Origin of the sequence: Pseudoalteromonas sp. SR45-6 (genome assembly GCF_014163545.1) — a bacterium.
GTDB classification, from domain to species: domain Bacteria; phylum Pseudomonadota; class Gammaproteobacteria; order Enterobacterales; family Alteromonadaceae; genus Pseudoalteromonas; species Pseudoalteromonas rhizosphaerae.
Window position 1 is genome coordinate 1 of sequence record NZ_JACJDM010000011.1, and the last position, 57,671, is coordinate 57,671.

49 protein-coding genes and 2 tRNA genes are annotated in these 57,671 nt (G+C 41.0%); 35 read left to right on the plus strand and 16 right to left on the minus strand.

From position 1 onward, the window contains the following. Positions 1–222: 222 nt before the first annotated feature. Positions 223–3,597 (minus strand): ribonuclease E, encoded by a 3,375-nt coding sequence (gene rne, locus H5158_RS07290; RefSeq protein ID WP_182718732.1) that lies wholly within the window; start codon positions 3,595–3,597, stop codon positions 223–225. 625 nt (positions 3,598–4,222) lie between these two features. Between rne and rluC the strand changes: the two genes are divergently transcribed. Both rluC and H5158_RS07300 read left to right on the plus strand, forming a co-directional pair. Continuing rightward, the gene (gene rluC / locus H5158_RS07295; protein WP_145233581.1) at positions 4,223–5,182 is read left to right on the plus strand and encodes a 23S rRNA pseudouridine(955/2504/2580) synthase RluC; all 960 of its coding nucleotides are present in this window, start codon (positions 4,223–4,225) and stop codon (positions 5,180–5,182) included. Beyond that, the gene (locus H5158_RS07300) at positions 5,179–5,823 is read left to right on the plus strand and encodes an HAD-IA family hydrolase (protein ID WP_182718733.1); all 645 of its coding nucleotides are present in this window, start codon (positions 5,179–5,181) and stop codon (positions 5,821–5,823) included. The genes rluC and H5158_RS07300 overlap by 4 nt, the downstream gene beginning before the upstream one ends. An 18-nt stretch (positions 5,824–5,841) precedes the next feature. On the opposite strand, the gene H5158_RS07305 is transcribed toward H5158_RS07300, so the two are convergent. Then, on the minus strand, positions 5,842–6,435 hold the full coding sequence (locus H5158_RS07305; RefSeq protein WP_182718734.1) for a nucleoside triphosphate pyrophosphatase: 594 nt from the start codon (positions 6,433–6,435) through the stop codon (positions 5,842–5,844). A 142-nt stretch (positions 6,436–6,577) separates the two neighbouring features. Here H5158_RS07305 and yceD point away from each other — a divergent pair, with 142 nt between their 5' ends. From yceD to H5158_RS07375, 14 genes are all read left to right on the plus strand, one after another. Continuing rightward, positions 6,578–7,102: a 23S rRNA accumulation protein YceD gene (yceD, locus tag H5158_RS07310; RefSeq protein ID WP_145233584.1), complete on the plus strand. Its 525-nt coding sequence runs from the start codon at positions 6,578–6,580 to the stop codon at positions 7,100–7,102. 9 nt (positions 7,103–7,111) lie between these two features. Further along, complete coding sequence (gene rpmF / locus H5158_RS07315) at positions 7,112–7,282, plus strand: 50S ribosomal protein L32 (protein WP_002962381.1); 171 nt, start codon at positions 7,112–7,114, stop codon at positions 7,280–7,282. Positions 7,283–7,294: 12 nt separating this feature from the next. Then, the gene (gene plsX / locus H5158_RS07320; protein WP_145233585.1) at positions 7,295–8,338 is read left to right on the plus strand and encodes a phosphate acyltransferase PlsX; all 1,044 of its coding nucleotides are present in this window, start codon (positions 7,295–7,297) and stop codon (positions 8,336–8,338) included. A gap of 59 nt (positions 8,339–8,397) precedes the next feature. Then, positions 8,398–9,324 (plus strand): ACP S-malonyltransferase, encoded by a 927-nt coding sequence (fabD, locus tag H5158_RS07325; RefSeq protein ID WP_182739750.1) that lies wholly within the window; start codon positions 8,398–8,400, stop codon positions 9,322–9,324. A 12-nt stretch (positions 9,325–9,336) separates the two neighbouring features. Further along, positions 9,337–10,083: a 3-oxoacyl-ACP reductase FabG gene (fabG, locus tag H5158_RS07330; protein WP_145233587.1), complete on the plus strand. Its 747-nt coding sequence runs from the start codon at positions 9,337–9,339 to the stop codon at positions 10,081–10,083. Positions 10,084–10,323: 240 nt separating this feature from the next. After that, positions 10,324–10,560, plus strand: a complete 237-nt coding sequence (gene acpP / locus H5158_RS07335) for an acyl carrier protein (RefSeq protein ID WP_016707440.1) — start codon at positions 10,324–10,326, stop codon at positions 10,558–10,560. A 118-nt stretch (positions 10,561–10,678) separates the two neighbouring features. Continuing rightward, complete coding sequence (gene fabF, locus H5158_RS07340; protein WP_149982366.1) at positions 10,679–11,917, plus strand: beta-ketoacyl-ACP synthase II; 1,239 nt, start codon at positions 10,679–10,681, stop codon at positions 11,915–11,917. Positions 11,918–11,971: 54 nt separating this feature from the next. Then, positions 11,972–12,814 carry an aminodeoxychorismate lyase gene (gene pabC / locus H5158_RS07345; RefSeq protein ID WP_259399427.1) on the plus strand — a complete coding sequence of 281 codons (843 nt, stop codon included), beginning with the start codon at positions 11,972–11,974 and terminating at the stop codon, positions 12,812–12,814. Continuing rightward, positions 12,808–13,809: an endolytic transglycosylase MltG gene (gene mltG, locus H5158_RS07350; protein ID WP_182739751.1), complete on the plus strand. Its 1,002-nt coding sequence runs from the start codon at positions 12,808–12,810 to the stop codon at positions 13,807–13,809. The genes pabC and mltG overlap by 7 nt, the downstream gene beginning before the upstream one ends. Before the next feature lie 54 nt (positions 13,810–13,863). Continuing rightward, entirely contained in the window at positions 13,864–14,493 is a 630-nt protein-coding gene (tmk, locus tag H5158_RS07355; protein WP_149982364.1) for a dTMP kinase, read from the plus strand. Position 14,494: 1 nt separating this feature from the next. Beyond that, a complete protein-coding gene (holB, locus tag H5158_RS07360) occupies positions 14,495–15,391 on the plus strand; it encodes a DNA polymerase III subunit delta' (protein ID WP_149982363.1) in 897 nt (298 codons plus the stop codon). 7 nt (positions 15,392–15,398) lie between these two features. Further along, positions 15,399–15,725: a PilZ domain-containing protein gene (locus tag H5158_RS07365; protein ID WP_145233592.1), complete on the plus strand. Its 327-nt coding sequence runs from the start codon at positions 15,399–15,401 to the stop codon at positions 15,723–15,725. 11 nt (positions 15,726–15,736) lie between these two features. Then, positions 15,737–16,516: a TatD family hydrolase gene (locus H5158_RS07370; RefSeq protein WP_182739752.1), complete on the plus strand. Its 780-nt coding sequence runs from the start codon at positions 15,737–15,739 to the stop codon at positions 16,514–16,516. A gap of 7 nt (positions 16,517–16,523) precedes the next feature. After that, positions 16,524–18,377, plus strand: a complete 1,854-nt coding sequence (locus tag H5158_RS07375) for a metallophosphatase (protein WP_182739753.1) — start codon at positions 16,524–16,526, stop codon at positions 18,375–18,377. On the opposite strand, the gene H5158_RS07380 is transcribed toward H5158_RS07375, so the two are convergent. Both H5158_RS07380 and rsmF read right to left on the minus strand, forming a co-directional pair. Beyond that, complete coding sequence (locus tag H5158_RS07380) at positions 18,374–19,198, minus strand: polysaccharide deacetylase family protein (RefSeq protein ID WP_182739754.1); 825 nt, start codon at positions 19,196–19,198, stop codon at positions 18,374–18,376. The genes H5158_RS07375 and H5158_RS07380 overlap by 4 nt on opposite strands. A gap of 373 nt (positions 19,199–19,571) precedes the next feature. Next, positions 19,572–21,008 carry a 16S rRNA (cytosine(1407)-C(5))-methyltransferase RsmF gene (gene rsmF / locus H5158_RS07385; RefSeq protein WP_182739776.1) on the minus strand — a complete coding sequence of 479 codons (1,437 nt, stop codon included), beginning with the start codon at positions 21,006–21,008 and terminating at the stop codon, positions 19,572–19,574. Positions 21,009–21,273: 265 nt separating this feature from the next. Here rsmF and H5158_RS07390 point away from each other — a divergent pair, with 265 nt between their 5' ends. The 8 genes from H5158_RS07390 (at position 21,274) to H5158_RS07425 (ending at position 34,563) form a co-directional block, all read left to right on the plus strand. Further along, positions 21,274–21,978, plus strand: coding sequence for a GntR family transcriptional regulator (locus tag H5158_RS07390; protein WP_145233596.1), 705 nt, complete (start codon positions 21,274–21,276; stop codon positions 21,976–21,978). 71 nt (positions 21,979–22,049) lie between these two features. Beyond that, positions 22,050–22,928, plus strand: coding sequence for a methylisocitrate lyase (gene prpB, locus H5158_RS07395; protein ID WP_145233598.1), 879 nt, complete (start codon positions 22,050–22,052; stop codon positions 22,926–22,928). Between the two features lie 25 nt (positions 22,929–22,953). Next, positions 22,954–24,078 (plus strand): 2-methylcitrate synthase, encoded by a 1,125-nt coding sequence (prpC, locus tag H5158_RS07400; protein ID WP_145233600.1) that lies wholly within the window; start codon positions 22,954–22,956, stop codon positions 24,076–24,078. A 146-nt stretch (positions 24,079–24,224) separates the two neighbouring features. Next, positions 24,225–26,831 carry a Fe/S-dependent 2-methylisocitrate dehydratase AcnD gene (acnD, locus tag H5158_RS07405; protein ID WP_182718740.1) on the plus strand — a complete coding sequence of 869 codons (2,607 nt, stop codon included), beginning with the start codon at positions 24,225–24,227 and terminating at the stop codon, positions 26,829–26,831. A gap of 11 nt (positions 26,832–26,842) precedes the next feature. Beyond that, a complete protein-coding gene (gene prpF, locus H5158_RS07410; RefSeq protein ID WP_182739755.1) occupies positions 26,843–28,018 on the plus strand; it encodes a 2-methylaconitate cis-trans isomerase PrpF in 1,176 nt (391 codons plus the stop codon). Positions 28,019–28,450: 432 nt separating this feature from the next. After that, the gene (locus H5158_RS07415; RefSeq protein WP_182739756.1) at positions 28,451–31,519 is read left to right on the plus strand and encodes a hypothetical protein; all 3,069 of its coding nucleotides are present in this window, start codon (positions 28,451–28,453) and stop codon (positions 31,517–31,519) included. 62 nt (positions 31,520–31,581) lie between these two features. Next, positions 31,582–32,673 carry a hypothetical protein gene (locus H5158_RS07420; protein ID WP_182739757.1) on the plus strand — a complete coding sequence of 364 codons (1,092 nt, stop codon included), beginning with the start codon at positions 31,582–31,584 and terminating at the stop codon, positions 32,671–32,673. 9 nt (positions 32,674–32,682) lie between these two features. Then, on the plus strand, positions 32,683–34,563 hold the full coding sequence (locus H5158_RS07425; RefSeq protein ID WP_182739758.1) for a hypothetical protein: 1,881 nt from the start codon (positions 32,683–32,685) through the stop codon (positions 34,561–34,563). A 43-nt stretch (positions 34,564–34,606) separates the two neighbouring features. Here H5158_RS07425 and H5158_RS07430 read toward each other — a convergent pair whose 3' ends face one another. Next, the gene (locus tag H5158_RS07430; protein WP_259398518.1) at positions 34,607–35,446 is read right to left on the minus strand and encodes an ABC transporter substrate-binding protein; all 840 of its coding nucleotides are present in this window, start codon (positions 35,444–35,446) and stop codon (positions 34,607–34,609) included. A gap of 542 nt (positions 35,447–35,988) precedes the next feature. Between H5158_RS07430 and H5158_RS07435 the strand changes: the two genes are divergently transcribed. Beyond that, positions 35,989–37,476, plus strand: a complete 1,488-nt coding sequence (locus H5158_RS07435) for a SulP family inorganic anion transporter (RefSeq protein ID WP_182739759.1) — start codon at positions 35,989–35,991, stop codon at positions 37,474–37,476. A 10-nt stretch (positions 37,477–37,486) separates the two neighbouring features. Then, entirely contained in the window at positions 37,487–38,338 is an 852-nt protein-coding gene (locus H5158_RS07440; protein ID WP_182739760.1) for a universal stress protein, read from the plus strand. A gap of 58 nt (positions 38,339–38,396) precedes the next feature. On the opposite strand, the gene H5158_RS07445 is transcribed toward H5158_RS07440, so the two are convergent. Then, positions 38,397–39,308 (minus strand): LysR family transcriptional regulator, encoded by a 912-nt coding sequence (locus tag H5158_RS07445; protein ID WP_149982351.1) that lies wholly within the window; start codon positions 39,306–39,308, stop codon positions 38,397–38,399. A 155-nt stretch (positions 39,309–39,463) separates the two neighbouring features. Between H5158_RS07445 and H5158_RS07450 the strand changes: the two genes are divergently transcribed. Together H5158_RS07450 and H5158_RS07455 are read left to right on the plus strand one after the other, a co-directional pair. Further along, positions 39,464–39,931, plus strand: a complete 468-nt coding sequence (locus H5158_RS07450; protein ID WP_182739761.1) for a DoxX family protein — start codon at positions 39,464–39,466, stop codon at positions 39,929–39,931. 110 nt (positions 39,932–40,041) lie between these two features. After that, entirely contained in the window at positions 40,042–40,857 is an 816-nt protein-coding gene (locus H5158_RS07455; protein ID WP_182739762.1) for a class III extradiol ring-cleavage dioxygenase, read from the plus strand. Between the two features lie 205 nt (positions 40,858–41,062). On the opposite strand, the gene H5158_RS07460 is transcribed toward H5158_RS07455, so the two are convergent. From H5158_RS07460 to H5158_RS07475, 4 genes are all read right to left on the minus strand, one after another. Beyond that, positions 41,063–41,139, minus strand: a tRNA-Val gene (locus tag H5158_RS07460). 138 nt (positions 41,140–41,277) lie between these two features. Next, positions 41,278–41,354, minus strand: a tRNA-Val gene (locus tag H5158_RS07465). Positions 41,355–41,465: 111 nt separating this feature from the next. Further along, the gene (locus H5158_RS07470) at positions 41,466–42,536 is read right to left on the minus strand and encodes a DUF3080 family protein (protein WP_182717353.1); all 1,071 of its coding nucleotides are present in this window, start codon (positions 42,534–42,536) and stop codon (positions 41,466–41,468) included. Beyond that, positions 42,514–43,869 (minus strand): MATE family efflux transporter, encoded by a 1,356-nt coding sequence (locus H5158_RS07475; protein WP_182739763.1) that lies wholly within the window; start codon positions 43,867–43,869, stop codon positions 42,514–42,516. The genes H5158_RS07470 and H5158_RS07475 overlap by 23 nt, the downstream gene beginning before the upstream one ends. Before the next feature lie 176 nt (positions 43,870–44,045). On the opposite strand from H5158_RS07475, the gene H5158_RS07480 reads away from it, so the two are divergent. After that, a complete protein-coding gene (locus H5158_RS07480; protein WP_182739764.1) occupies positions 44,046–44,675 on the plus strand; it encodes a riboflavin synthase subunit alpha in 630 nt (209 codons plus the stop codon). Positions 44,676–44,693: 18 nt separating this feature from the next. On the opposite strand, the gene H5158_RS07485 is transcribed toward H5158_RS07480, so the two are convergent. Together H5158_RS07485 and H5158_RS07490 are read right to left on the minus strand one after the other, a co-directional pair. Then, positions 44,694–44,897 (minus strand): CPXCG motif-containing cysteine-rich protein, encoded by a 204-nt coding sequence (locus H5158_RS07485; protein ID WP_145233067.1) that lies wholly within the window; start codon positions 44,895–44,897, stop codon positions 44,694–44,696. Positions 44,898–45,080: 183 nt separating this feature from the next. Next, on the minus strand, positions 45,081–45,941 hold the full coding sequence (locus tag H5158_RS07490; RefSeq protein WP_182739765.1) for a fructosamine kinase family protein: 861 nt from the start codon (positions 45,939–45,941) through the stop codon (positions 45,081–45,083). Positions 45,942–46,072: 131 nt separating this feature from the next. Between H5158_RS07490 and H5158_RS07495 the strand changes: the two genes are divergently transcribed. Beyond that, the gene (locus H5158_RS07495) at positions 46,073–46,768 is read left to right on the plus strand and encodes a DUF445 domain-containing protein (RefSeq protein WP_182717355.1); all 696 of its coding nucleotides are present in this window, start codon (positions 46,073–46,075) and stop codon (positions 46,766–46,768) included. A 57-nt stretch (positions 46,769–46,825) separates the two neighbouring features. Here H5158_RS07495 and H5158_RS07500 read toward each other — a convergent pair whose 3' ends face one another. Beyond that, positions 46,826–47,191: a DUF3718 domain-containing protein gene (locus H5158_RS07500; RefSeq protein ID WP_182739766.1), complete on the minus strand. Its 366-nt coding sequence runs from the start codon at positions 47,189–47,191 to the stop codon at positions 46,826–46,828. A gap of 351 nt (positions 47,192–47,542) precedes the next feature. Here H5158_RS07500 and H5158_RS07505 point away from each other — a divergent pair, with 351 nt between their 5' ends. The 3 genes from H5158_RS07505 (at position 47,543) to H5158_RS07515 (ending at position 51,061) form a co-directional block, all read left to right on the plus strand. Beyond that, positions 47,543–48,328, plus strand: a complete 786-nt coding sequence (locus tag H5158_RS07505; RefSeq protein ID WP_145233071.1) for a hypothetical protein — start codon at positions 47,543–47,545, stop codon at positions 48,326–48,328. A 96-nt stretch (positions 48,329–48,424) separates the two neighbouring features. Next, a complete protein-coding gene (locus H5158_RS07510; protein WP_182739777.1) occupies positions 48,425–49,807 on the plus strand; it encodes an amidohydrolase in 1,383 nt (460 codons plus the stop codon). 12 nt (positions 49,808–49,819) lie between these two features. After that, positions 49,820–51,061 (plus strand): amidohydrolase family protein, encoded by a 1,242-nt coding sequence (locus H5158_RS07515; RefSeq protein WP_145233072.1) that lies wholly within the window; start codon positions 49,820–49,822, stop codon positions 51,059–51,061. A gap of 148 nt (positions 51,062–51,209) precedes the next feature. Here H5158_RS07515 and H5158_RS07520 read toward each other — a convergent pair whose 3' ends face one another. Further along, a complete protein-coding gene (locus H5158_RS07520) occupies positions 51,210–53,432 on the minus strand; it encodes an NADP-dependent isocitrate dehydrogenase (protein WP_145233392.1) in 2,223 nt (740 codons plus the stop codon). A 729-nt stretch (positions 53,433–54,161) separates the two neighbouring features. Next, positions 54,162–54,377, minus strand: coding sequence for a cold shock domain-containing protein CspD (gene cspD / locus H5158_RS07525; protein ID WP_054204685.1), 216 nt, complete (start codon positions 54,375–54,377; stop codon positions 54,162–54,164). A gap of 209 nt (positions 54,378–54,586) precedes the next feature. On the opposite strand from cspD, the gene clpS reads away from it, so the two are divergent. Together clpS and clpA are read left to right on the plus strand one after the other, a co-directional pair. Next, on the plus strand, positions 54,587–54,895 hold the full coding sequence (gene clpS / locus H5158_RS07530) for an ATP-dependent Clp protease adapter ClpS (RefSeq protein ID WP_179959204.1): 309 nt from the start codon (positions 54,587–54,589) through the stop codon (positions 54,893–54,895). A gap of 69 nt (positions 54,896–54,964) precedes the next feature. After that, a complete protein-coding gene (gene clpA / locus H5158_RS07535; RefSeq protein ID WP_145233074.1) occupies positions 54,965–57,229 on the plus strand; it encodes an ATP-dependent Clp protease ATP-binding subunit ClpA in 2,265 nt (754 codons plus the stop codon). A 176-nt stretch (positions 57,230–57,405) separates the two neighbouring features. Here the strand turns inward: clpA and infA are convergent, their stop codons facing one another. Beyond that, positions 57,406–57,624 (minus strand): translation initiation factor IF-1, encoded by a 219-nt coding sequence (gene infA / locus H5158_RS07540; RefSeq protein ID WP_002962494.1) that lies wholly within the window; start codon positions 57,622–57,624, stop codon positions 57,406–57,408. Between the last annotated feature and the right edge of the window lie 47 nt (positions 57,625–57,671).

Sequence of the window (57,671 nt, forward strand, 5' to 3'; positions counted from 1 at the left end):
CTTTCTCGCATTAGGCTCTTTACGTGATAAAGCTAAAAGTTGCTTGGATTTTTCTAAGTTCAATTTAGTAAAAGTAGATAAGTATCAGTGTGCTAATTAGATCACATAATTTGGCAGATTGGTATAAATCGTTCTCTTTAACCTTATAACTGCTATTAAAAAAGCCGCGTTAATTTTCATTAACGCGGCTTTTTAGTGTGCTTTTAAGCTAAACCAAAAGTGTTAGTCAACACTCATGGTTTTAGTCATTGCAGCATTCGCGCGACCAGCTGGTTTGATAGAACCGGCACGTAAGCCGCTATCTGGAATAGCGTCACGTTTGTCGTGTGCCATCGCTTTTGGCGTATGGGCGACTTCGCTATCTGCAACGGCAGTAGGTTGTGCCATTGGCGCACTTGCTTTACCTGAAGTGATCACTGTTTTAGTGTGCGCTACAGGTTTTGCAGTAGGCTTAGGCTCTGCCATTGGTGCTTCCTCAACAACTACTTCTGAAGCAGGTTCAGCAGCAACTGGCGCTTGTTCAACCACTTCTTCAGTTGCTTCAGCAGCAACAGGCGCTTGTTCAACCACTTCTTCAGTAGGTTCTGCAGCAACAGGCGCTTGTTCAACCACTTCTTCAGTTGCTTCAGCAGCAACAGGCGCTTGTTCAACCACTTCTTCAGTTGCTTCAGCAGCAACAGGCGCTTGTTCAACCACTTCTTCAGTAGGTTCTGCAGCAACTGGTGCTTGTTCAACCACTTCTTCAGTAGGTTCTGCAGCAACAGGCGCTTGTTCAACCACTTCTTCAGTAGGTTCTGCAGCAACTGGTGCTTGTTCAACCACTTCTTCAGTAGGTTCTGCAGCAACAGGCGCTTGTTCAGCCACTTCTTCAGTAGGTTCAGCAGCAACTGGTGCTTGTTCAACCACTTCTTCAGTAGGTTCTGCAGCAACTGGCGCTTGTTCAACCACTTCTTCAGTTGCTTCAGCAGCAACAGGCGCTTGTTCAACCACTTCTGGAGTAGGTTCTGCAGCAACGGCAGGTTTTTCTTCAACTACTTCTGCAGCTTGCTTATTTTGCTTGGCTTTTAACTCAGCTTCATATTCAGCAGCGGCTTGATCTGCAACTGGAATAAATGCTGGTGGTTGTGTACCTTGCGTTGGCGTAGCTTCTTCACCCTCAGGGCGACGACGGCGTTGCCCAGCAGCACGTAAATGACGTGGAGAACGGCGTGAACGCGTACGCGTTTGGCCTTGCTCTTCATCAGTCGATGTTACTGTCTCTTGCTCGTTTGGTGCCGTCTGTTCAGCTTTTTGCTCAGGCGCTTCAACAGCCGTTGTTTCAACAGCAGTAGCCTCAACCGGTGCTTTAACTTCTTCAGTTTGAGTTACAACTGGCTTAGCCGGCTTGTCATCAACAACAGGCGTAGCTTGTTGCTCTGCGTCATTGTTGGTTGTAGCCGGTTGTGCATTTTCATCTTGCAGGCGAACTTTTTTACGTAAGTTACGGCGCTGACGACGAACCTTAGGTTTTTGCTCCGTTGCTTCAACAACGACATCTTGGCTTGGTGCAACGTCTTTTACGTCAGCTTTTGCTTCGGTTTTTTCTGCTACTACTTTGCTGTCATCGTTACGCTTACGTGAGTTAGGATTGCGACGACGTTTGTTACGGTTATCGTTTCTTTCCTGTTGCTCGTTGTTTTGCGTGTTTCCAACTGCTGGCGTTTCTTCAGCTACGCTCTCTGTACGCTCGCTTTGCGGTTTAGTGCGTGAATTATTGTTACGACGACGTTGGTTATTACGACGACGTGTATCACCGTCATTGTTACGACGTGGATTATTACGAGATTCACTCGCTGTTTTTTGCTGCTGTTGCTCTTTACTTTCTATTTGCTCAGCAGGCGTTGCAAATAAAGCCTTAAACCAATTGCTGATGGTAGTAAATAAACTTACCTGCGGCTGGGCTGCAACACTTTGTGGTGCCGCTGCTGGGGCTGTTTGAGCCTGAGCTTGTGGTGCTGGTGTTGATGGCATAACTACGCCTTTTAACACCGGCTCTTCACGTACCGCGACCGTTGGTGTTTTTGATGTTTCATACACTTCTTGTTCTGGTAATGTGATTTGCTCGTAGCTTGCTGCTTCAATTGTTTCATCTTTACGCAAACGCATTACTTCATAATGTGGTGTATCCATATGTTGATTTGGAATGATCACCACATCACAGTTATGACGTTTTTCGATGCGATGCACGCTACGGCGTTGCTCATTTAACAGATATGAGGCAACCGCTACAGGTACTTGGGCATTAACTTGTGAGGTATTGTCTTTAATCGCTTCTTCTTCGATTAAACGTAGGATTGACAATGCAATCGACTCGTTTGAACGAATAGTACCTTGACCACTACAACGTGGGCATGGGCCTTGGCTCGCTTCACCTAATGAAGGGCGTAGGCGCTGACGCGACATTTCAAGTAAGCCAAAACGCGAAATTTTACCAATTTGTACACGGGCACGATCTGGACGAACAGCATCTTTTAAGCGATTTTCTACTTCACGTTGATGGCGCGGTGGTGTCATATCAATGAAGTCGATAACGATTAAGCCACCTAAGTCGCGTAAACGTAATTGGCGAGCAATTTCGTCTGCAGCTTCTAAGTTGGTATTAAGCGCAGTTTCTTCGATATCGCCGCCTTTAGTGGCTTTAGATGAGTTGATATCGATAGAAGTAAGTGCTTCAGTTGGGTCAATAACAATTGAACCACCAGAAGGTAAGCGTACTTCACGTTGAAACGCAGACTCAATTTGGCTTTCGATTTGATAATGAGTAAAAAGAGGCACTTCACCTTGATAAAGTTTTACACGGCTCATGAAGTCAGGGCGAAAACGCTCAATGTGCGCTTTAGCTTCTTCAAATACACGGGCTTTATCAATTAGGATCTCACCGATGTCACGGCGTAAATAATCGCGAATCGCACGGAAAATCACGTTGCTTTCTTGATGAATTAAGAACGGTGCTTTACCGCCATCAGAGGCTTGCTGAATCGCATCCCAATGAACAAGCAGCGCTTTTAAATCGTAGTTTAGTTCTTCAAACGATTTACCAACACCGGCAGTACGCACGATTAAACCCATGCCTTTAGGCAGTTCTAAACGACTTAAAGCTTCTTTAAGTTCAGTGCGTTCATCACCTTCGATGCGACGAGAAATACCGCCAGCACGAGGATTATTAGGCATTAAGACTAAGTAGCTACCTGCAACACTAATAAAAGTGGTGAGGGCTGCGCCTTTTTGGCCGCGTTCTTCTTTGTCTACTTGGACAATAACTTCTTGACCTTCTTTGATCACGTCACGAATATTCGGACGACCATGGAAAGTATAACCTTGTGGGAAGTAAGTACGGGCTATTTCTTTTAAAGGAAGGAATCCGTGACGATCAGCGCCGTAATCAACAAAGGCGGCTTCTAATGACGGTTCTATACGAGTGATTTTGCCTTTATAAATATTGGCTTTTTTTTGTTCGTGACCCGGGCTTTCGATATCTAAATCATACAGGCGCTGGCCATCAACCAGTGCTACGCGCATTTCTTCTTGCTGCGTCGCATTGATTAGCATACGTTTCATATTGTTACTCTACTGTGTTATGTCTCTGACATGACGAAACTTTTCGCCTGTTCAGTTGCTCCCATCGCTTCTTTTTGTACAATCTCACGACTGGATCTGTGGGGGAGCTTGGTACTGTATCCGTACTCTAAGTATCTTTATGGTGCTGGCTGACAATAACGTGTTGTCACGTTATTAAATTCTATTATGGTGCCAAAACTATCGGCTGTTTTTTTACAGTGACGTATTCGAGTTCTGTCCAGAGTCGACCATTAATTAAATTAACTTGTACGGTTACAACACATCTGCTGAACGGCGTATTGTACGCCGTCACGATCAGACAAATTATCTGTTCAAATTGCTTTTTTCATCAACATTAAATAACACTTCATGCTCAAACTTAACTGGCGATATATTACACGCATCGGAGTTAATTGAAGGCACGTGTAAACTGGGTATGTATAAAAGCTTTGGAAAACTTATCTCGGATCTGTATGATCAATTACCCAGAATGTGCATCACGAATGTTTTAATGTGTTAAAAAGCACCGTTGTTATTTGCAAATATATATTTGCGACGGTGATTATCCCATTATTATAACTGTGTTAGCAACTAAAATTATTTTACTTAAATCAGTGATTAGGCAATGTCAGAAAAAACCGGCTTACAAGTATCTTTCGTCACGATTACCGAAGACCATTTAGGTCAACGGATTGATAACTTTCTTATTACTCATTTAAAAGGGGTGCCTAAAAGCGCTGTGTATCGAATTCTTCGCAAAGGGGAAGTGCGGGTTAATAAAAAACGCATCAAACCTGTGTATAAATTACAACTCGATGACATCGTTCGTATTCCACCAATACAAATAGCTGAACGTGAAGAGTTTGTGCCTAAAAACCTTGATGTAGTAACCAAACTTGAAGAGGCTATTTTATTTGAAGATAAATACCTTATCGTCATTAACAAACCATCAGGCATGGCTGTGCATGGCGGCAGTGGGCTCAGTTATGGTTTAATTGAAGCATTGCGCGTATTGCGCCCAGATGAGCGCAGTTTAGAGCTTGTACATCGTTTAGACCGTGATACATCAGGCTGTTTGTTAATCTCGAAACGTCGTTCAGTGTTGACCAGCTTGCATGAACAGTTACGTGAAAAAACCATGGAAAAGAATTACTGGGCATTGGTTGATGGGCAATGGGATTCTAAAACTAAAAATGTCACCGAAGGGCTGCGTAAAAACACCCTACAATCAGGTGAACGAGTAGTACGTGTGGATAACGTTGAAGGTAAACCTTCACATACTCGTTTTAAAGTACTGGAGCGCTTTGCTGAATGTTCGTTAGTGCAGGCATCACCAGTAACAGGTCGTACTCACCAAATTCGTGTGCATACACAATGTAAAGGTCATGCAATTGCTTGTGATGATAAGTATGGCAACCAAGCATTTGATGCGGCGATGCGTAAAGTGGGATTAGGGCGATTATTTTTACATGCGCACGATTTGAGTTTTTATCATCCAAAAAATGAAACTACTATGCGAGTAGAAGCGCCGCTTGATAAAGCGCTGGCTAATTGTATTAAAACGTTACGTGCCGCAAAACCGTGAAACCCTATAAATTAGTTATATTTGATTGGGATGGCACGGTGATGGATTCAGTGGCTAAAATAGTTAACTGCATGCATCAATCTGCGAGAGTCTGTGGTGTAGTTTGCCCCAGTGACGAGGCGGTTAAAAATATCATTGGTTTATCACTTGAGCAGGCCGTGACGGTGTTATTTCCTCAGCAGAGCCATTTACACGCTGATTTAATCGCCGGTTATAAGCATCAGTATAAACATCTTGATAACACGCCTACACCCTTATTTGCTGATGTAGAACAGACTTTAGCGGCATTAAAAAACCGTGGCGTATTATTAGCTGTTGCTACCGGCAAAAGCCGAGTCGGCCTTGAACGCTTGCTGGATGAAACACAGTTACGGGATTACTTTGTAGCGACCCGCACCAGTGATGATGCATTGTCAAAACCAGCTCCTGATATGTTGTTGCAACTGCTGGATGAACTCAATATTAGCCATGATGATGCGCTGATGATTGGCGACACCAAAATAGATATGGCGATGGCAAAAGCGGCCAATATTGACCGTTTAGGTGTAACTATGGGGGTGCATAACGCCCAGCAGCTAAACGAGTTTACACCGATTGCGACAGTTGATTCGTATCAGCAACTAGCTGCGCGTTTAGTTTAAGTCGTAGTGAATAAATAGTTAGTCTTGATTACTTAACACATCCAGATCAAACTCAGTCAATAATTGGCTGAGTTTGATAAGTGGTAAACCAATCAAGCTATTAGGGTCATCACCGCTAAGCTTTTCAAATAAACAAATACCTAAGCCTTCGCTTTTAAAGCTGCCTGCACAATTGTAGGGTTGCTCTGCGTCGCAGTAAGCAGATATTTGTGCTTGTGTCAGTGTTCTAAATGTAACATTAAAGGGTTCAACTAGGGTTTTTGTTTTATTGCTTTGAATATCATAAACACATAAGCCCGTTAGAAATGTGACTGTATTACCGCTAAATAAACTCAGTTGTTTAATGGCATTTTCTTTGTTGTGTGGTTTGCCTAAGATTTGTTGCTCAAATACGGCAACTTGATCAGAGCCAATTACTAAGCCTTGTTTAAAAAGTGTAGTGGCTGCGCGTGCTTTGAGTTCACTTAAGCGTTTTACAAGTTCAACTGGGGCTTCATCGGGTAGTGCTGATTCGTCAATACCAGGTGAAAAACTGTCGAACGGCAGATTAAATTTTTGCAATAAAGACTGACGAAAGGGTGAACTTGAGGCTAAAATAAGCGGGTGCTGCATGGATTGTTTTCCTAATGAAAATTAGATTGAGTTAGGATAAATCAGATCCGTTGGCAAAACAAAGAAATGAATCGCGAAAAACCAGCTAAAATTGGTTTTTTACTTTGACTAACCAAGTAACTATCTATATGATGCAGCCCCTATGCAAAAGGTGAAAATTCCCATCACTCTTCATCCAGGCAAGGCAGCGCAACACCGTTTAAAGTATGACGGCATTGTACCGCTTGAAAAACTTACCCGTTTACGGGAAGTTGTGCAGGAAGAAGTAGGTGAAATAGCGGTAAAAATTCATTGCAAAAACGATGATCAAGGTTTCGCTGTGATTAGAGGCAATTTGTCCACACATGTTACTGTCACTTGTCAACGTTGTAATGGTGATTTAGGGTTGGATTTGGTTCAAGACTTTGTTTATTCACCAGTCGGTGAGGATACAGAGTTAGAGATTTTTCCAGAAGACTACGATGAAGTAGCGCTTGATGAAAATGGTGAAGTTAACGTTTTTGATTTAATCGAAGACGAACTAATTTTAGCCGTGCCATTAGTTGCTACCCACAACGAAGCTTCATGCAGTTATTCAGCAAAGCCTGCCAGCTTTGGTGTTTTAAAAGCGGAAGATGATAAACCAAATCCATTTGATATTTTGAAACAACTTAAGAAAGATTCTTAGGAGAAGACTATGGCTGTACAAAAAAGCAAAAAGTCTCGTGCAAGACGCGGCATGCGCCGTTCACACGATGCGATCAGTGGTCCAACTTTAACTGTAGACCAAACATCTGGTGAGACTCATCGTCGTCACCATGTGACTGCAGATGGTTACTACAAAGGCGTTCAAGTAATTTCTAAATAAGAGATTGCTTTTATGCTGACCAATCTAACAATTGCGTTAGATATGATGGGGGGCGATTATGGCCCCCGTTCATCTATCCCCGCAGCCGTTAACGCGGTAAATGCAAATGCCAATCTAAGATTGATCTTATGTGGCAACGAACAAGTAATATCTAAAGAACTTGAGTCTCTCGATTCTCTATCTCATCCTCGTTTAATAATTCGTCATTGTAGTCAAGTAGTCACCAATAGTTGTGAACCGTCTTCTGCTGTGCGATCTAAAAAAGATTCCTCAATGCGCGTTGCTCTTGATTTAGTTAAATCAGGTGAGGCACAAGCGTGCGTTAGTGCCGGAAATACCGGTGCATTATTATTTATGGCTCACTATGTGCTGAAAATGTTGCCAGGCGTAAAACGTCCTGCATTGATCTCGGCTGTGCCAACTGAGCGAAAAAATCCGGTTTACTTACTTGATTTAGGTGCGAACGTGCATTGTGATGCACAAACCTTATATCAATTTGGCATTATGGGTTCGGTTGTCGCAGGGCAAGCACTGGGCTGTGATAGTCCAAAAGTGAGTTTATTAAATATTGGCTCCGAAGACATTAAGGGCCATGAAGATATCAAACAAGCTGCACAACTGATGCAACAATGTAGCTACCTTAATTATACTGGTTACAGCGAAGGTAGTGATATTTTTACTGGTAAATCAGATGTGATCGTCTGTGAAGGTTTTGTGGGCAATGTGGCTTTGAAAACCTGTGAAGGGATTGCCAAGCTGATTATGTTTAAGCTTACCAAAGCACTGCAAAAGCACTTTTTCTATAAATGTTTAGCATTTATGTTACAGCCAGTAATAAAAAAACTCTATAAACGGGTGAACCCCGACCAGTATAACGGCGCTTCTCTGGTAGGATTGCGCGGTATTGTCGTAAAAAGCCATGGAAATGCCTCAGCTAAAGCATTTCATGCTGCTATCGACGAAGCTGCTAGAGAGGTGGAACGTCAACTTCCTGAAAAAATTGCAGCTATCTTCGAGCAAACACATTCAACTAAAAAAGTCGCAACTGACGATTAATTACTATGTCAGGTGTGTACTTAAACATTTATTTATTTGTTTAATTAAAAGAGCAAAGTATGGCACAAAAAATTGCACTTGTTTTTCCGGGTCAAGGCTCACAATCTGTGGGTATGTTAAGTGAACTATTAGAGCAATCTGATATTGTTAAAGCGACGTTTGCGCAAGCATCAGCGGCACTTGGTTATGATTTGGTTGCATTAGTACTTAATGGTCCAGAACAAGAATTAAATCAAACCCATCGTACGCAACCGGCATTATTAACAGCATCAGTGGCAATTTACCGCCAATGGCTTGCTGCAAATCCAGATGCAGACGTAACGATGGCAGGTCACAGTTTAGGTGAATACTCAGCGCTGGTATGTGCTGATGTGTTGAGCTTAGGCGAAGCTGTAAAATTGGTTGAAAACCGTGGTTTATATATGCAAGAAGCTGTGCCAGCAGGCGTGGGTTCAATGGCTGCGATCATTGGTTTAGGTGATGACGAAATTAAAGCCGCGTGCTTGGCATCAGCACAAGGTGAAGTGGTTGCACCAGTAAACTATAACTCACCGGGTCAAGTTGTGATTGCAGGTCATAAAGCCGCAGTAGACAGAGCATCAGAAGCGTGTAAAGAAGCTGGTGCAAAACGTGCGTTGCCTTTATCGGTAAGCGTACCTTCACATTGTGAACTAATGAAACCAGCGGCAGAAAAATTAGCAAAAGATTTAGCTGCTTTAACATTTAATACACCTAAGTGTGATGTAATTAATAATGTTGATGTAACAGCTGCAAGTTCAGCGGATGCTATTAAAGATGCATTAGTACGTCAACTATACAGTCCAGTACGATGGACAGAAACAGTACAAGCATTGGTAGCACAGGGCATTACCCAAAGCTACGAGTTTGGTCCTGGGAAGGTGTTAACGGGTCTTGCTAAACGCATTGATAAAGCAATGGTATGTGGTTCGGTGAATAGCCAAACTGCCATTGACGAAGCAAAATAAGAGTAGGAAAAAATGGCAAATTTATTTTCGTTAGAGGGCAAAGTTGTCCTAATTACAGGCGCTAGTCGCGGTATTGGTAAAGCAATCGCCACTACATTGGTAGCACAAGGTGCTAAAGTTGCCGGTACTGCAACCAGCGAGTCTGGTGCTGCAAATATCAGCGAATACTTAGGCGAGAATGGTAAAGGTTATGCGTTAAACGTAACTGATCCTGCGTCGATCGAGGCGACACTTGCTGCGATAAAAGCAGATTTAGGCGATATCGACGTATTAGTAAATAATGCTGGTATTACCCGCGATAACTTACTTATGCGTATGAAAGATGCAGAGTGGGACGATATCATTGATACTAACTTGAGCTCAGTTTTTCGTTTATCTAAAGCAGTGTTACGCCCGATGATGAAAAAGAAAAACGGTCGAATTATCAATATAGGTTCAGTTGTTGGTACAATGGGTAATGCAGGGCAAGCTAACTACGCAGCAGCTAAAGCGGGTGTAATTGGTTTTTCTAAGTCGTTAGCGCGTGAAGTTGCTTCTCGTGGTATTACAGTCAACGTAGTTGCTCCTGGTTTTATTCAAACAGATATGACCGACAGCTTAACTGACGAGCAAAAAGCAGCTACGCTTGCTAATGTTCCTGCTGGGCGTTTAGGCCAACCGGATGAAATTGCCGCCGCAGTATGTTACTTAGCATCTGATGCAGCAGCGTATGTTTCAGGCGAAACTTTGCACGTAAATGGTGCGATGTACATGGTGTAAGGAACTTTGTTCCTATTTTGTTTTGAGGCGGCTTGTCGAAAAATGTTGAATTTTTTGTTAACTTGCTTTAAACATACTTGAATTCGTGCTGAAAATAAGCGATAAAAGACACAAATAACCGTCAAGAGGTTTGACCAGATAAAAAATTATCAGCAAATCCTTGAATCACAGAATTATGCGCCGTAAACTACGCCGCAATCTGAAAATAACGCATTGGCGTTTTTAATAAAGGAAAGAAGAATGAGCGACATCCAAGAACGCGTAAAGAAAATCATCATTGAGCAACTAGGTGTTAAAGAAGAAGAAGTAAAGCATGAAGCTTCTTTCGTTGATGACTTAGGCGCAGATTCACTTGATACTGTTGAATTAGTAATGGCTCTTGAAGAAGAGTTCGATACTGAGATCCCAGATGAAGAAGCTGAAAAGATCACTACAGTACAAGCTGCAATCGATTACGTAACGGCTCACGCTGAGTAATCAATCGCATATTAAGGGCAGCGTTCGCTGCCCTTAATCTATCTATACCCTGTATTTCCACGCATTTGGGTATTAATACCCACCAGAAAAATAATAATTCCCTTATTGGAGGCAAACCGTGGCTAAACGTCGAGTCGTCGTAACTGGCTTAGGAATGTTGACGCCGCTAGGTAATGATGTTGAATCAACCTGGCAAGGCTTGTTAAATGGCAAAAGTGGTATCCAAACTATCACTCATTTTGATACATCTAGTTTTGGCACCAAGTTCGCTGGTTTGCTGAATGATTTTGATGCGTCAGCCTATATGCCGGCAAAAGATGCTAAAAAAATGGATTTGTTCATCCAGTATGGCATTGCCGCAGGTGTACAAGCACTACAAGATTCTGGCCTTGAGATCACAGAGCAAAACGCAGCCCGCGTTGGTGTTGCTGTGGGTTCGGGCATTGGTGGTTTAACGCTTATTGAAGAAAACCACATAAAGTTATTAAACAGTGGCCCACGTAAGCTTTCTCCTTTTTACGTGCCGTCGACCATTATCAATATGATCTCTGGTCATTTATCGATTATGCACGGTCTACGTGGTCCAAATATCTCTATCGTGACAGCCTGTACAACAGGTTTACACAACATTGGTCACGCTGCGCGCATGATTGCTTATGGTGATGCTGATGCGATGGTTGCCGGTGGTGCAGAGAAAGCCTCAACGCCAATTGGTATGGGTGGTTTTAACGCTGCACGTGCGTTATCAACCCGAAACGACGATCCGCAAGCTGCATCACGTCCATGGGACAAAGACCGTGATGGCTTTGTACTTGCTGATGGTGCAGGTGTTATCGTACTTGAAGAATACGAGCATGCGAAAGCCCGAGGTGCAAAAATCTATTCTGAGTTGGTTGGTTTTGGTATGAGCGGTGACGCTTATCACATGACGTCGCCACCAGAAGATGGTGCCGGTGCAGCCTTGGCAATGGAAAATGCTTTAAACGATGCGCAAATCAATGCAGATCAAGTGGGTTATATTAATGCTCACGGTACATCGACTAACGCTGGCGATAAAGCAGAAACCTCTGCAGTTAAGTCAATTTTTGGTAATGCTGCCAAAGATGTGATGGTGAGTTCATCAAAATCTATGATGGGTCATTTACTCGGTGCAGCAGGCTCTGTTGAATCAATTATCACTATTTTGTCGTTACAAGATCAAAAAGTAACACCAACAATTAATCTTGATAACCCTGATGAAGGCTGTGATCTGGACTACGTTCCACACACGGCTCGTGATGCGAAACTTGATTACGCATTATGTAACTCATTTGGTTTTGGTGGTACTAATGGCTCGTTGGTATTTAAAAAGGTATAATCTTTTTTAACAACGAGACAAAATAAGAGCCCAGTTGTTACTGGGCTTTTTTATATGCAAAATATGCCAAAACAAAAAACTCACATAGCGCAAACAATAAAATTAGTCACGCCACAGCAAGGCGTTAGCATAAGTAGCAATGATCGCGGCTTTAATTATGGCGATGGCTTTTTTACAACTGCAAAAATAGTTGATGCTGAAGTAGAGCATTGGCCACTTCACAGGGCACGATTAGTTGAATGCGCGCAGCGACTTAGTTTTGGTGAGCTGGATTTATCGGCACTGCAGCAAGCAATCGCTGAGTATATTAAGACGGTTTCGCTGGGCGTGTTAAAAATAGTGGTTACACGTGGTGAAGGAGGGCGTGGTTATGGCCTTCCTGAACAAAGCAATTTATTGATTGTACTGTCGCTATTACCGTTTCCTTCACACTACGCTCAATTAGCACAACAAGGTATTAAACTTGCTATTAGTCCTGTGCAACTTGCATCGCAACCACTGCTTGCTGGTTTGAAAACGTTAAATCGTTTAGAGCAAGTAATGATCAAACGTGCCATGCAAGGGCAAGATTGTGATGATGTAATGGTGTGTGATTATCACAATAATGTGATTGAAACCTCTGCGGCAAATATTTTTGCTATTAAAAATGGTCGAGTTTTTAGTCCAAGTTTGCAAAACTGTGGCATTCAAGGGGTTTATCTGCAATCACTGTGTGATAAGTTAACCATTGAATTTACTGATATTAAGCTAGAACAATTGCTGCAAATGGAGGCAGTATTTAGTTGTAATAGCTTAATGGGAATTGTGCCTGTTACAGCGATTGATGGTATGCAGTTTGAGTTAGCAAACAGTTTAGTATTATTGCATGGTTTATTTACCAAGGAGTCTGCGTGTTAAGAGTGATTATATCGATTGTGTTGCTAGCATTATTGGTAACTGGAGTTGGTTATCAACAGTTGCAAGCTACTATTAACAGTAGTTTAAAAGCGCCAGCGAATACGTTGTTTGAAGTTAAAAAAGGCACGGGGTTTAATCAACTCTGCCAACAGTGGCAAGCAAAAAAATGGTTAGATGGGTGCTTACGTTATCAGATACTCGCGAAACTCGATCCGACACTGACGGATTTAAAAGCTGGTTTATATCAACTTAATAACGCCACGGTGCTTGATAACATTCGGCAAATCAATCAAGGTAAACAAGTAAGCTTTAGTTTTACAATTATTGAAGGTCACTCACTTCGTGACGTGTTAGCGGCAATAAGTAAAGCCCAGTACCTTCGTCAAGATTTAAGTCTTGGTGAGTTATCTCAGCAAATAGTCGGCTCTGATCAGCATTTAGAAGGGTGGTTATTTCCTGATACCTATTATTATCATGCTAATGATACGACAAGCTCAGTGCTCAAACGAGCGCATAAAATAATGCAAAATGTACTTGATGAGGCTTGGCAAAACAGGGCTGCTGATTTACCGTTTAAAACGGCCTACGAAGCATTGATTATGGCCTCAATTATTGAAAAAGAAACAGGCCTTGCCAGCGAACGGCCATTAATAGCCTCTGTATTTACTAATCGACTAAATACAAAAATGCGCTTGCAAACTGATCCAACCGTGATTTATGGCATTGGTGCTGACTTTGATGGTGATATAAAACGTAAAGATTTAACTAATCATACTCCGTATAATACATATAAAATTAATGGCTTACCGCCTACGCCGATTGCTATGCCGTCAAAAGCGGCAATACTTGCAGCAGTCAATCCACCTGAGTCTGAGTACCTTTATTTTGTTGCCAAAGGCGATGGTAGCCATCAATTTTCTAAAACCTTAAAAGAACATAACAAAGCAGTACAAGATTACTTACGTTATCAAAAACAGTTAAGCAAATCAGAGTAAAAAATATAAAACGAGAAAGCCGATTAATGCTTTTTCAAACTAAAAAGAGAGATCATGACAGCAGCAAAATTTATTGTGATTGAAGGCTTAGAAGGGGCCGGTAAATCGACAGCTATAGCAATTTGCCAACAGTTTTTAGAGCAGCACAAAGTGGATTTTATTAATGTACGCGAGCCCGGCGGCACACCCATCGCTGAAGCACTGCGCACTATTGTAAAAGATAACCATGTCGAACAGATTGCCAGCGAAACAGAATTACTGCTGATGTATGCAGCCCGTTCGCAACTGCTACATAATGTTATTCGTCCAGCACTTGCTAAAGGACAATGGGTATTAGGCGATCGTCACGATCTATCATCGCAAGCTTACCAAGGCGGCGGACGTGAAATTGCCGCTACTACGTTAGATTCTCTCGCCAATATTGTATTAAAAGGTTTAAAACCAGATCTGACCATTTATTTGGACATTGAACCTGCGGTGGGCCTTGCCCGTGCGAAAGGACGCGGTGAACTGGATCGTATAGAACAACAAGCATTGAGTTTTTTTGAACGTACCCGCGCACGCTATTTAGAACTCGCAAATAGTGATGACACTATTAAAACAGTTAATGCAGGTCAAAGTATGCAATTAGTACATCAAGATATTATTACCGTGCTTGAACAATTTATGAAAAGTAACAATTAACATGATTTATCCTTGGCTTAGCAATGTTGAGCAGCAATTAGCAGCCAGTTTTAATGCTGGGCGTTTTCACCATGGACAATTATTTAATGGTCAACAAGGTGTTGGTAAGCGCGCCTTAGTGGAGCAGCTGGCTAATGCATTATTGTGCTTGTCTGCAACTAACTTAGTCCCTTGTGGGCATTGTAAGAGCTGCCATTTAAATCAAGCGGTTACTCATCCTGACAAATATGTAGTGCAAGCTGATGGACAAAGCATTGGTGTGGATGATATTCGCAGTGTCAGCGATTTCATGCATCAATCAGCGGCGCAAAATGCCAATAAAGTGGTGGTGATCAATGATTGCCATAAAATGACCACAGCGGCGGCCAATGCCTTACTTAAAACGTTAGAAGAGCCCAGCCCGCAGCGATTTTTGTTACTAACAACGAGTGCGACAACGCAATTACCGGCCACTATTTTAAGTCGCTGCGCGCTTACACAAGTAAAAGTGAATGACGCCAATGTTGCTATGAATTGGATTTCCCAACTGCACGTTCCTGCATATCCATGGTTAAAAATGTTTACCCAGCAGCCATTATTGATTGCCCGTTGGCAACAAGATGAGCAGCTGGAGGTAATCGATGAATTGTATAAGTTTGCAACTGAGCTAAAACAAGGCCATAATTTCAGTGCGTTAGTTGATATTATCAGTAAAGATACAGAGCGTGTTCGCGTCTTTTGTTTATTTTTAAGCGAACAATTAAAACAACAACTCATTGCTGGAATGGATTTTGATTCATATCAGAGTGCGCAAAATGCATTGGCCGAATTTGTGCAAAACAGTACACAGATATTAGGATTGAACTTGCCGTTGGCAGTGTCTCGTTTAGCGTATCGTTTACGTAAAAGCTATAAGTAGGATTATTGTGCAAGAATTATTAGTCGATTTAGATGATCTAGATGAATTATACCGCTGCTATATGCCGTATTTAAAAAATGGTGGACTATTTGTGCGCACTAATATGCGTTATGAGATGGGTCATTCATTGGCATTAAAAGTGACATTACCGGATGCGCTTGAAGATGATGTAATAACCGGAAAAGTTACATGGATCACGCCACAAGGCGCGCAAAGTTCTAATCCACCGGGCATTGGTATTAGTTTTATCGATGATAAAACTAACCTAAATGTGAAGATCGAAAAACTACTAGGGACTATGTTAAACTCTGGTAATCCAACTTATACCATGTAGTAAGCAGTAACATGATTGTAGATTCTCATTGCCATTTAGACCGACTCGATTTTGATAAACTCGATTTAAACTTAGACCAAGTACTTGATAGTGCACGGGCTAAACAAGTTGAACACTTTTTATGTGTGAGTGTCACACTTGATCAATTCCCTAGTATGCTAGAAAAAATTCAAGGCTATAGTGATGTCTCTGCCTCGTGTGGTGTTCATCCGCTTGATCAAAAAGACGCACTTGATAAACAACGCTTAATTGATTTAGCAAGCCACGATAAAGTAGTAGCAATTGGCGAAACAGGGCTTGATTACTATTATTCGAAAGACACCCATGCCGTGCAACAAGCAAGTTTTGTGGGTCATATTGAAGTGGCGAACGAGTTACAAAAACCACTTATAATCCATACTCGCGATGCGCGCGACGACACCATAAACTTAATGCGTGAACATAACGCACAAAAGTGTGGTGGTGTATTGCATTGCTTTACTGAAGATTGGGATATGGCTAAAAAAGCCATCGACTTAGGCTTTTATATTTCTATCTCTGGCATTGTGACCTTTAAAAATGCCGTAGAGCTTAAAGATGTTGTTAAACAAATTCCACTTGATAGATTATTAATCGAAACAGACTCGCCTTATCTAGCGCCAGTACCGTATCGTGGGAAAACTAATCAGCCCGCTTATGTGCAAGATGTTGCTTATTACATTGCTGATTTAAAAGGTATTAGCTACAAAGAGCTTGCCAACGCGACTACGGAAAACTTCTACTCATTGTTCAACTTAGTGAACAAAGGTTAATTAGCATATGAGCACAGCATCACTTCCTCTATTAATAATGGGGCCGATGGTGCGCCGAGCTGATGCTGCAGAGGTTTGCATACAGTTTGCAACGTCTGTAGCATCACAATTTAGTATTGAATTTGATGATATAGACGTTTTTAGTGAGCAACAGAGCATTGCTTTAGGTACTCATCTTTACTTGCACTTTGTGATCGTAAAACCGATTGCCGCAACATTGCCTGTTAATCAGCTGATCAGCTACCGCCTATTAAACAGCAACTTAGACGTTGATTTAAGTGATTTTTGTTATCAAGGAAAAGCCACCCCTGAATTTGTGATCCCGCAAAAACTTGAGCAGATTTTACATGGCTCATGCCGTAACCCACATCATCCTGCAAAAGATAGCTTAGTGGCTGCGAATGATTTTCAACAGCAAAATCGCAGTGTAAATAAAACCGGGGCGGATGTTTTACTGCTCTCTGGTGATCAAGTGTATGCCGATGATGTTGCTGGTGCGATGTTATTAGCAATTGAACGACTGATCAGCGTATTAGGAATATACCAAGAGCAACCACTGGCAATTGATTTACCTGCACAGTTAAGTGAACAACTTTATCAGCGCCACTTATATTTACCGACGGTCCCTTGGCAAAAACGCAATAAAATAGGGGTTGGCTATTGGCTAAAAAAAGATGAGCCACATTTTTCAAGCTTAAAAGCTGCAAATCACTTGATCTTTTTTGAAGAGTTTATAGCCCTTTATTTACTCAATTTTAGCCCGTTACTGTGGGACTTAATTGACTTTGATAGTATTAGCTATCAAGCAAGCTCGCCCAAATGCCAGCAAGTTTTTGATAATGAAAAAGCAGCTTTAACGGATTTTAAAAATGGCTTAGTACACGTTCAGGTGCTACTGGCAAATATTTCAACGTTAATGATGTTTGACGATCATGATGTTACCGATGATTGGAACTTGACGGCTGGTTGGGAGCAGGTTATTTACCAACATCCAGTTAGTCGCCGTATTGTTAATAATGGCTTGATCAGTTATTGGCTGATGCAAGGCTTTGGCAATGATGCAGGTCATAAAACAGCCGCTTTACTTGATGCGTTTAAGACGAGTTTTTCTGAGCAAAAACAATGGCAATTTAAAGCGTTTGATAAAACTATTCTCGAGTTTAATCATTGGCATTATGAGCTGAATACTGTGCCTAAAGTGGTCGTGCTGGATACCCGCACTCATCGTTGGCGTAATGAGCAAAACTTTAATGAGCCCTCTGGTCTACTTGATTGGGAGCGTCTCACTGAGCTCGAAGACAGTTTAGTGACTCATGAACAAGTGATCATTGTCTCACCCGCACCGGTGTTTGGCGTTAAATCAATTGAAGCTATTCAGTCATTGTTTAATATTTGCGGACAGCCATTATTAGTTGATGTTGAAAACTGGATGGCCCACGAAGGCTCAGCTAAAAAGTTACTGGATACCTTTCGCCGTGACGATACCCCTAAAGAAACGCTTATTTTATCGGGTGATGTACATTACTCATTCTGTTTTTCCGTACAGAAACGCTTTGGTAAGCACCCCAATAGAATTTGGCAACTTACTGCCAGTGGTATTAAAAATGAGTTTCCGCGTAAATTAATTAACGTGCTGGATAAGTTAGACTCGATTTTATACGCGCCGAAAAGCCCGTTAAACTTTTTTACAAAGCGTTGGCAGATGGAAGTCGATAAACATCAAACCATCGGGGAGGGGCAAAAATACTTGGTGAGTGATTCAGCGATTAGTTTGATTGAATTACAACAAGGAAAGCTGGCGCGTTATCAGTTACTCCATCCCGATAATCGCACCACAGAGTTTGATTTAAGCAATGATTAATTTAATGGTTTGCGCTGTTGTTTTACATAGTCGCTAACGTTACTTACTGTATCTAACCAATAACCGTTAGCAGGATCTTTCAGATAAACAAGCAATTGCTCGAGTACTTTTGCGTCAGTGGTATATTGATCTCTGTTACCAATTTCATGGCCCGCTAAAATCAACCAAGCATTATTTTCCCGTAATTGATCCAGCATAGTAATGATTTCATCAAAACTCATTCCGTCGATCCTAAGTCCTGTTAGCTGTGCAAAATCAGTAAAATTAGGATTATTAGCTGACTCATCTAACCAAGTTCGGCCGCTGTCAAAATGTTTAGCGATTAAAGGCACGTAGCTCTTAGTATCAATACCCCGGCCAACAAATGTATTGCCGCACGGATAAGCAAAGGCGCGAGGGGTCACTCCTAAATGATCTTTTAGGTATTGCTGCGCTGATAAAATATCATTTTCAAGCCACTTGAGTGTAGTGTGTTCAAGTGATAAGTCTTGTGCTCTTAACCATTCAAAATTCCCTGTACATACGTGGCTGCTGGTATGATTTGCAATTTCATGGCCCGATTTTACCGCGTCTTGCCACTGAATTAGGCGCTGCTTAACGTTAAAAGGGGAAACATAAAAAGTTGCTTTGACTTGGTGCCTGTTCAAAATCGCAGTGCCAACATCGACTTGGCTGTGACGAGCATCATCAAACGTGATACTCACAGCATTTTGCGCTTTATGCGGGTAATTAAAACCAAGGTATTTTTGCGACTCAGGATTGGCAATAACAGAGAATGACAGTACTGAAATAGTCATGATCAATGAAGATATTTTTAACATGGTAGTCCTTACACTTTCTTAGTCTATATATAGAAACAAGTTATGTGTAATAAAGCAATGATTACCTATGTGACTGAGACTGAATAAATTTCAAGACGATAGCTTATTCATAGAAAAAAAACGCCCAGAACGAATCCGCATTGTTCTGGGCTTAGGGGATGGCTCTAATGAGCCTGCGCTAACTTTAAAACACCTTCTAAGTTCATTAAGGGAGAAGTAGAAAGTAATATTAAGTGTAGTTAACATATGTAAAAAAACCCAATAAATGATGATTTTTTATACTGCTTATAAAACAACTGTTTGTCTTAAAACGAAGCGCAAAGCTTAAATTTTATACATTGATTGTTGCCAACTTATCCACACCTTATTATTATCACCAGCTGATCAGTTGAGTGTTTTGTACTAAATCTCGAGGTAAGGAGTTTTTAATTTTATTTTTTTGCCATTTTCCAAGCCCTATCGGACAGCCACAAAGGGTTAAAACCACTTCGCCAAGTGCGTTGCTAGGTTCGCTTAAACGAATATCTTTACCTTGAAAGTAGTCATTGGCCTGCTCGTTACTTAGCGCAATTACATTAGCCTTACATTGGCCACCAAATACGGTGGCAAATTCGTGGTTAAGACGCACCCCATTTTTGTGGATCATGCCCAGGTGGATACCAAGTCGCGCGTATTTTATTTTGTTTTCAATGGCGGCAAACTGCTCAGGGAATAGCCACAGTTCTTTATCGCGCTGCATTAGTGAGCCGCTGAGTGATGTCAGGTCAAATTGTTTTTTTAGCTCAGTGTAAAATGCTTGGCTGGATTTTTTGTCAAACGGCTGAAAAGGGAATGCACCTTTTTTTACTTTTTGATTTGGATTATCGCAGCTAGCAAGCTTTTTAAACTTAGCAATAAAAAAGCCTTCGCTGTCGAATGTTTGCGGCCAGACATGCAAATAGCCTTCGCTGGTTGTGGCTCGCTCTGCACCTGCAAACAAATGATCTAATGGTTGTATTTCAAGATGTTCTGTAAACTCAGTGAGAAGATATTCGCACACTTGCTGATTTTCGAGCGGGGTTAAAGTACAGGTTGAATAGACTAATGTACCGCCTGGTTTTAATGCATAGAAAGCGCTTTTTATTAAGTTCTTTTGCACTTTGGCAATATCAATGTTTGACTCAATCGACCAATTCTTTAAGGCATCAGCATCTTTTCGAACCGTACCTTCGCCAGAGCATGGGGCATCGAGTAAAATACTGTCAAAGCATTCATACATATAATCGCCAAAAATAGCCCCATCAAAATGCGACAATGCACAATTGCCAACTCCCATACGCTTTAATGTTGCGCTGAGTACTTTTAAACGAGATGACGACAATTCATTGGCAACCAATACCCCGTGATTATTCATTAATGCTGCTAATTGTGAAGTTTTAGAGCCAGGAGCGGATGCCATGTCGAGCACATGAGTTGCATCAGTTAATGCGTCTTTGAGTGCTATTGGTGGCAGCATCGAACTGGCTTCTTGTACATACATAGCGCCACTTAAATGTAGATCCGTGTTACCCAGTGGCAGAGCTTGCTCTTCATGTTCACTGCGCTCTAACCAAAAACCTTCGCTACACCATGGGATTGGGCTTAATGTCCAGCCTCTATCAAGGGCATACTGCTGAAAATCCTCAACCGACATTTTAAGCGTATTGACACGTACAGATTTACGAAGCGGTCTGCGACAGGCATTGAGAAAGTCATCCAATGTTAGGTGTGCAGGTAAATAGGTCTTTACGTCATCTATAAAATGCTGGGGAATATAGGTATTGGCGTCCAAGGTCGTGCTCACAGAGAATTTTAAAGTTGTATTCTAGCATTATTAGTGGCTCAGAGCAGTGCCTTAAATAATCTTTTAAAGTATGCAAACCTGTCGACACTTGGTGCATAAATGTGTGTTTTAAGTGTTTTTAAACATTATTTATTATACTTATGTCGACAATAGCCGTTTTAAAACGCAGTTTTTACTGATTTAGGGTTGACACATTTACAGCTAAAGACCATAGTGTATCCGTAAATTGTCGACAATCTTAGAAAGGTGAACAATGACGCAAGATGCTTTTAGTGAAACACCTATTACTACCGCCTCAGATCAGGTATTTGTGGATATGCGTCGAGAAATTGTCGAAGGCAGTATTGTTCAAGGTAGCAAGATATCCGAGCCAGAACTGGCAAAGCGTTATGGTGTAAGCCGTGCAACGCTTCGTGAAGCGCTTAACCGCCTTGAAAGTTGTTATTTAGTTGAGCGTAAAGCGAATGTGGGTTGTCGTGTTGTGGCACTTACAGCTGAACGTTTAATAGAAGTATATCAAGTTCGCAGTGCGCTTGAAGGTTTAGCGTGTCGTTTAGCTGCCGACAATATGGCACCGGATGAAGTACAAAGTTTAAAGCAATTACTTAATCAGCATCTGAAAACACAACGTGTAAAAGAGGGTGAGTCTTACTATCAAGAAGCCGGCGATCTGGATTTTCATTATCGCATTATTAAAGGCAGTAAAAACGACCACCTTATTCACTTATTGAGTAACGGACTTTATCAGTTAATTCGTATGTATCGTGTGCAAATGGGTATGGTTGGGCCTCGCGTATCAAAAGCGTTTGATGAGCACTTAGCCATTATTAATGCGATTGAAAACCATGATGGGGAATTAGCTGAGTTATTGATGAAGCGCCATATCAGTGCATCGCAAGCCAATATACAAACGAAGTTTAATTTACATGCCGCGCAAAATGAGCGCGCGGAGCAGTAAAAACGTCATATTAAACCATTAAAAAATATAAGTTGTCATAAAGCAACCCCGTTCAAAGTTAGGAGAATGTAATGTCAGCAGGATTAAAATTTAAACAGGCGATTGCCAATAATCATCCATTACAAGTCGTCGGCACAATCAACGCTTACACGGCGATGATGGCTGAAAAAATGGGTCATCAAGCAATTTACCTTTCAGGTGCAGGTGTCGCGAATGCTTCATTTGGTATGCCTGATTTGGGGATGACCAGTCTTGATAATGTTTTGGAAGATATTCGCCGCATCACAGGTGCCAGCGATTTACCATTACTTGTTGATGCCGATACTGGTTGGGGTGGAGCATTTAATATTGCTCGCACAGTCAAAGAGATGACCAAAGCCGGCGCGGCGGGGTTTCATATTGAAGACCAAGTAGCGCAAAAGCGGTGCGGCCATCGCCCGAATAAAGAAATTGTCTCGCAAAGCGAGATGGTTGACCGTATTAAAGCAGCTGTTGATGCTAAAACTGACAGTGACTTTTACATTATGGCGCGTACTGATGCGTTTCAAAAAGAAGGCTTAAATGCCGCGATTGAACGTGCAGCAGCCTGTGTTGAAGCCGGCGCCGATGCGATTTTTGCAGAAGCCGTACACGATCTTGCCGACTATCAAGCCTTTACCAAAGCGATTAATGTGCCTATTTTGGCCAACATTACTGAGTTTGGCCAAACGCCAATTTATACTAAAGAGCAACTAAGTGATGTAGGCGTAGAAATGGTGCTTTACCCACTCAGCGCGTTCAGAGCAATGAATAAAGCGGCACTTAACGTCTATTCAGCAATTTTAAATGAAGGGTCTCAACAGAGCCAAATTGAAAATATGCAAACACGTGCTGAGCTTTATGACTTTTTAGATTATCACTCGTATGAAAATACACTCGATAACCTTTTTTCAGCAAAATCTGATAAATAATAATAAATTCAACAGGAGACACATCATGGTAGATAAAGCATTAGGCGGCGCAGGACTTCGCGGACAAGTAGCAGGCCAAACAGCACTTTGTACAGTAGGGCAAACCGGTTCAGGCTTAACGTATTGTGGTTACGACATTGCAGAGCTTGCTGAAAAAGCGCAGTTTGAAGAAGTATCTTTCCTACTTTCGCGCGGTGAATTACCGACCTCTGCAGAGCTTAGCGAATACAAAGCTAAACTAAAAAGTTTACGTGGTTTACCACCGGCACTGAAAACTGTACTTGAAAACATTCCAAAAGACGCGCACCCAATGGATGTCATGCGTACAGGTTGCTCTATGCTAGGTAACCTTGAAATGGAGCATGACTTTAGTCAGGCTAATGATGCCATTGACCGTATGGTTGCGGTATTCCCAAGCATTATTTGTTACTGGTATCGTTTTACTCACGACGGTGTGCGTATTGAAACACAAACTGATGATGACTCAGTTGGCGCGCATTTTTTAACGCTACTACATGATAAAGCGCCATCAGAGTTATTTGCTCAAGTGATGAATGTATCGCTGATTTTATATGCAGAGCATGAATTTAATGCCTCAACCTTTACTGGTCGCGTTTGTGCATCGACATTATCTGACATTCACTCTTGTGTAACAGGTGCCATTGGCACGTTACGTGGCCCATTACATGGCGGCGCGAATGAAGCGGCAATGGATATGATTGAAGGCTTTAAAGATGCAGACCATGCAGAGCAAGAAATCATGGGCATGCTGGAGCGTAAAGATAAAATTATGGGCTTTGGTCACGCAATCTATCGCGAATCAGATCCACGTAATGTGATCATTAAAAAGTGGTCTGAAAAACTCGCTGCAGAGCTAGGCGACGAGGTACTTTATCCAGTATCAGTGCGCTGTGAAGAAATTATGTGGCGTGAGAAGAAGTTATTTTGTAACGCAGACTTTTTCCATGCATCGGCGTATCACTTTATGGGCATTCCAACTAAGTTATTCACCCCTATTTTTGTTATGAGCCGTGTAACAGGCTGGACCGCACACGTAAAAGAGCAACGCGCTAATAACCGTATTATTCGTCCAAGTGCAGATTACACTGGGCCAGAAGCGCGTAGTTATACGCCAATCGAATCACGTTAAGACTATTAAAGGTGGGCGAAAATACGCTCACCTTTTATTTTTTGCACATTGCCACTAGCGCATAGTTTTTAAGGCCTCTTTTTTCATACATCCCTTAAACACGCTATACGTGTGCGACCACCGTCACCAAATTAGCGAGTCTTGTAATGACTATCATAAACAATACTAAATACAGAAAACCCTTACCTAACTCTAATGTCGATTATTTTGACACCCAAGCTGCAATTGATGAAATTAAGGCTGGTGCGTACGCAGCCTTACCCTATACATCACGTGTTTTAGCAGAGAATTTAGTACGCCGCTGTGAGCCGCAAATGCTAACCGCAGCACTGTCGCAGCTTATCGAACGCAAACAAGATTTAGATTTCCCTTGGTATCCCGCGCGCGTAGTCTGTCACGATATTTTGGGACAAACAGCGCTGGTTGATTTAGCTGGCTTGCGTGATGCCATTGCAGCCAAAGGCGGCGATCCAGCTAAAGTTAACCCAGTAGTACCAACACAGCTGATTGTTGATCACTCATTAGCCGTTGAATACGCAGGGTTTGATCCTGATGCTTTTGAAAAAAACCGCGCTATTGAAGATAGACGTAACGATGACCGTTTCCACTTTATTAATTGGACTAAAACTGCGTTTAAAAATATTGATGTGATCCCTCCGGGTAACGGCATTATGCATCAAATCAACCTTGAGAAAATGTCGCCGGTGATCCAAAGCCGCGATGGGATTGCTTTTCCTGATACCTTAGTCGGTACTGATAGCCACACACCGCATGTTGATGCGTTAGGTGTCATTGCAGTAGGTGTTGGCGGCCTTGAAGCCGAAAGCGTGATGCTTGGCCGCGCCTCTTATATGCGTTTGCCTGATATTATTGGTGTTGAACTCAGTGGCAAACGTCAACCGGGTATTACAGCAACGGATATCGTGCTTGCGATCACTGAGTTTTTACGTGGCCAGCGTGTCGTATCAAGCTATTTAGAGTTTTATGGTGAAGGCGCAGATGCATTGACATTAGGCGATCGCGCTACTATCTCAAATATGACACCAGAATTTGGTGCCACCGCAGCGATGTTTTATATCGACCAGATGACCATTGATTACTTACGCCTAACAGGACGTGAAGAAGAGCAAATTGCCTTAGTTGAAAATTACGCAAAAACTACCGGTCTGTGGAGCGACAGCCTAAAAACAGCGCAGTACGATCGGGTATTAAAATTTGATCTATCAAGCGTTGGCCGCAATATTGCTGGACCGTCAAATCCGCATCGCCGTGTTTCAACCAGTGATTTGGCAGTGCAGGGGATCTCTGGGGTTGTTGAAAATGAAGACGGTTTAATGCCGGACGGTGCCTGTATTATTGCTGCTATCACTAGTTGTACGAATACCAGTAATCCACGTAACGTCATTGCAGCTGGTCTTATTGCGCGTAATGCAAATGCGAAGGGCTTAACTCGCAAGCCATGGGTTAAAACCTCATTAGCACCGGGTTCAAAAACAGTGCAATCGTATCTTGAAGATGCCAAATTACTGTCAGAATTAGAGCAACTTGGTTTTGGTATTGTTGGCTTTGCGTGCACTACCTGCAACGGTATGAGTGGCGCGCTTGATCCCGTTATTCAACAAGAAGTGATTGATCGCGACCTATACGCCACGGCAGTGCTCTCTGGTAATCGTAATTTTGATGGCCGTATTCACCCATACGCTAAGCAAGCATTTTTAGCGTCTCCGCCATTAGTAGTTGCCTATGCCATTGCAGGAACTATTCGTTTTGATATTGAAAAAGACGTACTCGGACAAGACCTGCAGGGCAATGACGTAACCTTAAAAGATATTTGGCCATCAGATGAAGAGATTGATGCAGTGATTAAACAAAGCGTAAAACCTGAGCAGTATAAGAAGGTTTACGAGCCGATGTTTAATTTAACCGTTGATTACGGTGAAGATAACGACCCACTTTACGATTGGCGCCCACAAAGTACTTATATTCGCCGCCCGCCATATTGGGAAGGCGCACTCGCTGGTGAGCGTACCATGAAAGGTATGCGCGCATTAGCGGTACTTGGCGATAACATCACAACTGATCATTTATCACCGTCAAATGCAATTATGGCCAGTAGTGCAGCAGGTGAGTACTTAACGCATATGGGTGTGCCAGAAGAAGACTTTAACTCGTATGCAACGCACCGCGGCGACCATTTAACTGCACAACGTGCAACCTTTGCTAATCCTAAATTACTTAATGAAATGGTGATTGAAAATGGCGAAGTGAAACAAGGCTCATATGCCCGTATTGAGCCTGAGGGCACAGTTACTCGGATGTGGGAAGCAATCGAAACCTATATGCAGCGCAAACAACCATTAATTATTGTTGCAGGAGCTGACTATGGCCAAGGTTCTTCTCGTGATTGGGCAGCCAAAGGCGTGCGTTTAGCAGGCGTTGAAGTTATTGCTGCAGAAGGTTTTGAGCGTATACACCGTACTAACTTAATTGGTATGGGGGTATTACCGCTGGAATTTAAAGCGGGCACCACCCGTAAAACGCTTAAGCTAGATGGTAGTGAAAGTTACGATGTAACTGGTGAATTAACACCAGGTGCGAGCGTTAATTTAACGATTACCCGCACTGATGGTGAAGTATTAAATGTGCCAACAAAGTGCCGTATTGATACTCAAGAAGAACTATCCATTTATGCTGCAGGTGGCGTATTACAACGCTTTGCTCAAGACTTTTTAGAAGCCACGCAAAGTGTATAAGGAAAACAGCTATGACATTTAAACCACAAATTAAAGTACCTGCCACCTACATGCGCGGTGGCACTAGTAAAGGGGTATTCTTTAATCTCAGCGATTTACCAGAGGCTGCACAAGTGGCAGGTTCTGTGCGAGATAATTTATTGCTGCGAGTGATTGGTAGCCCAGATCCATATGGCAAACAAACCGATGGTATGGGGGGGGCTACTTCTAGTACCAGTAAAACCGTTATTTTAAGTAAAAGTGAGCAAGCTGATCACGATGTTGATTACTTATTTGGCCAAGTTGCTATTGATAAAGCGTTTGTTGATTGGAGCGGAAACTGCGGCAATTTAACTTCTGCAGTTGGCGCATTTGCAATTAGTAATGGTCTTGTTGATGCTAGCCGTATTCCAGAAAACGGTGTGGCTATAGTGCGAGTTTGGCAAGCTAATATTAAAAAAAGCATTTTAGTGCATGTGCCAATGACCAACGGTGAAGTACAAGAAACGGGTGACTTTGAACTCGACGGGGTGACATTTCCCGCCGCTGAGGTGAAATTAGAGTTCATTGAGCCAGCGGATGGCGATGGAGCGCTATTTCCAACAGGCAATGTGGTCGATGAACTAGCAGTCCCTGAGTTTGGTGTACTTAGAGCCACTATGATCAACGCGGGTATCCCTACTATTTTTGTTAATGCAGCAGATATCGGCTATACCGGCACTGAACTTCAAGATGATATAAATAATGACGAACAAGCATTAGCTAAGCTTGAGTCTATTAGAGCGCATGGGGCAGTTAAAATGGGCTTGATCGCTCATATTAGTGAGGCGGCAGCGCGTCAACATACACCAAAAGTGGCATTTATTAATAAACCAATGACATACCTAGCTTCAAGCGGTAAAGAAATTCACAGTGATAATATCAACCTACTGGTACGTGCCATGTCGATGGGGAAACTTCATCATGCCATGATGGGTACTGCCGCTGTTGCAATCGGCACCGCAGCTGCGATAGCAGGATCGCTCGTTAATCTTGCAGCTGGTGGCGGTCAGTTGAGCGAAGTTAACTTTGGTCATCCGTCAGGTACATTAACTGTAGGCGCGCAAGCGATACTTCAAAACGGTAAGTGGCAGTTAACCAAGGCCAGTATGAGTCGCAGTGCTCGTGTGCTAATGGAAGGCGTTGTCCGAGTACCTGAGGCGAATTAATTAATGTAAGAAAACGAAAAGTGACTGCTAAGTTACTTTTCCTCTCTTATTTATGTGAATGAATGTAAATGGATTTGCATTATTTTATATCTTTCGGTTAACATTTCATCTCTTATCTGTTCCCCAATCAATTAAAAAACAAATGAAAAATAATTAAGAACTTGTTTTTAAATGTTTTTATTTTTTATTTTCTTACTGGATATATAAATTCTTTGAGCCTGTCAGTTGATTATTTACAGGTGTAATTAAAATTACATTTTTCCATAAATTGTCATATATTGGTGGTAAGTTGATAACATGTAATAACAAAGTAGCTTATTGCGTTAACTTGATACGGTTTGATACATAATTTTAACTTAAATGACTGTTGATATTAATATAGGCTACGATTTCAGTAATGCTATTTGCTAACAAGCACTCAAGGAGATTTTCATGGCGAAAAGAATAATTAAATTTACCCCAATTGCAGCCTCGGTTGCATTGACTCTCGGCCTAACTGGTTGTGGTTCAGATAATGATAATAACTATAACAAGCCTGACCCAGTTACAGTATATAAAGGCGAAGTCAGCACTAATTTTAATACCCAAGTATCTGGAAAAGCGGTAAAAGGTTCGTTAAAAAATGCTGTAGTGACAGTATCTACAGTCGATGACTCGGGTGAACCTGTTCCCGTTGCGTATCGTTTAGAGGCTGCGTCTGATGCAAGCTATACTGCAGAATCGACGACTTCTCAAGCTGATGCTGATGCCAAAGCACAGGCAATGGTTGCGGCAGCTAATCCAACTGAGACAATGACATCAATCACGGGTGCCTATAATATTTACCTTGAAGACGGCTTTACGGGAGCACTTTATATTACGGTGAGTACGTCGAAAGAAGATGATGACAGTATGGTTAAATGTGATTCATTTACTGGTTGTGGCAGCTATGATGAAGCCCCAGCAGCATCTGAAGACGCTGGGATGATAAATAATGGTGATACTGCGATTGATTTTGGCGAATGGTACAAAGACGATCTTGAACTACAGGTTGTTAAGTTTATTAAAGCGCCACTAGCGCCTGCAAGTGCTCGTGGTATTAATTTTGCGGAAGGTGATGGGAGTGGTGCACAGCAGTACTTTGCTAATGTGACTCTTTATACAAGTATTGCAGCAAAAATATTGTTAGATGGCGCTAAAGATGGTTCAACAGTCTCCGATGAAGCAGTTGCAGCGGCAAGTTTAAAAACATTAATTCAAATATTAGGCCCTGATACCGCAATTAAAGCAGCTTCTTTACTTGGTGATATTTCTCTTGGTGGTGCGGTTGACTTCAGTGATATTGGCGAAGGTGATTCACTGGATGCAGGTACTTTGGCATTAGTTCAAACTGCCGTTTCATTGCAGTCTGTTGCTGGGGCGGGTGTCAATGGCTCATTAAAAGACCTGATTGCAAGTTTGTCTGCCGCGGTTAAAGAAGGCAAAGTAAGCAACAGTGACAATGAAATTGTCCAAAAGATTGCAGCTGAACTACAAAAAGCCGTTGAGAATACTAGCCTTATTTTTGCCGCAGTAGTAACAGGTGAAGGCATTGATGAAGCATTTACTAAAGTTGCTGAAAACTTAGGTATTACCGATCCTGATGAGATTGCAAAACTCAAAGATAAAGCCACTAAAGCTGTTGAAGATGTGCAAGCAAAAGCAAAAGAAAAAGGCTTAGATAAAGATTTAAATGAAACCGCAAAAGAAGTAAAAAAAGCATTAGAGAAGATTGGCTGTGAAGATAACTGTGATGCTGGTGATGACTTTGTAGCTAAAGTAGCTGCAGAATTAGAATCACAAATAACAACTATCACTAGCGCATTAGCAACTGCTACAACTTCCGTTTCTAAGGGCGTGACTGAACTCAATACAGTTAAAGAATTGGGGGATGCAGGTTTAGATACAACGGATAAAGTACTCGCTTATAGTTCAGCAGTATTCACTTTATCGGGTAATAAAGTAGCGTATAGCCAATTGCAAGTAGAGCTTTCTGCTGCGCTTAATTCAGCCACTTCAATTGCCAGCACTGCCGCAGGTTTAGGGGATGAATATCAGCAACTAACAGATAAATCAGATGTGTTAGTCAATGCCATAACAGCACAACTTTCTGCCGTTGTTACGTTAATTGAAGGTATTGCAGAAGAAGAAGCACGTTCTAATGAGGCTGTAGCAGCATTTGAATTAGCACTAGATGTTGCCAAAAATAATGCTAGTGTTGCCAATACCTCACTAGGTTCAGCTGATTCAGCTGCAATGGTTGCTCAAGCCGATTTATCGACGGCTATGATGGCTGTTGATGCAGCAATGCTTGATACAAAAGAAAATGCTGTAGCTGCTCTTGCATCAGCACAATCTGCAATTATCCAGGCTATGGCTCTTAGTACTAAAGCAGATGAACTTGCCAGTGCTGCTGACCAAGCTGAAACTGCTGCTGCATCGTTAGCGGCGATTGCTTCCGAAGAAATTGATAAAACAATGGCCGCTGAATTATCAGCAGCTGCAAAATTAAGTACTGCGTTTGCAACTGAACTTGCAGATAAAGCCGCTACTGCTCTTACAACAGCTACAACTCTTGAAACAAATGCTAAATCCACAATTGCTAAGTTTGAGCTGTTAGTTAAGGTAAAAGCAGGAACAGAACAAGCGCGTAGTGCTACGCTTATAACTAAAACTGGTGGCCAAGCTTTATTTGATATTTCAGAAGTAATCTACGACGTATTGACTGAAGCATGGGATTATGGCGATGAAGGAGTTGATGTGGTTTCAACTCGCTATCCAGCTTGGACTTACAGTTTTGATAAAGATGATTTAGAGCTGGATCTTATGAATACAGTAACAGGCGAAAAGGTTACTGTGAATGGCTCCATCAACAACAAAGCGCTTATTTTTGCTTTTGGTGGTATGATAAAAAGCGAAGATGGTGCGGTTATTAAAATCGAAACACTAGCTAACATGAGTAATGCTTTAGAAGATTGTGTTGATGCTTACTATGGCGTAATCTCAACAGAGCAATCAGACTCATGTTTAGCAATTGACTTTGAGGAAGAAGTTAACTCAGATACGGCTATTGATGGAACTGTATTGGCTGTAAATGGTTGGAGCAGAGTCGAAATAATTGATGGTGATTCTGGTTTTGTGGGTACACTTTCATTAGCAGGAACCGACTCTTCTAGTATAGCTGCAATTACGGCTTCAGGATTAACTTCAGGCCTTAACTTTACCGCAACTATTTCTATTGATGGTAACTATCAAGAAGACCTTTACGGATTAGAAATTCAATTACATAATGGGTTTGGTTACGAGTTGTTCATTGGCGCTCGAGATGGTGAAGATTTCTCTGGGTCTGTTAATGCTAATTTCAATAATATGATTACGGAATTCGGACAGGTTACAGAAATAACAAATGGTATATCTGTTAAATATTATGATGGCGAAGTCATCGATTACACAGATATTACTTTCTTAGATTCGTCTAAGTAAAAGTAACTTTAAGAGGGAGAGTACTCTCCCTCTTAGCTAAAATAATAACAAGTGAAATAAGTATGAAAAAAAAAATTCTCACGTTAGGATTTTCCGCTTTTTTAATTACCCCTATTAGTTACGCTGCAGAGCAGTTTCAAGTCTTTACCACATTCGATTCAGAAGTGTACACAGAGACCCAACCAGTTAAAGCATTTATAGATGATTTTGATGCTCCATTAACATCCGGTGATAGCGCCTTTACTTATAATGTTTTTGAGTTTGGTGTTGGCTATGGAAATTTTAAAGTCGGTTATCAAAGCCGCTTTGATTATGTTTTAAGCTTTGATGCGGATACCGCGCGTTATTTGCATACTGAAAAAAATGACCTGCCTTTTGAAGATAGAAATTATGTTTATTACCTAGACGGTAAGCAATCAACCACCAATGGGTTGTTTGTTTCATATGATTTCAAATTTTTAGACTCTGACGCATTAACAATAACGCCTAAATTAACGGTTTTTGCTAGTACGCATTTTCAAGATCTGAAAGTCGAAGGCACAGTCTATAGTGATGAGATCCAAGGCGCATTAACAGTCGACTCTTATTTTTCGAAAGATATTTTATTTAAGCGATTTACTCCAGATGAGAACCCATCCGGCTTAGGGTACAGCGTTGATTTAGCGGTTAATTGGAAAATAAACCATGATTTAAGCGTTGGGCTACTTGCACAAGACTTACTGTATGAAACTGAGTATGAAAAAAGCGGTTTTGCAAATGGTTATACAACAGAGGTCCCGTTTACTGAAAACGATGATGGGGATATTGTCACTGAGCCAACAGTACGCTTAGCAACGTCTGAGTATGGCAACGAAGTCACGCATAAATTTGATATGCCGGTGCGTATCAAAGTTTATGCAGATTATCGCATTAACGATTTGTTTTCTACTGAGCTGATGGTTAAACAATTTGATCAAGATACGTTTTCTCAATTAAAAGCACGCATGCACTTTTGGGATCATTGGGCAGTAATTGGTGGTTATGAAATAAAAAGTGAAGCATTTTTGCTTGGTATCGAGAACGATTATTTTGGTTTCAATATACAGACTGATAATCTCGATATTGATAAAGCGTATTATGCCAATGTAAATTGGTACCTGAAGTTAGCGTTTTAAGGACTTGTGATGTTTAAAAAACTTATATCAGTTAGTTTACTTATGTCATTAGTTGGTTGTGGTGGCTCATCAGATAATGGCACAGCAGACACTTTACCGGCCATGCTGGAAACGTCTTCTACGGTAAGCTTTTATATTGCTCCTTGGCAATCCACTGCGGGTACATTAACGATCATAAATGATAACACGGGCTCTATAGAAAATATTGACGTTGCAGATATTAACGATGTTACTTTATCAGCCACAACTTTAAATTTTCATCATGTTGAATTTACCTCAAATGCAACGACGTTAACATGTCCAAGTTTTGCAGGTTGTGGTCGCACAGTGAGAAATAATCCGAATGATGGGAATGCCAATCGTCGTATTGATTATCAAGAAGTGATGGATATGACATTAAGTTATCGTGCTGATTTTTTTGCAGCTCCGGGCGAAAATAAGGTCTATTTATCACCGATCAGCTCAGTGATTAGCGACAATAACTTAGACATAAGCATAACCACGCAGAGCTTGAGTGCGACACCTTTTTATCACCTTACTCACAGCCAACTAAATGACAACCTTGAAGCTGAGGTACTTACTAATGCACTGACTTTTGGTGTGATCTTAAAAAGAGCTGCGGATATCGAGGCGAGCTTAAATACAGCCAATAATACGGTGGTAGAACAACAGGCCCAGTTAGCAAGTTTGCCACTTTATCGTACTTTTGCAGATCGCTATGTGTCAGAGAATTTACTTAATGAAGATGGTAATCAATTATTGCAATCCGTCGTTGGAGAGGTCAAACAACAGCTCATTATGATTGGGAGTGCTAGCAATATTTCGCCACAAGAACGAGATGAAGAGCAATTACACTCTCGTGAGTTACTCGAAGATGTGCGTAATATAATAGGTGTGGCACGCTTACAAGAGCAAACGTACAGTGATGAGCTCAAACAAAAGCTGACTGAATTTGAAACAATATTAGGCGAAGACTCGCAACAAGCTATTATCGTTTTAGGGAATGTGCTTTATGACGTGCTCTATAATTTTTCGCCATTAAATAATACCGACGCAGGAGTTTATAATTTACAGGGACTGACAATAAACTACCAACAATCCCCTTATTCTTGGGCTATTAGTGGCCAGTATGATGATCATGACGTACAACTAGATTTGAATATTCCACAATGGCAAGTAAGTGGACTGTTGGGTAATAAAGTCTCCGGTATTATGAGTGCTAAAGTGATAGGCCAAGATACTCAACTAAACGCCGATGTGAGTGATTTAGTGCTGTCGTTTGATGGTACTGACGATCCATTTTCAAATGATCAAAGTGAAACAACCGGGCAGCTGAATATAGAGACAACGGTATCATTAGAAAACGCCAATAGCGGTGTGTTAACAGGTGACATAAAGCTAAACGCCGATCGCTTCGTTACTCCTTTTGAAGAGCTTGTGACAGTGGTATCTGGTTTTGACTTTAAAGGTCAGCTTGTTAGTGAAAATCAAACGACACAGTTTAACTTACAAGCAATCGAAGCAACGCCATTTATAAATGAAGCTACACAGAATCTTGCATTTGCTGTGCAATTGATAACGCCATTAAATGGCGCACCGGATTTTCAGTTTGCTTATGTTGGTCGTTTGAATCGTTTAGCTGATATTACCAATGCAGAGATTGCCTTACGGCTAAAGAATAGAGCACTTGAAATTAACTTACGTACAGTAGGCAATAATATTAATGCTGTGATCCACGGTGCTCAAGGTCGCTGGTTAGATGTTAAGCAAAAAGGTCGCAACTACAGTGGTGGATTATATTTTGGCGATACACAAATCGCAGATGTAACAGCGGTAAGAGGGGTGCCTGGTATATTATTTCCTGATGGGACATTTGAGTCGTTGTTTTAGTAGTATAAAGGCGCTTATTTGCTAATATTTAAGCGCTTTACTATTATCGGCTACACTGTTGCTTATTTTTTTCGATATAGGCTAAAAGTGTTCTTTGCTCTTTCATTTTACTTATCTCGTTATTGAGATCGGCTAAAATTTCCTGCCACTGTGGATTTGCTTTACTTACCATGTAATACAATGGTTTGTAAGCGAGAGCAGGGGATAATGGAACCAGAGCGTTTTTCATTTGTTGCTTTTCTTTTGCTGAAGCGACAGATTTTTCAATACTGGCAATTAACACATCATAATCGGCTACAATCAGGTTGACTCTCAGGCTCATTAGTAAATGAATTAGCTGATACTCATTATTGGCAATAATGGTATTAATTTTTTTTGAATCAATCAGCTCATCGAGTTCAGGGGTGTTTTTATATGATCGGACCACACCAATAATTTGATCTTTTATTGACTCTAAACTGCCGTTATAGTTTGAGTTATTACCTCTGAGTGCGATCAGTGACAAATTACCACCAGGAACCGCTGAGGATAAAGCCAGTAAATCATTGCGTGTTTTACTCGGCCTATTATCTGACATAATGGCATCATCAATAAAATACTCGGGAAATAAAATATCCGCTTTTCCTAACTCGGCTGCTCTAACCGCTCTCGCCCATGGAAAAAATTCAATATGCACACCATAGCCTTTTTGCAGCAACAGTTTAACGGTTAATTGAAACAGCCAGCCATTGTTGCACAATGATTCATCGATATAAGGAGCCCAATTTAACGTGACTAGTTTTAAAAGCCTTTTGCCACCAATGTTATAGGCATAACCATATTCATATCGTACTGCTGGCGCAATGATTGTTTGCTTACCCACTTGGTAACTAACAGGGGTCATAGTTGCCTGTGTGAACCCGCAAAATAACAATAAAAAGACTAAGTACTTTTTCATTTATTTGATAAGTTTTCGTAATTATTACTAAAGCTTAGTCGCATATATGCATTTAACAACTTAAAAAGACGATAACTAAAATGCATTGGCAATGTTTATCGTTGCAGCCGTTTGAAAAGGAACGGGTAAATGATGGCATGTTTTTTATGTGTTTTTATTGGCAAGGTAAGGAGTAACAGCAGCTATCAGCGCCTACACAAAAGTTACTTGGCTTGCTTAAAAATACGTTAGATGCAAGAATAAAGACGATAATTTATTCATTCTACATAAGGAACAATGTTTTGCGTTTAACGCCGCCCTAAGTTATTCCTCCTCTAAATCACCGCTGCGTGATACCTATATACCAAACATTGGTAGGCATTTATGTGCCGTTTTAATAAATAAAAAAACATTAATGAAAATGCGGTTGTCATCGTTTAGTAAAGCATTGTCGGTGTTTTATTGACTGCTGTATGCGCGTTAATGTTAACTACATGACAAGGTTTTTTATGTTAGAAAAAATAAAACGAGATTGGCTTTTTAACATCCGAGGGGACTTATTAGCAGGTACTGTGGTGGCGCTTGCGCTAATACCAGAAGCGATTGCTTTTTCTATTATAGCGGGCGTGGATCCTAAAGTCGGTTTGTATGCTTCATTTTGTATTGCCGTGGTTATTTCGATAGTGGGTGGACGACCAGGGATGATTTCTGCTGCTACTGGCGCTATGGCTTTACTGATGGTTACCTTAGTTAAAGAGCATGGTTTAGAATACCTTTTGGCGGCGACATTACTCACCGGTGTGATACAAATTATTGCAGGCTATTTAAAACTGGGGAGTTTAATGCGCTTTGTGTCTCGCTCCGTGGTTACAGGCTTTGTAAATGCGTTGGCAATTCTTATCTTTATGGCACAGCTGCCGGAGCTGACGAATGTAACATGGCATGTCTATGCGATGACGGCTGCGGGTCTTGGGATCATTTATTTATTCCCTTACTTACCGGTGATAGGCAGAACAATTCCATCACCACTAGTGTGTATCGTGGTTTTAACTTTGGTTGCAATGTTGGTAGGACTTGAGATTCGAACTGTTGGCGATATGGGCCAGTTACCAGATACCTTACCAATATTTTTATGGCCTGATGTGCCTTTCAACCTCGACACACTGCTAATAATTCTTCCTTATTCATTTGGCCTTGCTGTCGTTGGTTTATTGGAGTCGATGATGACAGCGACAATTGTTGACGACTTAACCGATACCGCTAGTGATAAAAATCGTGAATGTAAAGGTCAAGGGATCGCGAACATAGGTTCAGGTTTAATGGGAGGAATGGCCGGCTGTGCGATGATTGGCCAGTCGATCATTAATGTAAAATCAGGGGGCCGTGGCCGCTTATCAAGTTTTACCGCGGGTACTTTTCTGCTGCTTATGGTGGTGTTTTTAGATGAATGGCTAAAGCAAATCCCAATGGCGGCATTGGTTGCCGTGATGATAATGGTGTCGATTGGCACCTTTTCTTGGAGTTCACTGCGAGATTTAAAGAAAAACCCATTATCAAGTAGCATCGTAATGGTTGCCACGGTCGTTGTTGTTGTCGCAACGCATAACTTGGCCATGGGAGTATTGGTTGGTGTGCTATTGGCGACACTATTCTTCGCCAATAAAATTGGTCGTTTTATGGTTGTAAAGCCAGCGCAATCATCGGCTAATGAACGAGTATATCAGGTTGTTGGACAGGTGTTTTTTGCATCCTCAGAGCAGTTTATTGAGTCGTTTGACTTTAAAGAGGTCGTTGCTAAAGTAGTGATTGACTTAACCCATTCGCATTTTTGGGATATTACGGCAGTGTCGTCGCTTGATAAAGTTGTAATTAAATTTAGACGCGAAGGTGCAGAGGTCGAGATTATTGGTATGAGCGACGCGACAGCAACGATTGTTGACAAATTTGGCGTTCACAATGACCCTGAAGAAGTTGAAAAACTCATGGCAGGCCATTAAGGAGAACACAATGAATAAAATTATTACTTGTATAGATGGCTCAGTTTACACAGATGATGTGTGTAAGGCGGGGATTTGGGCGGCCAAGAAACTTAATAAATCGATGCTATTTTTGCATGCCATAGAAAAACAAAACGCAGCTGTGATTGACGACTTAAGTGGCATAATTGGTTTTGGTGCAACTACAGCATTATTATCAGAGATGGCGACACTGGATGAGCAACGCAGTAAATTAGCATTGCAAATAGGCAAAGAAATGTTAGAGCACGCGATTGTATTTGCTAGCCAACAAGGGTGTAAGTCAATTGAAAGTAAGCAGCGCCATAGCGGTATTGTTGAGGCAATTTGCGACCTTGAAGATGCAGCGCGACTGATTGTTATTGGCCGAAGCGGTAAAACTCACGAACAGAATTTTAAAGCTATTGGGTCGCATATTGAGCAGGTTATTCGCCATGTTCATACACCTATTTTAATTGCCAATCGTCACTTTAGTGAGCCGAACAACTTTATGCTTGCTTATGATGGACGAGAAACAGCAGATAAAATGGTTAAACAGATTATTGCTGGTGGCTTGTTGCATCATTTAACGTGTCATTTGGTGACTGTAGAAAATGGCAAACATGATTTGTTGGAAAAATTTAAACGCACCGAAGCGTTGCTTATTGAAAGTGGTTTTGAAGTCAAATCAAGTATTTTAGAAGGTAATATTTTTAGTTCTTTAATGGCATATAAAGCTAAAAATGAAATAGAAATGCTGGTGATGGGGGCCTTTTCGCATTCAAAAATAGCACATGCTTTTTTGGGCAGTAATACCCTAAAAATGATAGAAAACACCCAACTGCCGCTGGTGATTTTGCGTTAATTTTAGGTGAGTCAAAACGCAGTTTAATTATGCTTACACTGCGGTTTGGCTTTACTGATTAAACGATTGCTTTGTCCCAATATGGCGGCGTACCATAGTATCCGTTAATAAAATCAATAAAACACCTGATTTTATGTGGTAGTAATTTTCGGTGGGCATAAACAACATATAAACCAACAGCTCCCGTTGCAAATTGAGGTAAAACTTCGATCAACTTGCCACTATTAATGGCTTCACTGGCGATAAATGTAGGCTGTAATGCGATCCCTGCACCGGCGATAGCACAATCAACTAATACATCCCCATTATTACTTTGAAACTCGCTACTACGTTGCGTGTTTTTTACCCGTAACCACTGATATATTTCGTCTTTAGTATCCATTTCTGTATAGCTATAATGCAAGTATCGGTGGTTTTTTAGATCTTCAGGTTTTTCAGGAGTACCATGTTTTTCAAGGTAGTCAGGTGAGGCACATAAAATTAATCTAATGGGCGCGACCTGCTTGGCAATCAAAGACGAACTTTTGAGTCGACCAATACGCAGTGCTACATCATAACCTTCATCAACAATGTCAACTTTGCGGTCGTTCAGTTGCAAATCAACATTAACAAAAGGGTAATGTGATTGGAACTCAGTCACTAATTTACCCATGTGTTTTAACGCGAACGACACCGGAGCACTTATTCTCAGAGTTCCGGTTGGGTGCTGCTGTAAGCCCCCTAATTGTGAATCCATTTCATCAATGCTTAACAATATCTGTTGCGCATGCTGAAAATAATGAGTGCCAGCTTCAGTGAGGCTCACTTTACGGGTAGTGCGATTAAGTAACCGTACAGCAAGGCGTTCTTCTAGTTTAGAAACGTACTTACTAACCAATTGTGGTGAAAGTTGTAAGGTTGTTGCTGCATTGCTAAAACTACCTTCGATCACCACAGATACAAAGGCCCGCATTGCATCAATTCTATCCATAATTTTTCTCATATTTAAATTGATTAACAACATTTTGTTGTTAATCATTCTTTATTTGTCATCTTACTCCGCCATGACATTGATAGTAAAGTGTACTTATCCCAACAGGGTCTAATTAAAACGTAAATAAATACTTTGCTAAAGAGGAACAAATAATGAAACTAATAAACACGATACTAAAATCAGATGCAGGACTTGCCGCTTTACTACTTCGCGCGCCAATTGGTTTGATTTTAGCTGCACATGGATCACAAAAATTGTTTGCTTGGTTTGGTGGTTATGGTCTGGAAGGAACAGGTCAATGGATGGCGAGTATCGGTATTACTCCAGGTTATTTAATGGCATTACTCGCAGGCAGTGCTGAATTTTTTGGCGGTTTAGCATTATTACTTGGGTTATTGACGCGTCCTGCTGCACTTATTTCAGCATTTACCATGCTAGTGGCTATTTTTTCAGTACATATAGACAATGGCTTGTTTATGGCAAATAACGGCTACGAATATGCACTGACACTGTTTGTAGTACTGATTGCGCTAACATTACAAGGTGGTGGTCGTTTTAGTATTGATAACTTTATAGCGAATAAATTAACGTCTAGGCAGTTACAGTCCAAGCATGTTTAATCACTATTATGAAATGACGTGGATTACGGATAAATCCGCGTCTTAGCTTTGCGTTAGTTTAACTATCAAGGTTTACTTGCTCATGTTAAGTGAGCTTGTTTGGAGTAACTATGAATAATGTAGACATTGCATTTATCTCTCATGGTGGCGGCCCAATGCCACTGTTAAATGAATCAAACCATACACAATTGGTTGCTTATTTAAAATCACTTGCAAGCACGCTAAAAAAACCAAGTGCCATTTTATTAATTAGCGCTCATTGGGAAGAGTCAGTAGCGACTATTACTGCCAATGCAGCACCGGGGATGATTTACGATTATTATGGTTTTCCGCCAGCTGCCTATCAAGTGCAATACCCAAGTCAGGGAGAGCCCAAGTTAGCTGAAAAAGTACAACAAGTGTTACAACATGCTGGTATTGAAGCGAAGTTAGATCATCATCGCGGTTACGATCATGGTTTGTATGTGCCTTTAACATTAATGTACCCAGCAGCCGATATACCCGCGATTCAACTATCACTAGTGAATAACTTAGATGCTGCACAGCACTTAGCAATCGGTAAAGCGTTGCAATCTTTGGATTATGAAAACTTATTAGTTATTGGCTCTGGTTTTTCGTTTCATAACATGCAGGCATTTTTCGCGCAGGATAATCAGCAGAGCCAAATCAATAACCACGAATTTGAACAGTGGCTACGATCGACCTTAAGTGATAACACCTTGCCTGAACCAAAGCGTAATTTAATGATGCAAAACTGGCATAAAGCGCCTCATGCACGTTATTGTCATCCGCGAGAAGAGCATCTATTACCACTACATGTATGCTATGGCTTAGCTGGCAGAGCAAGTGATGAATATGAAAATGTTACTATTTTCAATAAGCAATCAAGCGCATTTGTATGGCGAAGGAAAGAGCAGGGTATTTAATATTTGAATCATTGATCTTCTGTGTAGAGTCAAATCGTGGCGGGCATTTTTTAATTTATTTATTCAGAATTGATACGACTGAGTGGATTCGAACCACAGACCTGTGGACCGGGTGATCAAGAGTGGGTAGTGCTCTAATCAGCTGAGTTGTAGTTTACTTAAGATTTATAAAGTAGGTTAGGCTGATTTTTGTTTTTACTTGAATTGGTACGACTGAGTGGATTCGAACCACCGACCCCTACCATGTCAAGGTAGTGCTCTAACCAACTGAGCTACAGTCGTACAATATATTTGAATGGGACTTTTACTTAAATTTGGTACGACCGAGTGGATTCGAACTACTGTCCTCAGGACCGGGTGATCAAGAGTGGGTAGTGCTTTTTCTTACAATAGTACTTTTATTTAAAATTTACTTAAATTTGGTACGACCGAGTGGATTCGAACCACCGACCCCTACCATGTCAAGGTAGTGCTCTAACCAACTGAGCTACGGTCGTATCATAAATTTAAGTTGTGCTAATTGCTTAACAACGGTCGCTAATATATAGCGTGCGCTGAAGTGAATCAAGCGAGAAACGCTTTTTTTAGTTCGTTTGCCGTTTTTTTATTCATATTGGGCTGATTTCACACGTTTTATAAAATTTTTGCCACCAAATAACGTGTGTTTTGGTGGATTCTTTAAATGCTGTGAGTATATTACTTGGCTGTGCTGGGCTTAGTAATGCCGTTAGTTGCGGTTGTATTGGGCTGGAGTCTTGCCATAATGCTTGATACAACGGCATTAGGCGCTCTAAAGCACCTGATAGTTGAGCCTGATAGGGTTGTAACTGCTGCAAGTAATACTTCTTGAATACGTTGCTGAGGATCTGTGCTTGGCGTTTATTTTTTAGCGGGTTGCATAGTGTGCTTAGCTCAATATTCGCTAAAAAGTTACTAGTACTATTATTTAGCTGTGTTTGTTGGCGTACTGCGCTTATTAAAGCTTGATTGAAGTTAAACTGGCGTAATTGCGCCAGTAGCGGGTAGAGCGCTTGAGAGTCTATTTGTGCATATTGCTGCTGTATTATTTGCTGTTTTAAATTCACTAGGCTTTGCAGCGCAAGTTCGGTTTCTACAAGGCCGGCTAAGTTTGTATCAAGTGTATAGCCGGTTAGCTGCCATGTGCGTTTTAGTTCTGGGTCTTTATAAAGTAGCTGCTTGAACTGATCTAATAACTGTTGTTTTTTATTATGTAATTCGTTACTTATGGCTTGATAACTTTTTGAATCAGGTTCTAGACTATCTAAGCACTGTGGTGCAAATTGAATAAATTGAAGCTGGTATATTAACTGGCTAGCAGGAGAGGCGAGTTTTCCTAGTTGACTATTATGTTCAGCAATAAGGGTATTGAGTTTACAGTGTGAAAGTTGTGCCAGTTGCAATATGCTCAACTGTTGTGCATTTGTTGGTTTGTTGTTGCTAACAGCTGATAGCGCAACATTGGTAAGTTTTGCTGTATCAGGAGTTGGCTTATCTAACGCATTCGCGAGGCGCTGCTGATATTCTAAATACACATCAGCGGGTTTATCTGTGCATGCACAAAGTAGCAGTAAACAGCACAGTAAACTACAAAGGTAACCAAACTGCGACGTTTGGTTACCTTGTTGGTGCGATTTTTTAAGCGCTTTTAAGTGGTTCATGTTTGAATCTATTCGCGACAGTGAGCATTAATAGCACTGCGGCTACACTTAAGCCGACGATGATACCTACCCAAAAACCATGCGGGCCCATTGCTGGCACTATTAAATCGGTGCGTGCTAAAACAAAACCCAGTGAAAAACCAATCAACCAGTAAGATATAAAGGTTATATACGAAATCGGTGCTGTGTGTTTTAAACCCCTTAATATACCGTTGGCAGCTACTTGTAAGGAATCAGGTAGTTGATAAATACACGCTAGAATCATGATTGACGTTGCTAAGGCAATAACACGTGCATCATCTGTATAAAGTTGACTGATCACGTCACGGCCAAAGAAGGTTATGGCAGCAAGTATAATGGCAATGATCATGGCTAGAATATAGCTTGTTGAAATAGCCTTTTTAAGCTGCTCAAAATGATGTTGGCCGTATAAATTGCCAATCCGAATACTGATCGCAATAGATAAACTCAGCGGCATCATAAACAGCAAGGTTGTGACACTTGCAGCAATCTGATGGCCGGCTACCGCAACCGCACCTAAGTGCGCAATGAATAAAGGAATACAGGCAAATAAAGTGACTTCAAAAAATGTAGCAAGTGAGATTGGTATGCCCACCTTAGTAATTGCCCACATGGTTGGTAATTGCGGTGCTTGAAAGTTTGCTAATAATGTTTTGGCATCTACTTTTTTACTTAACTGGCAATAAATAACTTGTGCGATGGCCATGGCAGTAAATACCAATGCAGTGGCAATCCCACAGCCTGCACCACCGAGTGCGGGCATACCAAACATACCGTGAATAAACACATAGTTGGCTGGGATATTGATGGCTAAACCAATTAAGCTGATATAAAAAGCCGGCTTTGTCATCCCCATGCCTTCGGTAATATTACGATAAACACTGAACACTAAAAATCCAATAATGCCCCATTTTACAAAATGAATATAGTCATAGGCCATATTGGCGATAGCAGGGCTGGTATCGAGTTTGAGAATAATAATATCGGCAAAATAGGCAATAGATAAACCGATAACACTCAATACACCAGCTAGGTACAAGCCTTGTTGAAAGTAATGGCTGATGCCGGTTTTATCGTTAGCGCCGGAAAATTGCGCAATTATGCCAGTCAGGGCTAATAATATGCCTTGCAGAGCCAACATGGCGGGGTTCCATACGCCGGTTGCAATTGACAATGCTGCTAAATCGGTAGGACTCACTTGTCCTGCCATGATGGTGTCGACCACTGACATTAAAACTAAGGTTACTTGTGCTAAAAAAACGGGGATTGCCAGAGAAACTAACCGTTTGGCTTCCCAACTACAAAAAGTCATATCACTTACTACGTAAACTGAAGAGGCAGATAGTGTAATCGATAAAGCACAGAATCAAAAATTATAGCGATGAGTCAATGTTATTGATTACAGTAATAATAACGTGGATCGGGTAAACTAAAGCGTTAAATAATATGAATAGTATCTACTTTAGGTAATAAAAGGTGAATTGATTTATGTTTACAGGAATTGTGCAAACACAAGCGACGGTGATTTCGACTAACCAGCAGCAAGGTGTGATGCGTTTAGTGCTCGCTGTAGCAAAGCAATATGTTACAAAACTTGAGTTAGGTGCCAGCGTTGCCATTAATGGTTGCTGTTTAACGGTTGTTAAAGTAGAAAATATCTCTGATCAACCGCTTGCTCAGGTTCACTATGATGTAATTGACGAAACATTACAGTTAACTAACTTAGGAAAGCTTATTGCTGGCAGTACCGTTAACTATGAGCGCTCTATGACTTTTGGTACTGAGTTAGGTGGGCATATTGTATCTGGTCACATTCACTGCACCGCCCAGATTGAAAATATTATTCATACACAAGATAATTGTAAAATACAGTTGTGCTTACCAAGTAAATGGCAAAAGTATGTGATGTATAAAGGTTTTGTATCAGTCAATGGCGCTAGTCTCACGGTCGGTGAAACCGATGAGCAGGGCTTTTGGCTGCATTTGATCCCAGAGACATTAGCTATTACCAATATTGGTAAGGCTGTAATTGGTGATGCGCTAAATATCGAAGTTGATCAACAAACTTATACCATCATCAATACGGTCGAAAACTACTTACGGCAGCAGGCTTCGTAGTCAAATATAAATGCTAGGCTAAAATATTTGTTCGTCATCGCTGTCTATATGTAACTCTACCTTGCTGTTAGCATAGTCAATATGCATATTAAAATGGATAGGGTTACAGCATGCTGCGCAATCTTCGAAGTAATCTTGATCGCCATCACTAGCATCAAGGGTAATATGAATATGATGGCCACAATGTGGGCAGCAGATCCGTTGTGAGAGTTGGTTTTTCATAAATGATTCAACCTTACAAAGCAGAGCAATAAAAGGTAATTATTTATCGCTGCTGATAAATGGTTATGCCCCCCACAATTGAACGCTAGCGCCTGTCATTGCTGGGGTTGTTCAACATTAAGCGATACCTAAATATAGTCTGCTTTATTCATTTATGACATCTATTTGACAATAAAAACGACCTTATTTCAGTAGTAGTTCTATTTTTTGTTTAGCTTCAGTAAGATAGTGGCCGGCAAAGATATTTGCATGATTTAAAATAGGGTAAAGCTGGTAAATTAACTTACGTTGCTCATAGCCCTGTGTTAGTGGGTAATGCTTGTTATAGGCGATGTAAAAAGCGTCAGGTAAAGGAGCAAACAGCTCGCTCATGGCAATATCAACTTCCCGATCACCATAATAGCAGCTCGGATCAAATACACTCGGTACTGATTGAATAAATCCCATGTTGCCACGCCAAAAATCGCCATGCAACAATGATGGTTTTACGGTATGACCATGTAGCATGTCTTTTATCAGGGCGACAAAGTAATCTTTGTCAACGAGATCAATGCCTTTTTCATGCAGTAATTGGAGCTGCCAGCCAATGCGCTCTTCGGCAAAAAATATATTCCATTTTTTATGCCAGCGATTGGGCTGAGTTGTTGGGCCAATAAAATTATCCTGATCAAAACCAAACATGGCTTGGCGATGTTTCAGATGCAGGCTTGCAAGGTGGCTACCCATAATATGCCAGTTGGTATGAGGTTGTTGGTCAAGTTCAAGCCATTCTAAAACGATAAATGAAAACTCAATATTAGCACCTGTAGTGATACAATCTGGCACCATAAATAAGCTCTCTTTAGTGAGCAGTTGTAAATTGTGGGCTTCGTTTTCAAATCGCTCTAAGTCACTACGATGGGCTACTTTTACAAAATACTGGTGTATACCATCACTGAGTTGAAATAATTTATCGTTATTAGGGCTTTGCAGTTGGCGTTTTATAGTGTGTTTAAAGTCAAAATGCATAGCTTGGCTTATCTGTTCGTTAACCGTATTCCACATAGCATTGTTCACCTTTTATACAGATAGTTAAACTATGGCAAAAAGTAGTTAAATAAACAAACTCTTGAGAGTAAAATTAATATTTTGTAAGCGCGCGCTTAGATTTATGCAACAACCAAGTGGAGAGAATGATGAATAAAAGCCTTATTACCAATGTAATTGCCGGGATTTTAGTGGTGGCGGGTTTTCTATTTGACCAAGCAATTGTACTGTCAATCGGCTTATTTGCACTCTCAGGCGCAGTGACTAATTTACTCGCAGTGCATATGTTATTTGAAAAAGTACCTTTGTTATATGGGTCGGGCGTGATCCAGCTGAAGTTTGCAGGGTTTAAAGTGGCGATTAAAAATCTTATTTTAACCGAGTTCTTTTCAGAGCAAAAAATATCTCAATTGTTAGGCAACAAAAATATCAATGTTGATCTACAGCCAGTGATCAATGAAGTCGATTTAAATCCTGCTTTTGATAGCTTACTTGACGTTATTGAGCACTCCCAATTTGGTAGCATGTTAGCGATGTTTGGTGGTAGTGCCGCGGTTGAGCCGATGCGCGAAGCATTTATTGACAAAATGCGTGGTTCATTACTTAATATGAGCGAAACCGATGAGTTTAAAAGCTTGGTGAATGAAAAATTAACGCAATCAGGACTCGCAAGTGATTCGTTGTTTAACACGGTTTCTGGCTTAGTTGATGAGCGTTTAGACGAGCTGACACCAAAAATGGTCAAAGATATTATACAAACTATGATCCGTGAGCATTTAGGCTGGTTAGTTGTATGGGGCGGGGTATTCGGTGGTTTGTTTGGCCTGATTGCTGCAATTATATAAATTAATTTTAAGCAGGCCAACGACTCGCCTGCTTAAATTTGATATTGCTTAGCCATACTACTTAGAACCGGCAACAACCATAATTGTTTGTTGGTCTAGTTTTGCTAAATCTTGAATTGAGGTACCCGTTGTCGTTTCAAGGTTTAGATACTTTGCCGTTTTATTAAAACCGTAAGTTCCCGCAAATTTTGCGATACTCAAGTTGTTACAACGTAGTTTATTGGTTACGGTTGTTTTGCTAATACGTAAGTCTTTCATTGTTGCATTAAGTTGCAAACGTTTATTGGAGCTCACAGCCATACAAATTTGAGTGCCAGGGCTATTATCAGCTGCAACAAATTGTGCTGCTTCAGTATTGGTTGTAGTAAGTGCTGCTGAGCTTAAAAGTAACGTTGTACAAAGTGTAGTTGTTAAAGTATTCATCATCATTCTCCAGTGGTTTGGTATGTCTGCTTGTTGACGAGTTAAATATTAGCTTTATTTTTAAATAAAGCTGTAAATGAAAATCGACAAGATGTAACACCGTGTGTGGATGTGTTTTATAATAACTAACTATCTGATAGTAAATGATTTAATGTGTGTTTTTTGACATGTTTCAAACAAATTATTTTTCACTTTTTTTATTGCTTTTGGTTGTTTTTCAATCTGCTTTCATAGGTTTTACATGCTATTTACTTTAGAGTCATTGCACTTTGTTGTGCAGCATTACTGACATATTTTTCAACCCTGTTATGATCGTCTTGATTATCAAATACCTGTCTATTAGGAGACTCTGTGAGTAAAACATTGGCGAGTTATTATCAGCAAGCATACGCCTGTGAACAGCATAATTTTAACCGTTGCTTTTATTGTGGCTGTGAAGCGACTGAGCGCGATCATTGCCCGCCATTGCATATGCTACAAAGCATTATTGATTTAGGTGAAGAAGCTGAGTTTATTAGTATTCCAGCGTGCTATGAATGCTATGCAATATTGCATAACGAGCGCTTAATGACGATTGATGAACGCTTTACTAAGTTAAAAAACAAACTCGGTGCCAAATATGCTAAACCACTGCGGGTTTATAATATGTGGCATGAGAATGAACTTAGCGATATGAGTGATGAGTTTGCACATAGCATTAAAGCGGGTATGGCGTTAGGAAAAGAAGCCGCAGAGCGCTTGGCGTTTAGTGGTTTTAGTTATGCAACCGAAGAAGCCAAGGTCACAGTGCGAGAAAAAACGGCTGAGTTTGATGTCGAAGGCGCCATTTTTACTGATTTTAAAGAAGCTTTAAATTATTGTATTAGCGAATTAAAAGTACAAAAAAGTGATTTTTATAAAATTTTAGTAGAAGATTACCAAGGTGATTTTAATAAAGCCTTGAGTCAGTATCGTCATCGTCACGATAAAGTGACTGCCGCTAAAGATGGCGATTGCCTAATTAAGGATTTTTCAAAATTGCATAAACAAAATTCAGACTTCGTAACTCGAACTGTTAAGCACTTTATTAGTAAAGATCCAAGTTTGACAACAGAAGCTGCACTTGAGCAACTGTATAACAATTATATTAAGAAATAACATTCATCTTATATAAATGCAGCTCTAGCTGATTTTTTAGCTTTATGTTGTGTGTTTATATAAAGTAACAAAAAAACAACAACAGAGACTAATATGATGCAAAAATTTGCTCCTTCATTGTTGGTTGTTGCACTTGGTGTGGCGATTGCCGGCTGCCAAGACAACGGCCCACAAGACGACAAAGTAACAATCAATAAAAATCCATATCCAAGTACCTATAAGGTACTTAAATCAACCACGACGCTTATCACCAATGCAACAGTACTAACAGGTACAGGTGAGCGTTTAGAAGAAGCCGATGTATTACTTGTTGACGGAAAAGTGCAACAAGTCGGTAAAGATCTAACTGCACAAGCTGATTTGACTATTGATGCACAAGGTAAATGGGTTACACCTGGGCTTATTGATGTACATTCACATTTAGGAGCATACCCAAGCCCTTCTGTTGAATCTCATCAGGACGGCAATGAAATGACCAGCCCAAATACTGCCGAAGTGTGGGTTGAGCATTCAATTTGGCCGCAAGACCCTGGCTTTAACCGCGCGCGTGAAGGCGGTATTACCGCATTACAAATTTTACCCGGCTCAGCTAATTTATTTGGTGGTCGTGGGGTTACTTTAAAAAATGTTCCATCGCACACGATGCAGGGTATGAAGTTCCCTGACGCACCGTATGGTTTAAAAATGGCCTGTGGTGAAAACCCTAAGCGTGTTTACGGGCGTAAAGGGGTATTACCATCAACACGAATGGGCAATATGGCCGGTTATCGTGAGGCTTGGATAGGCGCCGCTGAATATAAACGCGCGTGGGATAAATACGATGCTGATTATGCAGCAGGTAAAAATCCAGAGGTGCCGCATCGTGATATTAAATACGATACATTGCGTGGTGTATTAGAAGGCGAAGTTAGGATCCACAATCATTGTTACAAAGCAGAAGAAATGGCAATGATGATTGACCTTTCAAAAGAGTTTGGTTATCACGCGGGTACTTTCCATCACGGTATTGAAGCATACAAAATTGCTGATTTACTTGCAGATAACGGCTCATGTGCTGCGCTTTGGCCTGATTGGTGGGGCTTTAAAATGGAAGCTTACGACATGGTACAAGAGAACGTAGCGATTGTTGATGCGGTTAAAAATTCTTGTGCTGTTGTTCATTCAGACTCTGACACCACTATCCAGCGCTTGAATCAAGAAGCCGGTAAAGTAATGTACCGCGCTAACGATAATGGGTTTAATATTTCAGAACAGCACGCAATTAAATGGATCACTTCGAATGCTGCAAAATCGCTAGGTATAGCTGATAAAACCGGTTCACTCGAAGCTGGCAAACAGGCTGATGTGGTAATTTGGAATCAAAGTCCGTTTAGTGTTTATGCTAAAGCTGAGCAAGTATTTGTTGATGGTGCGAAAGTGTATGATCGCTACGATGATACATTCCAAGCACAAAGCGATTTTATGTTAGGTCAAAAATAAGGAGTAACTAGGATGACAAAATTAACACATTCATTTTCACTCTCGCTAGTTGCTGCTGGTTTGTTAGCAAGTACTGCGGTGAACGCCCAATCAGTCGCGATCATCAACGCCACTGTTCATACCTCAACTGAGCAAGGTATTTTACAAGGCGCTAGCATCATCATGGATGAAGGCAAAATTATTGCTATTAATCCTGCAACAGTCGAAGCTGATACGATTATTGATGCCAAAGGGCAAATTGTTACAGCTGGATTTATTGGCAGCATGAATCAGTTAGGTCTAGTTGAAGTGGGCGCTGTTGCTGGCTCTCGCGATGCTGGCGATGATAAAGCGGGGATCGATTTTGATCCAAGCCTAGCATTTAATGCTCACTCAAGCTTGATCCCGTATGCACGTAAAGGTGGCATCACCCGTGATGTGATCACCCCTCATGGCGGAGAAAGTATTTTTGCAGGCCTTGCCAGCGTAGTTGATTTAAGCGGTGAGTTTGACAGTGTTAAGCAAACGCAAGTCGCGCTGGTAGTTAATTTAGGTGAGAAAAGCAAAGGCTCGCGCGCAATGTCGCTGAAAAACTTGATTGATAAGTTAGCAGCACATCAACAAAAAGCCAGCAAAAAAGATAAAAAAGACGATGCTGTACCAAGCACTGAAGATAAAGTGCTCGATAAAGTATTAGCGGGTGAAATGCCACTATTAGTAACGGCTTCTCGCGCCGCAGATATTATTGAGCTAATCAAAGTAAAACAACAGTTTTCACTTAATTTAGTGATTGCAGGCGCACAAGATGCCGTGGTTGTAAAAGAGCAATTAGCGCAAGCAAATGTTCCAGTCATTGTAAGTTCTATGGAGAGCTTGCCAGGCAGTTTTGATTCGCTACATGCGAGTTTAGATAATGCAGGCAAACTCGAAAAAGCAGGCGTAAAGGTGTTGTTGTCGATCGCAGGCGATGCCAGTCACAATGTTTATCAATTGCGTTTTGACGCGGGTAATGCGGTTTCTTATGGCATGACACAAGCGGGTGCATTAAAAGCGATAACAGCGAATGTTGCTGATGTATTTGGAATTAATGCCGGTAGTGTGGCGGTAGGTAAAGCTGCTGACTTAGTGATGTGGAACGATGACCCATTTGATTTTACTAGTCACGTAACTAAAATGTTTATTAACGGCGAAGAAGTTTCAACTGAAGCACGCCAAGATAAACTTCGTAAGCGTTATACTACTGACTCAGATATGCCTCGCGCATATACTAAGTAACTACGTTCAGCTTAGTAACTTGAACAATTTAAAGGCTGCATTTGCGGCCTTTTTGCTTTTTGTATCAGTGAAAAATAAAACATTATTTAAAAGCCACAAAAAAGGCGCTCACTTTAACAGTGAGCGCCTTTTAAATTTAAATCGATACTTATACTAGTTTAGCTAAGATATCGTTAAATGTTGTGCTAGGGCGCATTGCTTTAAATGCTGCATCATCATTTGGTTGGAAATAACCACCGATGTTTACAGCTGGGCCTTGTGCATCGTTAAGTTCGTTAACGATTTGTTCTTTGTTGGTTTCTAAATCACTGGCGATTTGTGTGAACTGTGCTTTAAGTTCACTGTCATCGTTTTGCTTGGCAAGCTCTTGCGCCCAGAATAAAGATAGGAAGAAGTGAGAACCACGGTTATCAATTTCTTTCACTTTACGAGACGGTGATTTGTTTTCAGCAAGGAAAGTACCTGTTGCTTTATCAAGGGTATCAGCTAGCACTTGTGCTTTGTTGTTACCAGTATTTACAGCTAGGTGCTCAAGTGATGCCGCAAGTGCTAAAAACTCACCTAACGAATCCCAACGTAAGTGGTTTTCTTTTTCGAATTGTTGAACGTGCTTCGGTGCTGAACCACCCGCGCCAGTTTCAAATAAACCGCCGCCATTCATAAGTGGTACGATTGAAAGCATTTTTGCACTCGTACCAAGCTCAAGAATTGGGAATAAATCAGTTAGGTAATCACGTAATACGTTACCTGTTACTGAAATAGTATCTAGGCCATCTTTAATGCGTGCAAGAGAGAATAGGGTTGCTTCAAGTGGTGCAAGTATTTGAATATCAAGGCCAGATGTATCGTGGTCTGGCAAGTATGCGTTAACTTTTTTGATTAACTGTGCATCGTGCGCACGGTTTTCGTCAAGCCAGAAAATAGCAGGGTTACCGGTAGCGCGTGCACGGTTTACAGCTAATTTAACCCAATCTTGGATTGGTGCATCTTTAACTTGGCACATGCGCCATACATCGCCTTGCTCAACAGTGTGTTGTAGCAATACGTTGTCAGCACTATCAACAACACGGATCACACCGTTTGCTGGTGCTTCAAAGGTTTTGTCGTGTGAACCATATTCTTCAGCTTTTTGTGCCATTAGGCCAACGTTAGGAACGCTACCCATAGTGGTTGGATCAAATGCACCGTGTTCTTTACAGAAATCAATTGTTGCTTGATAAACACCAGAGTAACAACGATCAGGAATGACAAAGCTAGTATCTTGTAATTTACCTTCACTGTTCCACATTTGACCGCTTGAACGAATTGCAGCAGGCATAGACGCATCGATGATCACATCACTTGGTACGTGTAAGTTAGTGATACCACGATCAGAATCAACCATCGCAATTGCAGGGCGTGTAGCATATACAGCGTCAATATCAGCTTCGATTTCAGCGCGTTTAGCATCGTCTAATGTTTGGATTTTAGCGTAAACATCACCAAGACCATTATTAACATCAACACCTAGCTCAGCAAATAAAGCGCCGTGCTTAGCAAAAACGTCTTTATAGAATACTTTTACCGCATGACCAAAGATGATTGGATCAGATACTTTCATCATGGTTGCTTTCATATGTAATGAAAACAAAATGCCTTTTTCTTTTGCAGCATCGATTTCAGCCGCTAAGAAAGCTTGTAGTTTCGTAATACTGATTGAAGATGCGTCAATCACTTCACCAGCAAGTAATGGCGTGCTTGCTTTAAGAACAGATACGTCGCCATTTTCAGCAACGTGCTCAATACGTACATCAGTAGCAGTATCAAGCGTTACTGATTGCTCAGAGCCAAAGAAATCGCCTTCGCTCATGCTCGCAACATTTGAAGCAGAATCTTTGCTCCATGCACCCATTGAATGTGGGTTGTTACGTGCATATTCTTTTACAGAGCCAGGAGCACGACGATCAGAGTTACCTTCACGTAATACTGGGTTTACAGCACTACCTTTGATTTTGTCGTACGTTGCTTGAATTGCTTTTTCTTCATCTGTTTTAGGTTCAGCAGGGTAGTCTGGCAGTGCGTAACCTTTTGCTTGTAATTCTTTGATAACAGCACGTAATTGTGGAACTGATGCACTGATATTTGGTAATTTAATGATGTTTGCTTCAGGTTTTTTAGCCAGCTCGCCTAATTCAGCAAGCGCATCACCAATACGTTGTTCTTCAGTTAAATACTCAGAAAAGTTAGCAATAACACGACCCGCTAAAGAGATGTCACGTGTTTCAACTTCAACGCCTGCGGCATTAGTGTATGCTTGGATGATCGGCAGCAAAGAGTATGTTGCTAGTGCCGGAGCTTCGTCTGTTTTAGTGTAGATAATTTTTGATGTCATCATCATTCCTAGATAGTAGGCGTAAGAGCCATATTCAACAATGCAAAGAAATATCATCGCCATCATGCGTGCACGACGTGACAATGATCAGTCAGTTAGGTGTTAATACTGTTGATTAAATAATCACACCTGACGAACTGTATTTAATTTTATGTTATTTATAAACTAAGTAAATTAGCCATTAGCCTAATTATTAGTGTTTAAAGGGCCTTTTGAGGCTGCTTTTAAGCACCCAAGAGTGTAACAAGCTTGGCAACAAAGGGCTAATAACAAATATATACCCAAACCATCTCAAGATGCGAGTTTCAGTTGGAATTAAAAGCGATTTAGGCAAGGCATTGATTGCAAATAATAGTGGTTCTATTGTTAAAATCAATAACGCAGTATAAATCGCTTTTAAACCAACCCGTTGGGCGTTTCACAGGCACTTACTCTCATCGTTGTTACTTCTTAAAAGGGACTGCCATTGTTGCAAAGTAACGCCTTGATATTAAGCCCCTGTGAAACGCTGGATTCTGCATCTTGAGGTGGTTTGGGTATAACATGGGGGTATTAAAAAAGAATTTCAAGAGGAAGGACAGTTTTTGTTCATTCTGTACGTTTAATTTCTAATAGATTAAAAATGCCAGCTTTGAGTCTGAATGTATAATTTAATTGAGATTAAATAAATTTAGAGGAATTAAGCGAGGATCTTTACAGGTCGCTCGCTTTAGTCGAACGTCTAAACAACTACACTAACTCTTCGTTAGGCGCTATATTAGTCGCATGCATGCCTTTAGGGCCTTGCTGCAATTCGAATGTTACATCTTGACCAGCTTTAAGTGTTTTATAACCGTCCATTACAATCGTTGAGTAATGGGCGAATATATCATTCTCGCAGCCGTCTTCTACGATGAAACCAAAACCTTTGGCATTATTGAACCATTTGACTTTACCACAAGCCATACTTCTACATCCTTCTATAAGTTGACTAATTTAGTTATTCTAAACCGTATAGTTTGATAGACTGACTAAGGTTTAATCAATCTACAACTGACTGTAGTTTATTTCGCCGATCAGTCAAGTGTTTTAAACTATTTTTTTAACATTTAATTTATTTTTTATTCAAGTTTGCTTGAGTTCCAAAGACAAGACTATATTTAATTATGAGTGGCATGAAAGATTCAGGTGTTTTAGATACGGTTCGCGATAGTGAGAAGCAAAAACTGCAACCACCGCGAAAATACAAAGTCATTTTAAATAATGATGATTACACGCCAATGGACTTTGTGATAGAAGTACTAACGACGTTTTTTAATATGGATAGCGATAGAGCAACAGATGTGATGCTGCAAGTTCATCAAAATGGTCGCGCAATTTGCGGTGTTTATACCGCAGATGTAGCGTATACCAAAGTTGAACAAGTTAACCGTTATGCACGAGATAACGAGCATCCACTGCTATGTAGTTGTGAGCAGGAATAATACCAAGGTAGGGTGATCAAAATACCCATCACAACGGTATAAAAATATTATCTCAGTAAGGGGTTGCTAATGCTAAACAAAGATTTAGAACTAACTTTAAACGCGGCGTTTCGCGAAGCGCGTACACGTCGCCATGAATTTATGACTGTAGAGCACCTATTACTTGCCCTACTTGATAATCCATCGGCTGGAGAAGCGCTACACGCCTGCGGGATTGATATGGCAGCATTAAAAGCTGAGCTATCAGAGTTTATTAATGAGACCACTCCAGTCATTCCTGATTTAGAAGAAGAACGTGAAACTCAACCAACACTTGGTTTTCAGCGGGTATTGCAACGCGCAGTATTTCATGTGCAATCATCGGGTAAAAACGAAGTAACAGGCGTCAATGTGCTGGTTGCCATTTTTTCAGAACAAGAAAGCCAAGCGGTTTACTTGCTGAAAAAAGCTGATATCTCGCGACTAGATATTGTGAACTTTATATCTCATGGTATCTCTAAAGCAGACGATGACATGGGCGGTGAAGATGCTGATGACATCCATGAAGAAGTACAAGCCGTTCAAGGCGAAGAGCCAAGTAAATTAGAAAACTTCACGTCTAATTTGAATGTACTCGCCCGTGAAGGGAATATCGACCCATTGGTGGGCCGTGATAGTGAAGTAGAGCGCACGGTACAAGTACTGTGTCGTCGTAAAAAGAATAATCCGTTATTAGTTGGCGAAGCTGGGGTAGGTAAAACTGCTATTGCTGAAGGTCTAGCGTATCGCATAGTGCATGAACAAGTACCCGAAGTGATTGCCGATGCTGTGGTGTACTCGTTAGATATGGGGGCATTACTTGCTGGTACTAAATACCGCGGTGATTTTGAAAAGCGCTTTAAAGCATTACTAAAAGAGCTTCAGGCGAAACCTGGCGCTATTTTGTTTATTGATGAGATCCATACCATAATTGGTGCCGGCGCAGCCTCTGGTGGCGTTATGGACGCATCTAACCTGCTTAAACCACTGCTTTCGAGCGGTAAGTTACGTTGTATGGGCTCAACTACCTATAACGAGTATAAAAATATCTTTGAAAAAGACCGTGCGTTAGTGCGCCGTTTTCAGAAAATTGATGTACTTGAACCAAGTGTCGCTGATACCACTAAAATACTTAATGGTTTAAAAGAACGTTACGAAGAGCATCATGGCATTCGCTATACGCAAAAAGCGTTAAAAGCGGCGGCAGAGCTCAGTGCTAAGTACATTAATGAGCGTCACTTACCTGATAAAGCCATTGATGTTATTGATGAAGCGGGTGCTAGCCAACGATTACAACCGATCTCTAAACGCAAAAAAACCATTGGTGTGGCAGATATCGAATTGATCGTGGCAAAAATGGCGCGTATTCCGCAGCAAAGTGTGTCATCAAGCGATAAAGAAACTCTTAAAAATCTTGATCGTAACTTGAAGATGTTGGTATTTGGCCAAGATCAATCAATCGATGCACTAACCTCGGCCATTCGCTTATCACGTTCAGGCTTATCAAATGAAGATAAACCAGTCGGTTCGTTTTTGTTTGCAGGACCAACGGGTGTAGGTAAAACGGAGGTAACTAAACAGCTTGCAAAATGTATGGGTGTTGAGTTTATCCGTTTTGATATGTCTGAGTATGTTGAGCGCCACGCGGTAAGCCGTTTAATTGGTGCGCCTCCAGGCTACGTTGGTTTTGAACAAGGTGGTTTGTTAACTGAGGCTGTGATTAAAAATCCACATTCGGTTGTATTACTGGATGAGATTGAGAAAGCTCACTCAGATATTTACAATATCTTACTGCAAGTGATGGATCATGGCACGCTGACCGATAATAACGGCCGTAAAGCTGACTTTAGAAACGTTGTGGTGGTGATGACTACTAATGCGGGCGTACAAGAAACAGTACGTAAATCAATAGGCTTTACTGATCAAGATCATTCTCATGATGCGATGAGCGAAATCAATAAAGTATTTTCGCCAGAATTTAGAAACCGCCTAGATAACATCATTTGGTTTAACCACCTTGATCGTGATGTAACTTTACTGGTTGTTGATAAATTTATTGTTGAGTTACAAGCGCAGCTGGATAAAAAGTCAGTTAATCTTGAGCTTACTAATAAAGCGCGGGAATGGTTGGCAGATAAAGGCTACGATAAAGCTATGGGCGCACGTCCAATGGGCCGCGTGATCCAAGAGCAATTGAAAAAGCCGCTGGCAAACGAGATCTTATTTGGGCAACTTATCGACGGTGGCACAGTGAAAGTGTCTATCAAAGATAAAAAATTGCGTTTTGATTATGAAACGAATTTAACACCTGCATAATTACAGCGTTAAATAGAAAACAAAAAGCCCAGCAATTGCTGGGCTTTTTGTTTATTAAATGTAATTGTTAGTTTAGCTATCAATTACATTTAATAAACGCTTCAAGCTAATGTAGAAAGTAACTAAGTTACTCAGACAACTTAGCTAAAAACTTGATATTTCGTTAACGCACTAACTTAGCGAGCACGGAATACGATGCGACCTTTTGATAAATCGTATGGGGTCATTTCTACGGTAACTTTATCGCCGGTTAAAATGCGGATATAGTTTTTACGCATTTTACCTGAAATGTGAGCCACAACTACGTGACCATTTTCAAGCTCAACTCGGAACATTGTATTTGGTAAAGTATCAAGGACCGTCCCTTGCATTTCGATTACGTCTTCTTTCGCCATGTTTAGCGTAACACCTCTTTAATAGTTAAACGATGCAGATTCTGCCG

What these genes read in the sequence shown, in the direction of transcription:
- rne (WP_182718732.1), bottom strand. Translation starts at nt 3,597, where the DNA reads ATGAAACGTATGCTAATCAATGCGACGCAGCAAGAAGAAATGCGCGTA.
- rluC (WP_145233581.1), top strand. Translation starts at nt 4,223, where the DNA reads ATGTCAGAAAAAACCGGCTTACAAGTATCTTTCGTCACGATTACCGAA.
- H5158_RS07305 (WP_182718734.1), bottom strand. Translation starts at nt 6,435, where the DNA reads ATGCAGCACCCGCTTATTTTAGCCTCAAGTTCACCCTTTCGTCAGTCT.
- yceD (WP_145233584.1), top strand. Translation starts at nt 6,578, where the DNA reads ATGCAAAAGGTGAAAATTCCCATCACTCTTCATCCAGGCAAGGCAGCG.
- rpmF (WP_002962381.1), top strand. Translation starts at nt 7,112, where the DNA reads ATGGCTGTACAAAAAAGCAAAAAGTCTCGTGCAAGACGCGGCATGCGC.
- plsX (WP_145233585.1), top strand. Translation starts at nt 7,295, where the DNA reads ATGCTGACCAATCTAACAATTGCGTTAGATATGATGGGGGGCGATTAT.
- fabD (WP_182739750.1), top strand. Translation starts at nt 8,398, where the DNA reads ATGGCACAAAAAATTGCACTTGTTTTTCCGGGTCAAGGCTCACAATCT.
- fabG (WP_145233587.1), top strand. Translation starts at nt 9,337, where the DNA reads ATGGCAAATTTATTTTCGTTAGAGGGCAAAGTTGTCCTAATTACAGGC.
- acpP (WP_016707440.1), top strand. Translation starts at nt 10,324, where the DNA reads ATGAGCGACATCCAAGAACGCGTAAAGAAAATCATCATTGAGCAACTA.
- pabC (WP_259399427.1), top strand. Translation starts at nt 11,972, where the DNA reads ATGCAAAATATGCCAAAACAAAAAACTCACATAGCGCAAACAATAAAA.
- tmk (WP_149982364.1), top strand. Translation starts at nt 13,864, where the DNA reads ATGACAGCAGCAAAATTTATTGTGATTGAAGGCTTAGAAGGGGCCGGT.
- holB (WP_149982363.1), top strand. Translation starts at nt 14,495, where the DNA reads ATGATTTATCCTTGGCTTAGCAATGTTGAGCAGCAATTAGCAGCCAGT.
- H5158_RS07370 (WP_182739752.1), top strand. Translation starts at nt 15,737, where the DNA reads ATGATTGTAGATTCTCATTGCCATTTAGACCGACTCGATTTTGATAAA.
- H5158_RS07375 (WP_182739753.1), top strand. Translation starts at nt 16,524, where the DNA reads ATGAGCACAGCATCACTTCCTCTATTAATAATGGGGCCGATGGTGCGC.
- H5158_RS07380 (WP_182739754.1), bottom strand. Translation starts at nt 19,198, where the DNA reads ATGTTAAAAATATCTTCATTGATCATGACTATTTCAGTACTGTCATTC.
- H5158_RS07390 (WP_145233596.1), top strand. Translation starts at nt 21,274, where the DNA reads ATGACGCAAGATGCTTTTAGTGAAACACCTATTACTACCGCCTCAGAT.
- prpB (WP_145233598.1), top strand. Translation starts at nt 22,050, where the DNA reads ATGTCAGCAGGATTAAAATTTAAACAGGCGATTGCCAATAATCATCCA.
- prpC (WP_145233600.1), top strand. Translation starts at nt 22,954, where the DNA reads ATGGTAGATAAAGCATTAGGCGGCGCAGGACTTCGCGGACAAGTAGCA.
- acnD (WP_182718740.1), top strand. Translation starts at nt 24,225, where the DNA reads ATGACTATCATAAACAATACTAAATACAGAAAACCCTTACCTAACTCT.
- prpF (WP_182739755.1), top strand. Translation starts at nt 26,843, where the DNA reads ATGACATTTAAACCACAAATTAAAGTACCTGCCACCTACATGCGCGGT.
- H5158_RS07415 (WP_182739756.1), top strand. Translation starts at nt 28,451, where the DNA reads ATGGCGAAAAGAATAATTAAATTTACCCCAATTGCAGCCTCGGTTGCA.
- H5158_RS07420 (WP_182739757.1), top strand. Translation starts at nt 31,582, where the DNA reads ATGAAAAAAAAAATTCTCACGTTAGGATTTTCCGCTTTTTTAATTACC.
- H5158_RS07425 (WP_182739758.1), top strand. Translation starts at nt 32,683, where the DNA reads ATGTTTAAAAAACTTATATCAGTTAGTTTACTTATGTCATTAGTTGGT.
- H5158_RS07430 (WP_259398518.1), bottom strand. Translation starts at nt 35,446, where the DNA reads ATGACCCCTGTTAGTTACCAAGTGGGTAAGCAAACAATCATTGCGCCA.
- H5158_RS07435 (WP_182739759.1), top strand. Translation starts at nt 35,989, where the DNA reads ATGTTAGAAAAAATAAAACGAGATTGGCTTTTTAACATCCGAGGGGAC.
- H5158_RS07440 (WP_182739760.1), top strand. Translation starts at nt 37,487, where the DNA reads ATGAATAAAATTATTACTTGTATAGATGGCTCAGTTTACACAGATGAT.
- H5158_RS07445 (WP_149982351.1), bottom strand. Translation starts at nt 39,308, where the DNA reads ATGGATAGAATTGATGCAATGCGGGCCTTTGTATCTGTGGTGATCGAA.
- H5158_RS07450 (WP_182739761.1), top strand. Translation starts at nt 39,464, where the DNA reads ATGAAACTAATAAACACGATACTAAAATCAGATGCAGGACTTGCCGCT.
- H5158_RS07455 (WP_182739762.1), top strand. Translation starts at nt 40,042, where the DNA reads ATGAATAATGTAGACATTGCATTTATCTCTCATGGTGGCGGCCCAATG.
- H5158_RS07470 (WP_182717353.1), bottom strand. Translation starts at nt 42,536, where the DNA reads ATGAACCACTTAAAAGCGCTTAAAAAATCGCACCAACAAGGTAACCAA.
- H5158_RS07475 (WP_182739763.1), bottom strand. Translation starts at nt 43,869, where the DNA reads ATGACTTTTTGTAGTTGGGAAGCCAAACGGTTAGTTTCTCTGGCAATC.
- H5158_RS07480 (WP_182739764.1), top strand. Translation starts at nt 44,046, where the DNA reads ATGTTTACAGGAATTGTGCAAACACAAGCGACGGTGATTTCGACTAAC.
- H5158_RS07485 (WP_145233067.1), bottom strand. Translation starts at nt 44,897, where the DNA reads ATGAAAAACCAACTCTCACAACGGATCTGCTGCCCACATTGTGGCCAT.
- H5158_RS07490 (WP_182739765.1), bottom strand. Translation starts at nt 45,941, where the DNA reads ATGTGGAATACGGTTAACGAACAGATAAGCCAAGCTATGCATTTTGAC.
- H5158_RS07495 (WP_182717355.1), top strand. Translation starts at nt 46,073, where the DNA reads ATGAATAAAAGCCTTATTACCAATGTAATTGCCGGGATTTTAGTGGTG.
- H5158_RS07500 (WP_182739766.1), bottom strand. Translation starts at nt 47,191, where the DNA reads ATGAATACTTTAACAACTACACTTTGTACAACGTTACTTTTAAGCTCA.
- H5158_RS07510 (WP_182739777.1), top strand. Translation starts at nt 48,425, where the DNA reads ATGCAAAAATTTGCTCCTTCATTGTTGGTTGTTGCACTTGGTGTGGCG.
- H5158_RS07515 (WP_145233072.1), top strand. Translation starts at nt 49,820, where the DNA reads ATGACAAAATTAACACATTCATTTTCACTCTCGCTAGTTGCTGCTGGT.
- H5158_RS07520 (WP_145233392.1), bottom strand. Translation starts at nt 53,432, where the DNA reads ATGACATCAAAAATTATCTACACTAAAACAGACGAAGCTCCGGCACTA.
- cspD (WP_054204685.1), bottom strand. Translation starts at nt 54,377, where the DNA reads ATGGCTTGTGGTAAAGTCAAATGGTTCAATAATGCCAAAGGTTTTGGT.
- clpS (WP_179959204.1), top strand. Translation starts at nt 54,587, where the DNA reads ATGAAAGATTCAGGTGTTTTAGATACGGTTCGCGATAGTGAGAAGCAA.
- clpA (WP_145233074.1), top strand. Translation starts at nt 54,965, where the DNA reads ATGCTAAACAAAGATTTAGAACTAACTTTAAACGCGGCGTTTCGCGAA.
- infA (WP_002962494.1), bottom strand. Translation starts at nt 57,624, where the DNA reads ATGGCGAAAGAAGACGTAATCGAAATGCAAGGGACGGTCCTTGATACT.